55 protein-coding genes and 1 riboswitch (2 of these 56 running past the window's edge) are annotated in these 56,159 nt (G+C 59.1%); of the genes, 15 read left to right on the top strand and 40 right to left on the bottom strand.

From position 1 onward, the window contains the following. The 3 genes from dcuC to HMPREF1147_RS09390 form a co-directional block, all read left to right on the top strand. Window positions 1-459, top strand: the 3' end of a protein-coding gene (gene dcuC / locus HMPREF1147_RS09380; RefSeq protein WP_009658596.1) for a C4-dicarboxylate transporter DcuC. 819 nt of this gene lie to the left of the window's left edge; 459 of the gene's 1,278 nt are visible here — the last part of the coding sequence; its start codon lies beyond the left edge, outside the window; it ends in the stop codon at window positions 457-459. A 13-nt stretch (window positions 460-472) separates the two neighbouring features. Next, the gene (locus HMPREF1147_RS09385) at window positions 473-1,600 is read left to right on the top strand and encodes a M20/M25/M40 family metallo-hydrolase (RefSeq protein WP_009658714.1); all 1,128 of its coding nucleotides are present in this window, start codon (window positions 473-475) and stop codon (window positions 1,598-1,600) included. Window positions 1,601-1,742: 142 nt separating this feature from the next. Beyond that, window positions 1,743-2,804 carry a tyrosine-type recombinase/integrase gene (locus HMPREF1147_RS09390; protein ID WP_009658659.1) on the top strand — a complete coding sequence of 354 codons (1,062 nt, stop codon included), beginning with the start codon at window positions 1,743-1,745 and terminating at the stop codon, window positions 2,802-2,804. A gap of 183 nt (window positions 2,805-2,987) precedes the next feature. Here the strand turns inward: HMPREF1147_RS09390 and HMPREF1147_RS09395 are convergent, their stop codons facing one another. The 15 genes from HMPREF1147_RS09395 to HMPREF1147_RS09465 form a co-directional block, all read right to left on the bottom strand. Further along, window positions 2,988-4,175 (bottom strand): glycosyltransferase, encoded by a 1,188-nt coding sequence (locus HMPREF1147_RS09395; protein WP_009658710.1) that lies wholly within the window; start codon window positions 4,173-4,175, stop codon window positions 2,988-2,990. A gap of 28 nt (window positions 4,176-4,203) precedes the next feature. Beyond that, window positions 4,204-5,403: an O-antigen ligase gene (locus HMPREF1147_RS09400; protein ID WP_009658643.1), complete on the bottom strand. Its 1,200-nt coding sequence runs from the start codon at window positions 5,401-5,403 to the stop codon at window positions 4,204-4,206. A 16-nt stretch (window positions 5,404-5,419) separates the two neighbouring features. Then, entirely contained in the window at window positions 5,420-6,319 is a 900-nt protein-coding gene (locus HMPREF1147_RS09405; protein ID WP_009658726.1) for a VirK/YbjX family protein, read from the bottom strand. Between the two features lie 21 nt (window positions 6,320-6,340). After that, window positions 6,341-7,501, bottom strand: a complete 1,161-nt coding sequence (locus HMPREF1147_RS09410; protein WP_009658647.1) for a glycosyltransferase — start codon at window positions 7,499-7,501, stop codon at window positions 6,341-6,343. A 40-nt stretch (window positions 7,502-7,541) separates the two neighbouring features. Continuing rightward, window positions 7,542-8,045, bottom strand: a complete 504-nt coding sequence (locus HMPREF1147_RS09415) for a D-glycero-beta-D-manno-heptose 1,7-bisphosphate 7-phosphatase (protein WP_009658725.1) — start codon at window positions 8,043-8,045, stop codon at window positions 7,542-7,544. Next, window positions 8,032-9,006 (bottom strand): ADP-glyceromanno-heptose 6-epimerase, encoded by a 975-nt coding sequence (rfaD, locus tag HMPREF1147_RS09420; protein WP_009658652.1) that lies wholly within the window; start codon window positions 9,004-9,006, stop codon window positions 8,032-8,034. Before rfaD ends, HMPREF1147_RS09415 begins: the two co-directional genes overlap by 14 nt. Then, window positions 9,003-10,001, bottom strand: a complete 999-nt coding sequence (gene rfaE1, locus HMPREF1147_RS09425) for a D-glycero-beta-D-manno-heptose-7-phosphate kinase (protein WP_009658601.1) — start codon at window positions 9,999-10,001, stop codon at window positions 9,003-9,005. Before rfaE1 ends, rfaD begins: the two co-directional genes overlap by 4 nt. A 259-nt stretch (window positions 10,002-10,260) precedes the next feature. After that, window positions 10,261-11,994, bottom strand: a complete 1,734-nt coding sequence (locus tag HMPREF1147_RS09430; protein ID WP_009658649.1) for an RNA-binding domain-containing protein — start codon at window positions 11,992-11,994, stop codon at window positions 10,261-10,263. Window positions 11,995-12,049: 55 nt separating this feature from the next. Continuing rightward, window positions 12,050-12,478 carry a GNAT family N-acetyltransferase gene (locus tag HMPREF1147_RS09435; RefSeq protein ID WP_232208080.1) on the bottom strand — a complete coding sequence of 143 codons (429 nt, stop codon included), beginning with the start codon at window positions 12,476-12,478 and terminating at the stop codon, window positions 12,050-12,052. Between the two features lie 149 nt (window positions 12,479-12,627). Then, window positions 12,628-13,923, bottom strand: coding sequence for an aspartate aminotransferase family protein (locus HMPREF1147_RS09440; protein WP_009658720.1), 1,296 nt, complete (start codon window positions 13,921-13,923; stop codon window positions 12,628-12,630). 75 nt (window positions 13,924-13,998) lie between these two features. After that, on the bottom strand, window positions 13,999-15,180 hold the full coding sequence (locus tag HMPREF1147_RS09445; protein WP_009658670.1) for a glycosyltransferase family 9 protein: 1,182 nt from the start codon (window positions 15,178-15,180) through the stop codon (window positions 13,999-14,001). Window positions 15,181-15,186: 6 nt separating this feature from the next. After that, the gene (locus tag HMPREF1147_RS09450) at window positions 15,187-15,930 is read right to left on the bottom strand and encodes a glycosyltransferase family 2 protein (protein ID WP_009658629.1); all 744 of its coding nucleotides are present in this window, start codon (window positions 15,928-15,930) and stop codon (window positions 15,187-15,189) included. 22 nt (window positions 15,931-15,952) lie between these two features. Then, a complete protein-coding gene (waaC, locus tag HMPREF1147_RS09455) occupies window positions 15,953-16,978 on the bottom strand; it encodes a lipopolysaccharide heptosyltransferase I (protein WP_009658721.1) in 1,026 nt (341 codons plus the stop codon). Next, window positions 16,975-17,439: a D-glycero-beta-D-manno-heptose 1-phosphate adenylyltransferase gene (rfaE2, locus tag HMPREF1147_RS09460; RefSeq protein ID WP_009658673.1), complete on the bottom strand. Its 465-nt coding sequence runs from the start codon at window positions 17,437-17,439 to the stop codon at window positions 16,975-16,977. The genes waaC and rfaE2 overlap by 4 nt, the downstream gene beginning before the upstream one ends. Window positions 17,440-17,503: 64 nt before the next feature. Then, the gene (locus tag HMPREF1147_RS09465; RefSeq protein WP_009658713.1) at window positions 17,504-19,030 is read right to left on the bottom strand and encodes an organic solvent tolerance protein OstA; all 1,527 of its coding nucleotides are present in this window, start codon (window positions 19,028-19,030) and stop codon (window positions 17,504-17,506) included. A gap of 198 nt (window positions 19,031-19,228) precedes the next feature. On the opposite strand from HMPREF1147_RS09465, the gene HMPREF1147_RS09470 reads away from it, so the two are divergent. Beyond that, complete coding sequence (locus tag HMPREF1147_RS09470; protein WP_009658699.1) at window positions 19,229-19,645, top strand: hypothetical protein; 417 nt, start codon at window positions 19,229-19,231, stop codon at window positions 19,643-19,645. A gap of 15 nt (window positions 19,646-19,660) precedes the next feature. Then, the gene (locus HMPREF1147_RS09475) at window positions 19,661-20,680 is read left to right on the top strand and encodes a hypothetical protein (RefSeq protein ID WP_009658654.1); all 1,020 of its coding nucleotides are present in this window, start codon (window positions 19,661-19,663) and stop codon (window positions 20,678-20,680) included. Window positions 20,681-20,932: 252 nt separating this feature from the next. Here HMPREF1147_RS09475 and HMPREF1147_RS09480 read toward each other — a convergent pair whose 3' ends face one another. Beyond that, the gene (locus HMPREF1147_RS09480; protein WP_009658717.1) at window positions 20,933-21,409 is read right to left on the bottom strand and encodes a DUF3887 domain-containing protein; all 477 of its coding nucleotides are present in this window, start codon (window positions 21,407-21,409) and stop codon (window positions 20,933-20,935) included. A gap of 25 nt (window positions 21,410-21,434) precedes the next feature. Then, window positions 21,435-22,130: a class I SAM-dependent methyltransferase gene (locus tag HMPREF1147_RS09485; RefSeq protein ID WP_009438302.1), complete on the bottom strand. Its 696-nt coding sequence runs from the start codon at window positions 22,128-22,130 to the stop codon at window positions 21,435-21,437. A 183-nt stretch (window positions 22,131-22,313) separates the two neighbouring features. Here HMPREF1147_RS09485 and HMPREF1147_RS09490 point away from each other — a divergent pair, with 183 nt between their 5' ends. Then, window positions 22,314-23,366, top strand: a complete 1,053-nt coding sequence (locus HMPREF1147_RS09490) for an efflux RND transporter periplasmic adaptor subunit (protein ID WP_009658595.1) — start codon at window positions 22,314-22,316, stop codon at window positions 23,364-23,366. Further along, the gene (locus tag HMPREF1147_RS09495) at window positions 23,363-26,389 is read left to right on the top strand and encodes an efflux RND transporter permease subunit (protein ID WP_009658674.1); all 3,027 of its coding nucleotides are present in this window, start codon (window positions 23,363-23,365) and stop codon (window positions 26,387-26,389) included. Before HMPREF1147_RS09490 ends, HMPREF1147_RS09495 begins: the two co-directional genes overlap by 4 nt. 474 nt (window positions 26,390-26,863) lie before the next feature. Here the strand turns inward: HMPREF1147_RS09495 and HMPREF1147_RS09500 are convergent, their stop codons facing one another. Both HMPREF1147_RS09500 and HMPREF1147_RS09505 read right to left on the bottom strand, forming a co-directional pair. Beyond that, window positions 26,864-27,493 (bottom strand): DUF421 domain-containing protein, encoded by a 630-nt coding sequence (locus HMPREF1147_RS09500; protein ID WP_009658645.1) that lies wholly within the window; start codon window positions 27,491-27,493, stop codon window positions 26,864-26,866. Between the two features lies 1 nt (window position 27,494). Continuing rightward, entirely contained in the window at window positions 27,495-27,947 is a 453-nt protein-coding gene (locus tag HMPREF1147_RS09505; protein WP_009658707.1) for a DUF3290 domain-containing protein, read from the bottom strand. 251 nt (window positions 27,948-28,198) lie between these two features. Between HMPREF1147_RS09505 and HMPREF1147_RS09510 the strand changes: the two genes are divergently transcribed. Genes HMPREF1147_RS09510 through HMPREF1147_RS09525 form a run of 4 tightly spaced genes read left to right on the top strand, consistent with a single transcriptional unit; the run spans window position 28,199 to window position 30,933 of the window. Further along, window positions 28,199-28,399: a 4Fe-4S binding protein gene (locus HMPREF1147_RS09510; RefSeq protein ID WP_009658625.1), complete on the top strand. Its 201-nt coding sequence runs from the start codon at window positions 28,199-28,201 to the stop codon at window positions 28,397-28,399. After that, a complete protein-coding gene (locus HMPREF1147_RS09515) occupies window positions 28,396-29,553 on the top strand; it encodes a 2-oxoacid:acceptor oxidoreductase subunit alpha (RefSeq protein ID WP_009658594.1) in 1,158 nt (385 codons plus the stop codon). Before HMPREF1147_RS09510 ends, HMPREF1147_RS09515 begins: the two co-directional genes overlap by 4 nt. Further along, window positions 29,553-30,401 (top strand): thiamine pyrophosphate-dependent enzyme, encoded by an 849-nt coding sequence (locus HMPREF1147_RS09520; RefSeq protein WP_009658657.1) that lies wholly within the window; start codon window positions 29,553-29,555, stop codon window positions 30,399-30,401. Before HMPREF1147_RS09515 ends, HMPREF1147_RS09520 begins: the two co-directional genes overlap by 1 nt. A gap of 1 nt (window position 30,402) precedes the next feature. Continuing rightward, window positions 30,403-30,933, top strand: a complete 531-nt coding sequence (locus HMPREF1147_RS09525) for a 2-oxoacid:acceptor oxidoreductase family protein (RefSeq protein ID WP_009658687.1) — start codon at window positions 30,403-30,405, stop codon at window positions 30,931-30,933. A gap of 116 nt (window positions 30,934-31,049) precedes the next feature. Here HMPREF1147_RS09525 and HMPREF1147_RS09530 read toward each other — a convergent pair whose 3' ends face one another. From HMPREF1147_RS09530 to mqnE (HMPREF1147_RS09575), 10 genes are all read right to left on the bottom strand, one after another. Further along, window positions 31,050-31,901, bottom strand: a complete 852-nt coding sequence (locus HMPREF1147_RS09530) for an aldo/keto reductase (RefSeq protein WP_009658646.1) — start codon at window positions 31,899-31,901, stop codon at window positions 31,050-31,052. Between the two features lie 12 nt (window positions 31,902-31,913). Next, entirely contained in the window at window positions 31,914-32,903 is a 990-nt protein-coding gene (locus tag HMPREF1147_RS09535) for an alpha/beta hydrolase (RefSeq protein WP_009658597.1), read from the bottom strand. A gap of 22 nt (window positions 32,904-32,925) precedes the next feature. Continuing rightward, entirely contained in the window at window positions 32,926-33,378 is a 453-nt protein-coding gene (locus tag HMPREF1147_RS09540) for a flavodoxin family protein (RefSeq protein WP_009658653.1), read from the bottom strand. After that, window positions 33,375-34,322, bottom strand: a complete 948-nt coding sequence (locus tag HMPREF1147_RS09545; RefSeq protein WP_198002162.1) for an alpha/beta hydrolase — start codon at window positions 34,320-34,322, stop codon at window positions 33,375-33,377. The genes HMPREF1147_RS09540 and HMPREF1147_RS09545 overlap by 4 nt, the downstream gene beginning before the upstream one ends. Further along, window positions 34,298-34,882, bottom strand: coding sequence for a flavodoxin (locus tag HMPREF1147_RS09550; RefSeq protein WP_009658630.1), 585 nt, complete (start codon window positions 34,880-34,882; stop codon window positions 34,298-34,300). Before HMPREF1147_RS09550 ends, HMPREF1147_RS09545 begins: the two co-directional genes overlap by 25 nt. 56 nt (window positions 34,883-34,938) lie before the next feature. Next, window positions 34,939-36,009, bottom strand: a complete 1,071-nt coding sequence (locus HMPREF1147_RS09555) for an alpha/beta fold hydrolase (RefSeq protein WP_009658604.1) — start codon at window positions 36,007-36,009, stop codon at window positions 34,939-34,941. Window positions 36,010-36,112: 103 nt separating this feature from the next. Further along, complete coding sequence (locus HMPREF1147_RS09560) at window positions 36,113-37,027, bottom strand: LysR family transcriptional regulator (protein ID WP_009658664.1); 915 nt, start codon at window positions 37,025-37,027, stop codon at window positions 36,113-36,115. A 152-nt stretch (window positions 37,028-37,179) separates the two neighbouring features. After that, window positions 37,180-38,028 carry an MTAP family purine nucleoside phosphorylase gene (locus HMPREF1147_RS09565; RefSeq protein ID WP_009658606.1) on the bottom strand — a complete coding sequence of 283 codons (849 nt, stop codon included), beginning with the start codon at window positions 38,026-38,028 and terminating at the stop codon, window positions 37,180-37,182. Window position 38,029: 1 nt separating this feature from the next. Next, the gene (mqnC, locus tag HMPREF1147_RS09570) at window positions 38,030-39,055 is read right to left on the bottom strand and encodes a cyclic dehypoxanthinyl futalosine synthase (protein WP_009658663.1); all 1,026 of its coding nucleotides are present in this window, start codon (window positions 39,053-39,055) and stop codon (window positions 38,030-38,032) included. Then, entirely contained in the window at window positions 39,052-40,149 is a 1,098-nt protein-coding gene (mqnE, locus tag HMPREF1147_RS09575; RefSeq protein WP_009658668.1) for an aminofutalosine synthase MqnE, read from the bottom strand. The genes mqnC and mqnE (HMPREF1147_RS09575) overlap by 4 nt, the downstream gene beginning before the upstream one ends. Before the next feature lie 372 nt (window positions 40,150-40,521). Between mqnE (HMPREF1147_RS09575) and HMPREF1147_RS09580 the strand changes: the two genes are divergently transcribed. Genes HMPREF1147_RS09580 through HMPREF1147_RS09595 form a run of 4 tightly spaced genes read left to right on the top strand, consistent with a single transcriptional unit; the run spans window position 40,522 to window position 44,759 of the window. Further along, entirely contained in the window at window positions 40,522-41,607 is a 1,086-nt protein-coding gene (locus HMPREF1147_RS09580) for a hypothetical protein (RefSeq protein WP_009658661.1), read from the top strand. A gap of 9 nt (window positions 41,608-41,616) precedes the next feature. Further along, entirely contained in the window at window positions 41,617-42,024 is a 408-nt protein-coding gene (locus tag HMPREF1147_RS09585) for a hypothetical protein (RefSeq protein WP_009438266.1), read from the top strand. Window positions 42,025-42,042: 18 nt separating this feature from the next. Then, the gene (locus HMPREF1147_RS09590) at window positions 42,043-43,338 is read left to right on the top strand and encodes a DUF4253 domain-containing protein (RefSeq protein ID WP_009658590.1); all 1,296 of its coding nucleotides are present in this window, start codon (window positions 42,043-42,045) and stop codon (window positions 43,336-43,338) included. Window positions 43,339-43,352: 14 nt separating this feature from the next. Further along, window positions 43,353-44,759 (top strand): hypothetical protein, encoded by a 1,407-nt coding sequence (locus tag HMPREF1147_RS09595; protein ID WP_009438226.1) that lies wholly within the window; start codon window positions 43,353-43,355, stop codon window positions 44,757-44,759. Between the two features lie 417 nt (window positions 44,760-45,176). Here the strand turns inward: HMPREF1147_RS09595 and HMPREF1147_RS09600 are convergent, their stop codons facing one another. From HMPREF1147_RS09600 to HMPREF1147_RS09650, 11 genes are all read right to left on the bottom strand, one after another. Beyond that, window positions 45,177-45,806 (bottom strand): LUD domain-containing protein, encoded by a 630-nt coding sequence (locus HMPREF1147_RS09600; RefSeq protein ID WP_009658722.1) that lies wholly within the window; start codon window positions 45,804-45,806, stop codon window positions 45,177-45,179. 46 nt (window positions 45,807-45,852) lie between these two features. Further along, on the bottom strand, window positions 45,853-46,938 hold the full coding sequence (gene mqnE / locus HMPREF1147_RS09605; RefSeq protein WP_037351384.1) for an aminofutalosine synthase MqnE: 1,086 nt from the start codon (window positions 46,936-46,938) through the stop codon (window positions 45,853-45,855). A gap of 64 nt (window positions 46,939-47,002) precedes the next feature. Further along, complete coding sequence (locus HMPREF1147_RS09610) at window positions 47,003-47,602, bottom strand: hypothetical protein (protein ID WP_232208081.1); 600 nt, start codon at window positions 47,600-47,602, stop codon at window positions 47,003-47,005. A gap of 55 nt (window positions 47,603-47,657) precedes the next feature. Beyond that, complete coding sequence (locus tag HMPREF1147_RS09615; RefSeq protein WP_009658706.1) at window positions 47,658-48,293, bottom strand: hypothetical protein; 636 nt, start codon at window positions 48,291-48,293, stop codon at window positions 47,658-47,660. Window positions 48,294-48,474: 181 nt separating this feature from the next. Beyond that, window positions 48,475-49,980 carry an aldehyde dehydrogenase family protein gene (locus tag HMPREF1147_RS09620; protein WP_009658587.1) on the bottom strand — a complete coding sequence of 502 codons (1,506 nt, stop codon included), beginning with the start codon at window positions 49,978-49,980 and terminating at the stop codon, window positions 48,475-48,477. Between the two features lie 1,117 nt (window positions 49,981-51,097). Further along, on the bottom strand, window positions 51,098-51,586 hold the full coding sequence (gene thiW / locus HMPREF1147_RS09625) for an energy coupling factor transporter S component ThiW (protein WP_009658620.1): 489 nt from the start codon (window positions 51,584-51,586) through the stop codon (window positions 51,098-51,100). 43 nt (window positions 51,587-51,629) lie between these two features. After that, entirely contained in the window at window positions 51,630-52,439 is an 810-nt protein-coding gene (thiD, locus tag HMPREF1147_RS09630; RefSeq protein ID WP_037350100.1) for a bifunctional hydroxymethylpyrimidine kinase/phosphomethylpyrimidine kinase, read from the bottom strand. A 183-nt stretch (window positions 52,440-52,622) separates the two neighbouring features. Then, entirely contained in the window at window positions 52,623-53,447 is an 825-nt protein-coding gene (thiM, locus tag HMPREF1147_RS09635; RefSeq protein WP_009438258.1) for a hydroxyethylthiazole kinase, read from the bottom strand. Window positions 53,448-53,717: 270 nt separating this feature from the next. After that, complete coding sequence (cytX, locus tag HMPREF1147_RS09640; RefSeq protein ID WP_009658711.1) at window positions 53,718-54,896, bottom strand: putative hydroxymethylpyrimidine transporter CytX; 1,179 nt, start codon at window positions 54,894-54,896, stop codon at window positions 53,718-53,720. 57 nt (window positions 54,897-54,953) lie between these two features. Next, window positions 54,954-55,062, bottom strand: a riboswitch (TPP riboswitch). 28 nt (window positions 55,063-55,090) lie between these two features. Beyond that, window positions 55,091-56,068, bottom strand: a complete 978-nt coding sequence (locus HMPREF1147_RS09645; protein ID WP_037350098.1) for a PRC-barrel domain-containing protein — start codon at window positions 56,066-56,068, stop codon at window positions 55,091-55,093. Between the two features lie 26 nt (window positions 56,069-56,094). Continuing rightward, on the bottom strand, window positions 56,095-56,159 hold the end of the coding sequence (locus HMPREF1147_RS09650) for a hypothetical protein (protein WP_009658691.1). It continues 748 nt past the right edge of the window; 65 of the gene's 813 nt are visible here — the last part of the coding sequence; its start codon lies off the right edge, out of view; its stop codon occupies window positions 56,095-56,097.

A 56,159-nucleotide genomic window follows, 5' to 3' on the forward strand; every position in this document is an offset into this window, starting at 1 on the left:
CAGGAGATTACAAAAAAATTCTTCAACGGTATGGGCAGTGCCTACGGTGATGTCATCGGGCTCATCATCGCCGCAGCAGTCTTTACCACGGGTATGGCGGCAATGGGGCTCACGGACAGCCTGATCGAAGCGATGGAGGGATCGGAATCCGTTGCCAAGCTCGCGGGCGCATTCGGTCCCTTCCTCATCGCCGTTATCTCCGGCTCGGGCGACGCGGCGGCGCTTGCCTTCAACGGGGCGATTACCCCGCAGGCGGCTTCGTTCGGCATGAGCATCATCGACCTCGGCTCGCTCGCACAGATGGCAGGTTCCATCGGACGTTCCATGTCGCCGGTCGCGGGCGCAGCACTCGTCTGCGCAGGGCTTGCAAAGGTCAGCCCCATGGAGCTCACCAAACGCAACGCTCTCCCGATGCTGCTCGCGACCGTCACGTTCATGATTGTGCTCTTCCTCTCATAGAAAGCGTAACGCCATGATCAACAAGAAAAGAGTTTTGGACGAGTTCTTCGCGCTCGTCTCCATCCGCTGCTCCACCCTCGACGAACGGGAAATGGGCAATCTGCTCACCGCTCGGCTGCGGGAGCTCGGCGCCGCGGAGATTCATGAGGACAATGCCGGGGAAATCCTCGGCGGCAACTGCGGCAACATCGTCGCGAATTTCAAGGGATCGGTTTCCGGTGTTCCGACCGTCATGCTGACGGCACATATGGACTGTGTAGAGCCGTGCGCGGGTATTCGCCCACAGCTCGTGGACGGCGTGATCCGCTCGGACGGTACAACCATTCTCGGAGCGGATGACAAGGCGGGCGTCGTCGCCATCCTCGAGACGCTGCGCTGCCTGCGCGAGCAAAACATCCCGCACGGCGATCTGCAGATCGTCTTTACCGTCGCCGAGGAGGGCGGCGTGAACGGCTCGCAGAACATCGACCAATCGCTCTTGCACGCCGACGTCGGCTTTACACTCGACACGCACGGTCACCCCGGCATGGCGGCGTTCAAGGCGCCGGGCAAGAATCAGATCGAGGTCGCCGTGCGCGGCAAGGCGTCCCACGCGGGCGTTGACCCCGACACAGGACGCAACGCCATCATCGCCGCAGGCAAAATCCTCGCCGCCATGCCGCAGGGGCGCATCGACGAGGAGACCACCTGCAACGCGGGACGCATCACGGGCGGCACGGCGACCAACGTCGTCGCAGAATTTTGCACAATCAATTTCGAATCGCGCAGCCGCGACAAGGCAAAACTCGACGCCCTCACCGCGCGCATGGTTGAGATCGCCGAGCGCACGGCAAAAGAAGCAAACTGCACCGCGACCGTCACCGTCAAGAAGGACTACGATCCCTACGAACTCCCGCAGGACGCGCGCGCGATCCGGTATCTGCGCCGCGCCGCAGGCGTGCTCGGATTCCCCGTCATCCTCGAGGAGGAGGGCGGCGGCTCCGACGCGAACTTCTTCAACGCGTACGGCATCCCGACCACCGTCCTCGGCGTCGGCATGACCGACTGCCACACGAAGGAAGAATCCCTCCTCGAAGAGGATCTCTACAATGCCGCCGAACTCGCCCTCGAGATCGTACGGCAGGCGGCGCTCAAATCCTAAAAAATCTCCCATGACAGCAAAGAGCTGTGCACTTGCGCACAGCTCTTTGCTGTACATAACGCATCTATTTTAACACCTGTTGCTAACCCCTTTCCCACGTGATATAATCACTTCAACGATCAACGAAGGAGGAGGCGGGACCATGAAAAAAGGAAATACAGATCAAGACGCAGACGCGCGTGTCCCCGCACTCATCCCGCAGCCCCCCACCTCCGTCGGAACCGTCCGCCCCATGGACGCCCCCGCGCTGAGCGTCCGGCAGGATGCCATCACACCCGAATATTTCATCACGCATTTCTATGAGTATCTGCCGCGCTACATCGCGGGCGGCGCCCCGACCGAGGACACGCGCGACACCTACGAGCTTGCGATCCGCCTGTTCCTCCGCTGGTGCGTCGCGCAGGGACTGCACCCGCTGAATGACGTCCGCGACTATCAGATCCGCGTCTACATGGAGGAGATGCGCCGCAGCAATTACAGCGCTGCGACCCTCATGATCAAGGGCGCCGCCATCCGCGCCTTTTATAAAGTCGCCCAGCGGCTTTCCTTTATCGCCGAAAATCCCTGCGCCGACCTCCAACTGCGCAACCCGCAGCACCTTGACGAGGACTATAAATATCTCACCGTCGACCAGATCGGCGAGATCTGTGCCTATCTCAAAGAGGACAAAGACGCCCTCAAACGCCTCCGCAATCTCCTCATCGTCTACCTCATGGGCGTCGAGGGACTGCGCGTCGTCGAGGTCATGCGCCTCTCCGATGAGGACATCGACTGGCAGCGCGGGCGCATCGAGGTTCGCGGCAAAGGACACGCGGGGCTCATCTACCCCTGCGAAGAAACCCTAGAGCTCCTCAAGGCATACCTCGAGGAGCGCGGCGCAGTGCCGCAGGAAAATCGGCTCACGCCGACCATCATCTCCTGCTCCCCCAACAACGCACAGGGGCGTATCTCGCGCGTCGGCATCCGCTACGTCATCAACCGCGCGCTCACCGCAGCGGGACTCAAACAGCCCGGCTACGCCTGCCACCTCTTCCGCCATAGCTGCGGCACGAACCTCTACCAAGAGACCAAGGATCTGCGCGTCGTACAGGAAACCCTCCGCCAGCGCAGCCCCAAAGTCACCGCCAAATACGCCCACGTCCACGACCGCATGGAACGGCGCTATACACGCGGAATCACCCCGGGTGTGAAGGTGGATGAGTAAACATAATGCCGTTAGATAACCGCCGTTTTTCCGACATAAAGGCGTATACATAAAACCGTGTAGGTCCATAGGACACACACGGTTTTTATATTTTATATTCTGATTTCTGTTCTTTTATCCATTGCCCGATATGACCGAAACCGATCTAATCGCCGTAATATTTTCAATTCCTTTTCTAACCGATCACTCCCCTCTTGCTCGACCGGCTACCGCCTCGTTGATCAAATTCTCCCATGCAGACCATATTCGATCAGGCGCATATTGCCGCATAGATTCGCGTGCCGCTCCCCCCATCTGTACGCGCAGAGCACGGTCTGACATCAATTTTTTCATTGCCGCCGCCAGAGGTTCAACCCCATCCTCGCATAGCAGCCCCGTTACACCGTCACGAACCAATTCGTTTACAGCCGCGCAGCTGCGATAGGCAATCACGGGCAGCCCTTTGCTCATTGCTTCTGCCGGCGCAAGGCCGAATCCCTCATACGCGCTCGGAAATACGAAGAGATCTCCCGCCGACAACACCTCTTCCACATGCGTTGTAACACCTTTCAAAAACACACGCTCCGTTAAACCGCAGCTTTGAATGTACTTTTCAAGCTCATGCGTATATTTCCTGCGGCTCTCCGCTCCCCAGATTTCTACTTGCCAATCGAGAAACCGATCTGCAATACGCGCAAAAGCCTCAACGAGAAGATGCGGACGTTTATGATTTCTTACCAAACGCCCAACGAATATGATCTTATATACAGGCTTCTCCACAGCAAGATCGACCGCTTCCTTATACTGGTCGACAACATTACCGATCACAACCGTTTTCATGTCCGGAAACCGTCGTGTAATTGCCTCGGCAAACGACGGCATCAGAACTTGACAGGCAGCGCTCTTGCCGAGCGCCGGAATCTCCTCTGTCGCATATGTGTGAAAATAATCCTCAGGATCCCCGTGCGACATCGTAATCACAGGAATATGTGTCCCTATATCGGACAGTAATAATTTACTCGAGGCAGGCTGAAACGCAACAATGACATCCGGTTGAAATTTTTGTAAAACTGCGCGCGCCTGATCCTGCAATCGTCCATAGAACGTATCATTTACCCCACGCGCACGCCGAATATCGAATGGGCGAAGCAATTCGCGTTTGAGTCTTAAACACAGCGGATACTTGATATGCTTCCCGCCATAGTGCTGTAAATTATAGTGTTCGACGGAATCATCAAGCGGGAAAAAAGGCGCCCCCTCTTTGTCGTCACAATGAAACATCGCCACCGTATGTCCGCGGCGGCTCATTTCATTAGCAAAGAGACAGTTCACCTTCTCCATTCCTCCGGTCGCCCCCACAAGGCCGGCTGTGTTTGCAGTCAGAATGCGCATATACATCTCCCCCCTAATAAAGAATATATCATGCGCGCTCCTCAATATCCGTATTTTTTTCTGAAAAGAAACGTGCCGAAGCAAGCACTATCCCGGCAATCATCCAATACTCACGCATAATCGGTACTTGGTTCATATTCGTATCGGTCATCCCCTCAAGGAAGAGGCCAAAAAGTGAGAGCATGCCCATCATACCAAAGGTAACGCCGTGCTGCCCACGCGCAGCACGATTCAAACGGTAAAACTGCATAAAAAAGTAACCGTGTAGGAGGAAAAACGCCATAATACCGAGTATGCCTCCCTCACTCAAAATCTTCAGCACAATATTATGCGGATGTCCATGGCCATATTCCTTTGCCTCCGGCGGATAATATTCTCCATTATATAAGGGGCCATACTGCTCAAGGCCAACCCCTGTGATCGGATGTTCCTCAAAGAGGCGGATCGCCACCGACCACATAAGCCTACGCTCGCTGTTACTCTGAAAAGAAGCGTCTCCGATCGTCGCGAGACGTGCCGTCATCCCGGGGACAACTGCCAAGAGTAGAGAAAATATCAAAAAGACGGTGGCTATTCCGCCAAGGATATGCTTTCGATTTCCCTCGTAGAGGAAAAAAAACAGAATACAGACTCCAAGGAAAGCAATCCATGCGCCGCGTGTCTCCGATAAGAGCAACATGGGAAGTCCCGCCGCCGCAACAACAAAGGAAACGCGGCGTTCATACGGACGCAAGATATTTAGGGATGCTGCACACATCGCAACAGGCGTGCACATGAGCAAAAACGACCCATAAAACGTCGGCCAATGGCAGAATCCATAAGCACGTTGATGCAGTACTGTGTATTGATACAGTCCATAAACATGGTTCACCGCGATGAGCAAAACAAACGCGAGCATTGTATACCGCAACTGGCTTTTGGTGTGTAAAAAAGCAAGCGGAAATAAGAACGGCAGAACACGATGCAATTCGCCCGCCAGTTCCCTAAAGCTCACCATCGGCTCTAGTGAACAGACCGCCACAATGATCTGTAATCCAAAATAGACGGCAAACACGCATATAAGTGATCCCCCCTCCTTCAAGAGACGTCGTCGTAGGCTATCATCCGCTAAAATAAGAATAGTACCAATAGCGATGAGCACACTTGCAACGCCCGTCGTGATGTTTGCGGCAAACACGAGAAGGATAAGGAGCTTATATGCCTGTTGCTCCGAAAATCTCCGAATCATATGGACTGCCCTTTTCTCAGTTCAAAATCCCCTGCATATGATGCATAACCTCTGCATCGATCTCATCAAGCATCCGGAAGCGCCGCCGATAAACGGCACGTTTTCGCGTGGGGATTTCTTCGATTGTTTTGCGATGGAGCGTGAGAGGCAGTTCATAAAATCGATGATCCTCCGTCAAATGCCCGCCGACTTCCTCCCAAAAAGCGCCGAAGTCCGTTTTCAATTTTCGATCGCGCCGCACATGGTTGTTGGCATAATACCCCGCATTGGACACGGCAAAGATATGCCGCACGCCAAGCGCACGTGCCACTACCTGCGTTATGAAAAGGATGAGATTCTTCGTGCGGAACCGATGTGCGCGTTTGGTCATCTCACGAACAAAATCCTGTGCATCATCAGTATTCGGTCCCTGCATGGCTCCGATTACCAATACCGGTTCTCCATCCCGGAGATCGAGCCAAAAGATAATTTGGTACAGATGCACGCCGTCCACATCCATGATCACGGAGAGCAATCCTTCTTTACGCTGTCCCGGCTCGAATTTAAGATAAGCTCGCCATTCTATATCATCTTCAGGCGATCTCCAAAGCTCATGGATACCGTCAAGACCGAGATGAATAAACCGCTCGGCGTTTAATTTCTCTTCCAAGAATGCATAATGTGCCTGAATCAGGCGAATACGACTGCCGACCGTAGAGCCCGCATAAAAAAAGGCGCGCGTCGCCTGCTCTATCATATAGGGATTTCTTGCATAGAGTTCCGCTCGAACCTCGTTCTCATGAAAAAATTGATATAGCTCACGAAGTTCATTCCAATTCAGCGCCGCACGCAGCATAAAAACAATAGCACGCCGCCCCTCCCGTAAATGATTGAACCGATAGGCGCGGCGCGCAACATCATAAATCTCTGCAAGCATAAAATAATTCCTCTAAAACTTCTAGCGGTCTCCTCTATTTTTATGTGGTGACAGAAGTTCCGTAAGCCGTGTGGCAAACTTCCTAGGCGCGTACTGCTCTGCGGCGCGCGCAAGCTCCGCATGATATTTTGGCGCATTGACATCGTAATTATTGATGAAATGCTCTATCGTACGCCCGAGCGCCTCCATATCGCCGCTGGGGAATGTCTCTCCAATGTGAAAGGATTCAAACACCTCCGGATTCATATCATCGCTCGTGAGCACGGGTTTCCGGAAGCCAATCGCAGTAAAGAGCATCGCCCCCCAATGATAACGATACCGAGGTGCAGAATACGGCATGAAAAGAGCATCGACATTTGCAATCGCACGCTGCCACTCCGCCCCAATCAAGCCGCGATGCAGGAACTCAATGCCGTGTCCCTCATATAAAGCAATGATGCGTTCAAACTCTTTGGCATCCTCATCGTGCATCGTCGAGCCTTGAACGAGCAAACGGACAGGTCGCCTATAATTTCCCGCAAGATAGACCTGCAGGAGATCTTCAAGTCGTTTCTCCCTGCGAAATTGTCCAAAAAAACCGATGGTGATCGGATGATCTTTTTGCGGTATCGGTTTCTGTTCTATTTTAATATCACGCGGTACGAAGGTCGGCGGCAAAACCGTATAAATATGATCACGCTTCCGGTCGAAAATCGCATCGCCAAAGGTAATCACAGTCGGATAAATATTAGGATAGTTTTCCAAGCGATCTGCTACATACAAGAACTTAGACGCTTCTCCCGGGTTCACTCCATGCTGAATAAAAATAATCGGTACGGGAGATCGCCGCAGTATGCTGTGTGTGAGCGCTCTCAGATAGCGATATGTCGATGTCGGAACAATAAGGGCATCATATGCCCCCGCCACCGCCGCCGAATAAAGTCGGCGATACCAGCCAAAACGTCTCCGCTCACGCCGGGCAGAAAGAAAAAGCTTCTTGAGTCCGCGCGCACTCGTGTATTGAACGGATGCCCCCGCAAGATAAGTGACAGGCACATGGTAGTCCATACCGAATTGAAATCCTTCCGGCACATAAAACGAAATCTCATGTCCCAGAGCACGCAGCTCCTCAACGAGAATACGGTCAAAATCGACCTCATGCCCGCCGGGCGTCATGATATTCTCAAAGATAGCGATGCGCACGTTTTCACTCCGTTCTGCCTTATTGCTTCATCCTGCTTGTTCACCCAAGTTCTCTCCGTACCGCCGCGCACAAATCTCCGCCCGTATAGAGGACGCCGCGGACGCCCGCCTGCTCGGCGCAGGTAATATCGCGCGGGGCGTCGCCGATCATGAGGGAGGCGGCGGGGTCGATGTCGTGCTCGCGCAGGGCGCGCAGGAGAAGCCCCGGTGCGGGTTTGCGGCAGTCACAGTCCTGCCGGTAGGCGGGAATCTTTGCCGCAGGATGATGCGGACAATAGTAGAACGCGTCGATGTGCGCGCCGCACTTTTGCAGCTCCGCATTCATCCAATCGTGCAGGCGCGTGACGTCGTTCTCGGGGAAGTAGCCGCGCGCGACGCCGCTCTGATTCGTGACGACGATCGCGAGATAGCCGTGCGTATTCGCCCAGCGCACGGCATCGATCGCGCCCTCCGTCCACACGAAGTCCGCGGGATCGTGGAGATAGTCCACATCGACGTTGAGCGTGCCGTCACGGTCGAAAAAGATCGCCTTATTCTTCGGCATAGGAGAAATATCCGCCCGCATCGAGGAACGCGCAGTACTCCCGCACCGCCGTCTCCATAGGAGTAAATCCGCCGTCGTAGCCCGCGGTGAGGAGCGAGGTCGTATCCGCCTGCGTGTAGTTCTGATATTTGCCGCGCAGCACCTCGGGGAAGTCGCGATAGGCGATCTTTCCCGTGCCGAGCGCGTCGATGACGGCACGCGCCGCCTCGTTGTACGTGTGCGCCGTTCCTGTGCCGCAGTTGTAGACGCCGCTCTCGCCGCCGCTTTCCCAAAACCACAGGTTGACGCGCACGACGTCCTTCACATAGACGAAGTCGCGCCGCTGCGCGCCGTCCGCGATGCCGTCCGTCCCGCGGAAAAGGCGCGTCTCGCCCGTTTCCTTGATCTGATTGTAGAGCTGGTAGAAGATCGACGCCATCTTCCCTTTGTGGTGCTCCTGCGGTCCGTAGACGTTGAAGTATTTCAGCCCGACAATCTGACTACGCGCCTCGGGGATCACCTGCCGCACATAGCGGTCAAACGCGAGTTTTGAATATGCATAGGGATTGAGCGCATCCTCGCATAGATCTCCCTCGGTGAACCCATGCTTTCCCCCGCCGTAGGTCGAGGCGGAAGAGGCGTAGAGGAAGGGGATGCGCGCCGCCATGGCAAAGTGAAGGAGCGCCTTGGAATATGCGTAGTTTACCTTCATCATGTAGTTGACGTCGTACTCCATCGTGTCCGAGCACGCGCCCTCGTGGAAGATGGCGTCGATGTCCGTCCCGTCGAACTCGCCGTCCTCAATGAGCCGGAGGAAGTCGTCCTTGTGCCGATAGTCGATGAAATGCAGTCCGCGCAGGTTCTTGTAGTTCTCGCCGTCCTTCAGGTCGTCCACGATGAGGATGTCCGTATGTCCGCGCCGATTGAGCTCGTGGACGAGATTGCTGCCGATGAATCCGGCACCGCCGGTAACGATGATCATGCCGTCACTCCTTCCTCACGGTCGAGCACAGCGAGGAGCTCTTCTCTGCTGACCGCATACGTGCCGACCTTCGAAACGACGACGCTCGCCGCGAGATTCGCGAGATATGCGCCGTCCGCGGGCTTGAGTCCGCCCGCAAGCGCGAGTCCAAAGACCGCAATCACGGTATCGCCCGCGCCCGATACGTCGAACACCTCCTGCGCGTGCGTCGGGATGTGGGTAACCTCGTCGCCGTGGACAATGGAAAGTCCTTTCTCCGATCGCGTGAGAATGAGGTTGCGAATGCTGAATTTGCGCATGACGTAACGCGCCGCTTTTTCCACGTCAAAGTCCTCGTTCGCAATGGGTTCGAGGAGCACCTCGTTGATTTCCTTCAGATTTGGCGTGATGTAGTCGGCATCCTTATATTTCGCCCACTGCGTCCCCTTCGGATCGATGATGACGGGAACGCCGTGATCGTGTGCGGCACGGATGATATGCTGCGCCGCAAATTCGGTGCACGAGCCTTTGCCGTAGTCCGAGATGATCACGCAGTCCATGCTCTCGTTCAGCTTACCGTCGATATAGGAAAGGTACTGCTTCATGTAGTCGCCGTCCACTGCACTGGCGTCCTCGAAATCAAGGCGCAACATCTGCTGATGTCCGCCGATGACGCGAATCTTCGTCGTCGTCGGACGGTTCGTCCGGACAAGTCCTGTGTAGTCGATGCCGCGCGCGGTGAATTTCTCGAGCAGCGTCCTGCAGTGCACATCGTCGCCGACAAAGCCCGCGATGCTGACGTGCGCGCCGAGAAGCGCGATGTTGTGCGCCACGTTTGCCGCGCCGCCGAGCGTCTCGCGCGTCCCCGTCACATGCGTGATCGGCACGGGCGCCTCGGGCGAGATGCGCGTGACCTCGCCGGAATAATATTTATCCAGCATGACATCGCCGACAACGAGAATGTTGCTACGCACGCTCTTTTCCGCAACGACAGCGCGAATTTTGGTCATGTCCATGAAACCGCTCCTATCTCCACTGATTCGGGTGTTCGTCCTATTATTGTATATTGTACCGAAACTTTCGCCGGACTGCAAGCCTCACGCAATGTGCAACCGCCTACAAAGTGCCGATACCCCAACTTTTTCGCTCAATACCCCAACTTTTTCGCCCAACACACCAACTTTTTAGCGCAATACCCTAACTTTTTAGCGCAATACCCTAACTTTTTAGCGCAATACCCTAACTTTTTAGCGCAATACCCTAACTTATGGACGCTTACTTCTTGCGCCGATAGTACACAAACCGCCCCCTACGCATTTTTTCAATCAAATCCTTTTTCATCAATCTCCTCACAGCGATCAAGGCACCTACACCTGACTTGATCCGCGTAATCTCTTTGATCTGTTTGGTTGTAATAAGCTCATTCTCACACAGATACTCATAGATCAGCCGATCTGTGGGATTGAGACCAAGCGCCTCGGACACGGTAATTTCAGGTTCCGGCATCGTCTCCGCGCATTGGTATTCGGTGTTTAGACGATAGGTCGTCCACCGTCCCTTATGATTCATACGCAGCATTTCCCGTTTGGTCAGCCCATACAACACCTTCCCGATGTCGGTCGGATGGAGATCGAGCAGCGATTGCAGCTGCGTGTTACTGACCTCATCCTCCAAATAGGCTGTCGTCAGGATAATCTGCTCATGCGACGAAAGGCGCCCATATGCCGCCCCAAAAAGTTGGTACAAATAATCCGTACACTCCTGCGGCATCGCCGAGATCGTCCAAAGCTTCAGCTCTACGATATGAACGTCAAGATTATCACTGAGATCCGGCTTGCGCCAGTTTTCCTCGCCCCATGCCGACAAAATCGTAGGGAATCCCGAGCCGATATTATCCCCCAGACCGATCATACGAAGCATCGTCTGCATCCGTGGGTTCCGTGTTGCCGAGTGTCCGCCGCTATAAATCATATCGATCGGGAGTTTCAGATTCCCCGGGTTCGAAAAATAAAAGCCGTGATCCTTCTTGATAATTTTGAGCACGCCGGAGATCAAATAGTCGCTGTGGATGATCAGATTGACAAACGCCTCACGGACGGCGCGATGTACCGCCGTATCGTCGATGCGGACAATCCCCTCCAAGCGGAACGGGCGTTTAATATCCCCCGTCAACTTTGGAATGACCCGCTTGAGAAAATTATATAGATTATTTTCCCATGTGCCGTCGTAGGTCAGCCGATCACTCCACCGGCTTCCCGGCAGTCGGTTTGTCTCGTCGATATAGTCCATGCGGATATGGTCAAATCGCTCGCGGATTGGCAGCCCTTTCCCAAACATAAGAAGTCCCGCCGTCGTCAGCCCCTCACGCTCGGAAGGGCGCTCCACCGTATATCCGCCAAGGTTCATTAAAAAATCGCGGTGCGGCAGTGAACTCAAAACATGCCCCGGATTGCGTATATCAAACTCCATACGATAAGCGGCTAGTGTATCAAGGTCGATGTCATCCATCGTATACCCCTCTAGGAGTGTCCCGTCGTTCCCCACATCACTCGCATCGCGGAGCATTGCCTTGATTTCTTCTTCGGTGCAGTGATAATCGCCCTCGTATCCGCGCTTAAAGGTATTTTTAAGTATGTTCTCATTGAGGTACACGGGACGCTGCAGATACGTCGCCTGCGGGACGTCAATACAGACAAGAGTTTTCCCGTTGACCGCCTGTGTCGTCACGTCCGCATCAACAAGGATATTCACACTGACCTTATTACTGTTGATCGTATTCCAAAAATCAGCAATCAGCTTGTCCGGATTCTGCACGCCGCAAATGTGATATGCGCGTTCCCCGATTGGTGCGTCAAGCTGTTCCTCTACGCCGAGCACAATTGTCCCGCCGCGCGTATTGGCAAACGCCGAATAGGTCTCCCATATAGACCGAGGAAGACCGCGCTCCGCTTTTTTATACTCGAGTGTCAAGCTTTCTCCATAGCGCAGGAGATCTTCCACATTCCGCATGTACCGTTCACCTCATTTTCCCTCGGCTCTCGTAACTTTGCCCCGCATGAACACATCAGAGCTGCTTCGTATACCGATAGGACTCGTATTCCTCCATGCACTGATAGCCGAGACGTTCGAATGTGCGGCGCGACGCTTCGTTCTTCTTTTCCACATAGGCGACGAGGACGCTGCGCGGGTGGCGCGTGCGCATATGCTCTTCGAGCAGTGCGACCATGCGCGCGCCATAGCCGTGCCGACGGTATTCGGCGGCGATGCTGCACGAGATGACGAATCCCTCGTCCCTTTGGTTGACGCGGATGCGCCCGATGGGGGTCTCCCCCCGCATGAGGATGAACAGCTTTGCGCCCGGATCACGCAGCGTCTCCTCCACCCACAGCAAATGCGTCGACGCATCGAGCTTTTTGCTGTGAATTTCCCGTGACGTTCCATCGTTACGCCATTGAAACAAGAGCGCGGCATCCGCCATGGTTGCCTCCCGCAAAAAAAGTGTATCGATCGTCTTCACCGCCCTTCGCTATTGGAGCATTCGATTTCGTATAAACTTTGCAAATCGTCTCTTTATTATACCACAAAAGCGCAGCTCGTTATATAGCTGCGCTCTTTTCAGGTGCATTTATTGTTGAAAAATTTTTAGCCGAGGACGATCTTGAGCGGCGTCCCCTCCATGTAGGTCTCGGGATGCCCGCTCTTCAGCGCCGTGCGGTAGACCTTCATCGCGTCTTCGAACACGTTGAGCGAGAAATCCAGATCCTCCTGCGTATGCGTGTAGCACGGGAACACGTTCCATCCGAGCAGCACGCCGCGCTTGACGCTCTCCTGCATAAATATGGAGTTATAGAGCCAGTCGCGCCGCCCCTCGTAATCCGTGTAGTCAAAATTCATACGGCACGGGTAGCCGATGAGGTCGATCGGCACGCCGATGTCCTTGGCGAGTTTGCGGAAATTATCTTGGAGGTACTTCCCCTTCGCCCAAATCGCCTTCGTCACCTCACCGGACTCCAGTTCCTTCATCACGGCGATGCCCGCCGCGAGGGAAAGGCACTCGCCGCCGAACGTCGTCGAGATGAACACCTTCGGATCGACGTCCTCCATGATGTCTTTGCGTCCCGCGACCATCGCAAGCGGCATTCCGTTCGCCATCGCCTTGCCAAATGTGGAGAGATCGGGCATCACGCCGAAATACGCCTGCGCGCCGCCGATGCCGAAGTGGAAGCCGTTCACGATCTCGTCAAAGATGAGCAGCGCGCCGTGTTCATGGCAGAGCGTTTTCAAATCTTCGAGATAATGCTCCTGCGGCGCCTCGTGTTCAACGGCTTCGGTGATGACCGCGGCGATGTCGTCCGGATATGCTTTGAAATAGTCCCGCACCTGTTCAAGGTCGTTGTAGTCAAATTTATGGATATAGCTGTGCGACTCCGGGAGGACGCCGCCCTGCCGGTCGTGCTCCGCCGCCGTCGTCCATTCGTGCCAGCCGTGGTATTTGCCGCGCAGGACGTGCCGCCGCCCGGTGTAGGCGCGCGCGATGCGCACCGCCGCCTCCGTCGCGCCGGAACCTGTCTTGAGGAAGCGTACCTTGCCCGCGCTCGGGATATGCTTTACGCACAGTTTTGCGTATTCGACCTCCTCGGGCGCGACGAGCGAGTAGCCCATGCCGCGGCGCAGCTGCGCGACGACCGCATCGTCGACAGCCTTGTATTGATAGCCGAGCAGGACGGGACCCATGCCCATGTCGTAATCGATGTATTCCGTGCCGTCCACGTCCCAGACGTGCGCGTCCTTGCCGTGATCAATATAGATCGGCGAGACGCCCTTGATGTGCGTCTCCGTCCCCTTGCTGTAGAGCTGGCAGCCCGAGAGGATCGTGTCCTGCGCCTCTGCCCAAAGCTCGTTGGATCGGTCAAGTTTGCGGTTTAGAATTGCGCTCATATACTGTAGTGACTCCTTTGTTTTGCTTCATCTTTTCCGAGGCTTTTTGAAAAGCCTTCTATATCTAGGCAACTGTTATCTGCTCTGCGGGAGGGATGATATTACGACGCGTCCCGCCGCCCCCGGCGGAGAGAGTGCGAAGCGTCCGTCCGCCTGCATCTCAACAACGCGCGTTTCAAATTGCGTCGGGCGCGGCAGTTCATAGGCGGAGCGTCCGCCGGTCTCGGCGAGGAGCCGGTCGGCGTACGTCAGGATCAGCTCGGGCGGCATCCGCTTCATGCACATCATGTGCTCGTCGCCTGTGAGCGGGCATTCGTGGATGCGGCAGGGGTGGCACGGGACGGGGGCGCGCACGGAGATGCTCTTTGCGTCGTAGGGGTAGAACCCCGGGATGGGTGACGCGCCGAACATGCACAGGACGGGGACGTTCATCGCGACACCGACGTGCATGGGACCCGAGTCCGTCGTGATGAAGAGGGCGCACCGCCGCAGAAGCCCCGCGAGCGTGCCGAGCTTTACTTTCCCGGTAAAGATATGCAGATGCGGATGCGCCCGCTCCTGCATCTGCGCAACACAGGCGTCTACAATCTCGACGTCCATGGGGCCGCCCATCATGGCGACGTGATAGCCGCGCGTGAGATAACTATCGGCGACGGCGGCAAAATAGCCGGACTCCCAGCGTTTCGTCCGCCAGCTCGCACCGATATTGAGCGCGACGACCCGATCCCCGGGGGCAAACTCCGCCGCCCACAGGCGCGCCGCCTCTTCCTCCGCTGTGGTCGGCACCCACATCTCGAGCCCCGCGTCGTCGATCGTGCCGATGACGCCCGCATCGCGCAGCGCTGCATAGTGAGAGTGGATCTCGTGCATGATCTTATTTTGATCGGGGCTTACGGTGTCAAATGCGAGGGCAAAGCCCGGCTTTGCATAGCCGACGATGCGCCGCCCGCCCGAGAGTGCGGCGAGCGCCGAGGCGCGTTCGTTGCGGTGGAGATTGACGACGAGATCGTATTTTTCTTTCCGCAGCTTCATCGCAAAGCGGAGGATGCCGAGGAAGCTGTCGTCCTTCCCTTTTTTATCGATGAAGAGACAGCGATCGACATGCGGGTTCTCGCGCACGATGTCGGCGAGCAGAAGGTCGGCGAGGAGTGTGATGCGCGCGGCGGGGCAGTTGTGCCGGAGCGTACGCAGGACGGGCGTCATGAGCATGAGGTCGCCGAGGTGCATGAGGTTGATGACGAGGATGTTTTCGTACATGCGCCCTCAGTCCTTTGCCTGCATATAATACAGCTTCACATATTTTGCCATCGTGTAAAACGCGTGGAACGCGCCAAGGACAAACCCAAGCCGCCCTTCGAGGATGCCGCCCTGCAGGATGTAAAACCGAAAGAACGCAAACGGCGGATCGAGCAGCACTTTTGCAAACGAGCAGGTCTTGCCCGCCGCATGTTGACGCTGTGCCATCAGCGTCGTGTATTGGTTGAATTTTTGAAAATAGCGATCCCAGCTCGTATATGTGTAGTGATAAAGCTCGCCCGTGAGTCTGCGAACGGGCAGCTCCGTGCAGACGCGTTCATGGACAAGCCCCTCCCAGCGAACGGCATCGCGCGGGAAAAACCGCAGGCACAGATCGGGACGATGCCCGCCGTAACGCATTTTCTGCCCAAAGGCGATATTGACACGCTTGATCTCATAGGCAGCCTTGGGGTTCTCCTCCGCGATGCGGCGCATCGTCTCCCCCGCCGCAGGCCTGACGCGCTCGTCCGCATCCAAATAGAGCACCCAATCCGCCGTCGTCTGCGTGAGTGCAAAATTGCGCTGTGCGGCAAAGTCCCCCGCGAGCGGGTGAGAAATAACGCGCGCCCCCGCCTCTGCCGCGATCTCGCGCGTCCGATCCTCGCTCTCATCGTCAATCACGAGGATCTCATCGGCGAACGCCGCACTCCGGATGCACGCGCCGATATGGGCTTCCTCATTGTGCGTGAGAATAATCACCGCGATTTTCACAAAATCCTCCTTGCCGGTTCGGTCATGCATCGCCGGAAATGAGCGGCATCGCCCGCGCCATCACCTGCTCCGGCGTAATCACATCAAGGCAGTCGAGCCCGAGCGGGCAAACGCGCTTCATGCAGTGCCGACAGGGGCGGTCGATCTCGATGACGTTCTCTCTCTGCCGGTAGAGCCCGTTGCGCGCGGGCGGCCACGAGCCCATGAGCATGAGCGTCGGCGCACCGACCGCATCCGCGAGGTGCGTGGGCCCCGTATCGCCGCCGACCACAACGCACGCGCCGCGCAGGAGCGCGGCAAGCTCGGGGAACGTCGTCCGCCCGACGAGCGACGGCGGGGCTTCCTCCGAGAGTGCCGCGATCTCGGCGGCACGCCGCTCGTCCGCCGTGCCGCCCCCCACGAGGAGCGGCGTGATGCCCGCCGTGCGGAGCAGTCCCGCCAGACGCGCAAAATGCGCCGCCCGCCATATCTTATTCGCCCGGCTTGCCCCGACGATCAACGCGGCATAGGGACGATCGCCGCCGCAGACCGCCGCGCACTTTTCCACCGCAGCGCGTGCGGCATCCTCCGGGATCTGCAGGGGGAAGCGAATCTCGCGCACGGCACAGCCAAGGGCGCGCGCGACGTCGAGATTCTGATCGACGATGTGCCCGCCGATGTGCGCCCCCCGCACGGGGCGCGAGACGAGCCACGCCCCCTCGCGCATAAAGCCTGTGCCGATCTTTTTATCTGCACGCACAAAAAAAGCGATCGCCGCCGACTTAAACAGCCCCTGCAGATCGAGCGCCGCATCGTACCTGCGCGCCCGAAGAAGCCGGCGAAACACAGGAAAGCCGCGCCGAAAGCCTGCCCGTGTCCGCAGCTCCTTTTTCGGAAAGACAATCACCTCGTCCACCGAGGAGCACATACGGACAATATCGTATGCGGGCGGCTCGACGACCCATGTGATGTGCGCCGCGGGATACGTTTCCTTGATCGCGTATGCCGTGGGGAGCGCATGAACGACGTCCCCGATCGCGCTGAGTTTGACGATGAGGACGCTGTTCACGATTCCTGCATCCGCCGGATGATATTCGTTGTGGATTTCCCGGCGACGAGTGGGATGAACGCGACCGCACCGCCGCAGCGCTCGACGATGCGTGCCTCGGGCAGGGTCTCGCGCGTATAATCGCCGCCCTTGACATAGACGTCGGGGCGCACCTCGGCAATGAGTTCCTCCGCCGTATCCTCGCCAAAGATCACAACAGCGTCCACGGATTTCAGCGCGCCGACCACCTCCGCGCGGTCATGCTCATCGTTGACAGGACGCATCTCCCCCTTCAGCCGACGCACGGACGCGTCGCTGTTGAGCCCAAGGATCAGGTAGTCGCCCAGTGCCCGCGCCGCCGCAAGGTAGCGCACATGCCCCGCGTGGAGGATGTCAAAACAGCCGTTGGTAAAGACAACGCGCTGCCCCGCCGCGCGCAGCGCCGCGGCATATGCGCGCATCTCGTCCCGCGGCATCAGCATGGCAACCTCTCCTCTCTGCACACGGCAGTACACGACGCTGCGGCACATAGTTCCGCAGCGTCTTTTACCACGGCGTGAACTCCCATTTAATTTTAAGCGAATTCTGCTTCGACCGCCAACGCAGAATGATCTGCGAACAGTGCAGGTCATGGAACCAGTAGTAATCGACATCCGTCCACGTCCGCGGCTCCTGTGCATATTTACCGCCGATGGCAATGCGGTTGCGCTTATCAATCCGCAGGCTCATGCCGACCTGCCAGACCTTTGAATAGTCCTCTTGACCGTAGGCAAAAAGCGCATTCTGCTTTGTGTTCTTGGTATAAAGATAGCCGACATACGCAGCGAGGCGATCGTTAAACTCCTTTGTAAGGAACGCGCTCGCGTTCATGCCCTGCACACGCGAGTGATCGTAGCTTTCGCGCGTGATGGAATATCCCGCCGCAAGATCAAGCTCAAATCCGTGAAAGGGTATCGTATCGTGCGCAACGGAGATGCCGTAGACCCAGTGATTGCTGTGGATGCCGCTGCCGTACCAGCGCCCGTACTCGGAACTGAGGCTGTAGTGAATCGGTGACTTCCCGATGCGCTGTCCATAACCAAGAATGAGCGAAGGTTCCTTTTTGATCCACTCGCTGTCACTATCCTCATAGTTGCCGTAGGTCAGGAGTGCACGCGCGCCCCCATTCTCCCAACCGAGATCGTAGTGCGTGCGCCACCCTCGATTCGTCGTCACGTGGAGGTTCACCGCCGCCGTCACGCGCGGCGCAACGGTCTGTTCAAAGGTCTGTTCCACCCACGCCCCGTCGTCGCTGTCATAACCCGCGCGCGGGAAATTTCTCTGTATGGGATGCGAAACGTCCACCTCATGGCGTTTCTTTGTGAAGATCACTTTATTCTTCAGCCAAAACTTCACATTTGTGAGCACGAGCCGATCCCCCGGATACAGCTCTGCCACGTCCGCACTCAAATGATAGTCGGGATGCTGGGCGCTGCACTTCGTCTGTGTGCCGTCGTAGACCACAATTTTATCGGGGTAAAACTCAAACCGCTTCCCGGTCATATAGTAGGCGCCGACCTTGCCCGCCGCCTCGTCCATCGTCCCCGTGCGCTTTTGATAATTGTAGTTGATGTGATAGCCGTCGAGCGTAACGCGCGCCGCGCCCTCGGTGAGCTGGAGCAGATGTGCGCGGTCGGGAATAGAGACGTCTCCGGAGGTTGTATTCCCCTCCACATAGTCCCCTTGGAACCGCCGCGCCGCGAGCTGCACAATATCGACATGCCCCTTCGCCGTGAACGCGCCCGTACTCTGATCGTAGGTGAGATCGTCGCCCTCAAAGGCGATCGGCGAAGGCTGCGCAGCATCCACAGGATGCCTCAGATATTTCCGCATCGCCTCGACATCCGCGAGCAGTTTCTCCTGCTCCGGCGTGAGTGCGTTCGCACGCGCTTCGCGGCGGCGGTTCTCGATGAAGTCCAAATGCTGCATCCCCGTCTCGCCGTCCGCACTGTACGCCGCCTCGACCGCCTGCGGAAATAATGTACAGGCGGCGGTGAGCGCGAGTAAGATACGCTTTTGCAAGGCTGTGGTCATGGGCGCATTCTCCTGTCTTTTCAAAAATAATTGCACGTCTATACTACATCATAAACGGAATTTTCGCAACCAAAAAGGGGGATGCAGTGCGGCGCCGTACACAGATAAGATAAATTTGACGCGCTATGCGATTTCCTCTATAATGGAACGGATATGAAAGCGAATGTGGGATCGGGGATTCCCCCAAAGGAGGCGTTGATGCGGATGCGGCGGTACAGTGTGCGCGGACTCCTGCTCGCCGCTCTCGTGTTCCTCATGGGACTCGGTCACTGCGCGGCGGCAGAGGATATGCGGTTCGTCGATGCGGACGGCGACACCGGCTACTATGTGGATACGCTCTCCATCGTGCGCGTGTCGGAGGCGGAGCGCGACGCCGTCGTTGCTGTCGTGAAGGCGGCGGAAAATCGGCGCTATCTCTATCGGATGCGTTTTGACCGCACGCAGAGTACCTACCGCATTTTTTCCACGCAGGTGGAGATTTACGACACGAAAGAAGTCCTGCGCACCGTCCCAGGCACGGACATACCGCAGCCCTATACGGCGAGCTCGCCGATGCGGAGCATCGTAGACTTCATTGAGGAATTTCTGACGGCAAAAAAGCAAACGGCAAAGTAGGAGGATGATCTACCCATGCGAGAAAAAATCTGCGCACTCATGCTGACCTTTGTGCTCGTACTCACGTCTGTGGGCACGGCATTTGCGGCGGAACCGCCGAACGCGGTACAGTCCAAACTGGCGCTCATCGAGCAGGATACCTACGGCAAGGAACAGACGGGCGCGCTCATCGACCGCATCAACCGGCTCGAGCGCGACTACGACGGCAAACACCGCTCGGGCAGCCTGATGGCGCGCATCGACGCGCTCTACGAGGAGGTCTATACGACCGGCACCGTACCGTCCGTATTGATGGATCTCAACGCGATCGAGTGGAACATCAGCCATGAGACGAGTATGCGCTCCGTGCAGGAACGCATCGGCGAGATGGAGATGTCTCTCCTCGGAAAAACGGAGGACGGCACATTCAAGAAGCGCATCTCTGCACTCAGCACCGCTTCGTTCGGCACCAAGGATATCCCCGTCGTCCCCGTGACCGTCCCGGCGAATACGCTCATCAAAGTTTCGCTCGTCACGCCCGTCAATGCAAAGAATCTCAAGGTTGGCGACACGATCGAGTACCAGGTCGCGGACGACGTATTCGTCAACGATGCACTCGTCTTTACGAAAGGTTCGCGCGGCGAGGGCACGGTGACAAAGGTGCGCCAGTCGCGCAATTTCGGGCGCAACGCACAGGTCGAAATTGACTTTAACAACACAAAGGCGCTCGACGGCACCTATGTGACAACCTACATCGGCGAAGAGGCGAAAAAGGAAATGCAGCATCTGGCGATGGCGGCAGGCGCATCGCTCGCGGGCATGGCTGTGCTCGGTCCCATCGGAATCGTTGCGGGCGCTTTTGTCCGCGGCAAAAACGTCGACCTCCCCGCAGGAACAGAATTCTACATCCAGACGAAGGGCGAGACGACGCTCTACGGTGTACAGACCACCTATGACAGCGCCGCCTCGTTCCAGGCTCCTGCATCGACGCAGTCGGGTACGTCGGCAGATGATACGGCGGGGTATGACGACAGCGTCTATGATGACGCGACATAAGGTGCAGCATAGGATTTTCATCCGCAGCGTCCATCTTCTTAGCCCTTACACGCTGCCCCGCTGCAACGAGTTCAAGAGCAAGGCATCGCCGCCCCTATCGAGGCGGCACAACACACAAATCTCCATAAAAAACGGGACTGCTGCCCAAAATGCAGCAGTCCCGTTTTACTGTATCTGATTATTTATAGCGGACACAGCGTCCACGCCCTCGCTTATGACACTTGATCAGCCAGTGCGCACACCGTTCGGCAATTACTTCACAAAGAATCCCGCGAGCTTCATATTCCGGTCATAAGTGAGACGATAGACGACCGCCGTCGCCTTGTACCCGACTGCGATCTCACCGATTGCAATAACCTCGTCCCCTTGACGCAGTGCAACCATATACGGCTTGCCGAACGCCACACGCGCCCCCCATTTCGGCGCGAACTCTGCTTTTGCCTCATTCACGAGCTGCTCCGTGAGTCCCGAACGCATCTGGTCGGTTGCGCTCGCCTGCAGCGCCGCAATATCTCCCTTTTCAAAGAGGTCAATTGTCGCCTTCATCTGTTCCTCGAGCTTCGCCACGGTAAAGACACCGCTCTCCTCGATGGACATCTGCACAACCTCGGGTGCAGCCTGCTGCTGTTCCGCCGGCGCTTCTTCGGCGAACGCCGCAGGTGCGGCAACGATACCGCCGAGCATCAGCCCCATGCAGAGCGCACATACGATACGACGAAATTTCATCATCATCTACTCCTTTGAACCAAACATTTTACTTCACACAAGAAAAACATGCCAGCGATTCCACACACTCCACGGAGACCTCGCGGTAGAGCTTTTGCAGACGCATCGTAAGACTCTCCTCCGTGTCGTACGGCGGCGTGAAAAATCCCATGCGCTGATAGAGCTGCGTGACGACGAACGTCGTCCGCGGGTTCTTCCCCAGGATGAACACCGAGCCTGTCAGCCGCCCGCCCGGACGCAGTACGCGGTGTACCTCCGCCCATGCGCTCTCCTTGTCCGGGAACGCGTGAAATCCGTTGATGGATACCGCCGCGTCGAAGAAATCATCCTCGAACGTCAGCTGTCCGACATCCCCCTCGACGAAAGCGACGTTGCGCACACCGAGCGCATCCGCCCGCGCCCGCGCCGCTGCGAGCATCGCGGGCGAGTAGTCGAGACAAGTGATGTCGGCGTCCGGGAGTTCCGCGTAGACGGGGAGCGAGAGACAGCCCGTCCCGACCGGCACCTCGAGCAGCCGCCCCGCAAAGCCCTCGTGCGCCGCGCGCAGCGCGAGCCCCACATAGCGCGCAACGCCCGCGCGGTCGAGCCCCCACACGAGCCGTGAGACGAATTTCCCCGACCATGTACTGTACGTCATCATGCCGTCGTACAGATTCGCAAGCCGCCCAACCGATCGGTACGCCCCGCGGATCTTTTCATACCGCCGCTGTTCCTCGTCCATCATGAAATCCTTTCTCCTATCGATTTCGTTATTGTACCATAAATATGGCGGCTGTTCAAATCTTCACGATATGGACAGCGTTCTGATTCGGTGGTAGAATTCGCATATACTCTATTTTCTCCGTACAGCCTCGAACCCGATGGACATGTGATGAACCGCTTGACAGATCGATGAAGGGAGACGAATATGCAGCAGCACTTCTATACGGTACTTATTCTCGCAGCAGCGATTGCCGCGGCGGGCTGCGGCACGACCGCCGAAAAGGAAATGCCGCCTCCCCTCGTGCGAACGGTCACGGTCGGCGATGCCTCTTCTACAGGCGACACGGGCTATGCCGGCACGGTGCGCGGACGCTACGAAACGAAGCTCGCCTTTCAGGTCGGCGGACAGATTCTCTCGCGCAACGTGAACGTCGGGACGCGTGTCCGCGCGGGCGATGTGCTCATGGTCATCGACGCGCGCGATGTGCAGCAACAGGCGAACGCCGCGGATGCGGGCGTTGCGTCGGCGCGCGCACAGATGCAGCTCGCGCGCACGAATCTCGCGCGCTATGAGGAGCTCTATGCCGCACAGGCGATCTCGGCGGCAGCGCTCGATCAGTACCGCGCGCAGGCGGACGCCGCCGAAGCTGCCTATCGTCAGGCGGCGGCGCAGAGCACAGAGGCGAGCAACGCGCTCGGCTACACACACCTCGTTGCAGGTGCGGACGGTGTCATATCGAATATCACGGTCGAGGAGGGTCAAGTCGTCGCCGCGGGGCAGACGGTCATGACGCTCACGCAGGAGGGCGCGCGCGAGATCGAGATCGCCGTTCCGGAGAGCCGACTATCGGATGTCTCGGTCGGTATGCCCGCCGCCGTGACGCTCTGGGCAGACGATATTGCCTATACGGGCACCGTGCGCGAGATCGCCCCCGTCGCCGATGCCGCGACGGGCACCTACGCCGCGCGCATCGCGCTCACGAATGCCCCCGCGGAGCTGCCGCTCGGCATGACGGCGCATGTGCATCTCGCCGCAGCGGATGCGGCGGGGGCAGTGATCCCGCTCTCTGCGCTCTATCAGACGGGCGATACGACGGGCGTTTACATCGTCGCGGACGGCGCGGTACATCTCCAAACGGTCACGGTCACGGCATTTCATGATAACGACGTCGTCGTCACGGGACTCCCCGCAGGCGCCGTCGTCGTGACGGCGGGCGTCCACCAACTACACGAGGGAGAGGCGGTGCGCACGCAATGAGGAATCTCACCGAGCTCTCGCTGCGCCATCGTTCCCTCGTTTGGTATTTCATCATCGTCTTCGCCGTCGGCGGCGTTTTCGCCTACCGGTCGCTCGGGCGCATGGAGGATCCCGCGTTCACCATCCGCCAGATGGTCGTCTCCGCCGCATGGCCGGGCGCAACGGCAGAGGAGATGCAGGAGCAGGTCACGGACAAGCTCGAGCGCCGGTTCCAAGACGTCCCGGGGATGAAGCAGATCAAGAGCGAAACGCGCCCCGGGCAGACCGTCATCTATCTGGAGCTGCGCCCCGAGGTGGACAAGGCACAGATTCGCCCGACGTGGCGCGACGTGCATAACTTCGGCGAGGACGTAAAGCGCGATCTGCCGGACGGCGTGCTCGGTCCCTACTACAACGACCGCTTCGACGACGTCTACGGCTCGATCTACGCCGTCACGGGCGCGGACTACTCCTATGAGGAGCTGCGCGCGATGGCGGAGGATGCCCGCCGCCGCATCCTCGCCGTGCCGAGCGTGCAAAAGGTCGTCCTCATCGGCGTCCAGCGCGAGCGCGTCTACGTCGAGATCGCTCTCGACCGCCTCGCGCAGCTCGGCATCAGCCCGCAGGTCATCACGGACGCTCTGGCGGGACAGGATGCGATGATGACGGCGGGGCACATCGAGACGGAGACAGACAACGTCTACCTGCGCGCCTCGGGCGTCTTTGAAAACGTCGAGGACATCCGCGCGCTGCCCATCGCCGCGAACGGGCGCGTCTTTCGTCTCGGCGATATCGCAAAGGTCGAGCGGCGCGACATCGAGCCTGCCGATCCGAAGATGTTTTACGACGGCGCCCCTGCCGTCGGCATCGCCGTCTCCATGGCGGACGGCGGCAATATCCTCGAACTCGGGCAAAATCTCTCCGCGCTCACCGCAGAGATCCGTGCAAACCTTCCGCTCGGTGCAGAGCTCAGCGAGGTCTCAAACCAGCCCGCCGTCGTGCAGAACTCCATTGACGATTTCGTCGAGACGCTGCTGCTCGCCGTCGTCATCGTGCTCGCCGTCAGCTTCCTCTCGCTCGGACTGCGCACGGGGCTCGTCGTCGCATGCTGCATCCCGCTCGTGCTCGCGGGCACGTTCGTCGCGATGTATATCCTCGGCATCGACCTGCACAAGGTCTCGCTCGGCGCGCTCATCATCGCGCTCGGTCTGCTCGTTGACGACGCCATCATCGCCGTCGAAATGATGAGCGTGCAGCTTGAGCGCGGTATGGATCGCTTCGAAGCCGCGTGCTACGCCTTTACCCAGACCGCAAAACCGATGCTCACGGGCACGCTCATCACCTGCGCGGGGTTCATCCCCGTTGCGTTTGCCAAGGGGCTCGCGAGCGAATTCTGCGCCGCGCTCTTCCCCGTCATCGGCATCGCGCTCGTCCTCAGTTGGATCGTCTCCGTCATGGTCGCGCCACTGCTCGGATACTACCTCATCCGCGTCAAAAAGGAAGAGACCGCGCACGATCCGTACCAAAGCCGCTTCTACCGGCTCTTTCGCCGCGTGCTGACCGCGTTCCTCGCGCATCGCGCCGTCGTGCTCGCCGGGACGGTACTCGTATTCGCCGCGTCCCTCGTTGCCTTTCCGCATATCAAGCAGACCTTTTTCCCGCCGTCGCTGCGCCCCGAGCTACTCGTCCGTCTGACGCTGCCCGCGGGTGCGTCCATGCAGGCGACGCAGGCAGAATCGGAGCGGCTCGCGGCGCTCCTCGACGCGCATATGGACAAAATCGAAAACTACGCGTACTACGTCGGGCAGTCCACGCCGCGCTTTGTCCTCACCGTCGACCCAAAGGCGGACGCCGACAATACGGCGCAGTTCGTCATCACGGCGAAGGGCACGGCGGAGCGCGAACAGCTTGCGGCGCTCATCGGCGACGCACGCCGCGACGAGCTCTCGGGCGCACGCGTCACGACGCAATACATCCAGACGGGGCCGCCTGCCGACTTCCCCGTCATGCTGCGCGTCTCCGCCCCCACCGCGGACGAAGCACGGCGCGTTGCCGAGGAGGTCGCTGCGATCGCGAGCAGCGACTCCGCGACCGCGAACGTACACCTCGACTGGACGGAGAAAACGAAAGCTGTCCGCATCGATTTTGACAAGGAAAAACTGAAACGTCTCGGCATCACTGCCAAGGCTGTCAAGCAGATGCTCTACACCGAGCTCTCGGGCGCTCAGGCGGCGGAGTTCTACACGGGCGACCGCACGATCGGCATCGCTCTGCGGCTTGCAGAGCCAGATCGGACGAATATCGAGCGGCTCGGGGAGCTCCCCGTCGCCACGTCCGGCGGGTACATCCCGCTCGCGCAGATTGCGCATATTTCCTATGAGGCGGAAGATGGATTCATCAAGCGCCTCAACCTGCGCCCGTCCATCCTCGTACAGGCGGAGGTCACGCAGGGCGAGGGCAACGACGCCGCGCGCCGCATTTTCGCCGCGACAAAGGAGCTGCGCGACAATCTCCCCGCGGGAACGACGATCGAGACGGCGGGCGCGCTCGCGGACTCCGCGGACTCCATGAGCTACCTCGTAAAGCCCGTGCCCGCCATGATTTTCATCATCATGACGCTCCTCATGATACAGGTCGGCAGCATGGGCAAGATGACGCTGACCATCCTCACCGCACCGCTCGGGCTCATCGGCGTCGTGCTCGCGATGCTGCTCACGAACTCCGCCGTCGGCTTCGTCGCGTATCTCGGCATCCTCGCGCTCTTTGGCATGATCATCCGCAACTCCGTCATCCTCATCGATCAGATCAAAAAGCATGAGGACGCGGACGAGCGACCCATGGACGCTATCATCGACTCCGCCGTCCTGCGGTTCCGCCCCATCATGCTCACCGCCGCCGCCGCCATCCTCGGAATGCTGCCCCTCATGCGCAGCATCTTCTGGGGACCTATGGCGGTCGCCATCGCGGGCGGACTCATCGTCGCTACCGTGCTGACACTGCTGGTACTCCCCGTGATGTATGCCGTGGCGTATCGCGTGAAGTGAAGAGATCAAGAAAAAGCTATCGCATAGAAAATTCATGCGATAGCTTTTTAACGTCTATTCTATGTGCGGCTCGGATTTATCGGTTCGGGGGCATATTCTTGTCGCTGCGCAAACGGTGTGCGCGTTACGACTAATGATAAAGGATCCTGTGCCGCACCGCCCGGCGGTCGATCATGCGCCGGGCAGTACCGCGGCGCGGCGACATTGCGTCGACAAGAAACAACCGGAGCACGCCGCCCCTGCGGGGTAAAAGCTCCGCGACGGCGATATATGCCCCCTCACCGTACGATAGAGAACGGCGGAACGCCTGAGGCGGTGCGTTCCCCTTGCATCGTGAGAAGTCTCAGCAATTCACGCCGCCCCCGTAGGGGCACGGCGCTGCCGTGCCCTTGAACGCAATACGGCGGCGTTCCCTACGCCCTCCGCAGGATTTTTCGCAGTGACACAGCTATGCGCCAAAATCCCGCGTCACGCCTACTCATAAGGGTAGAAGGCTAGCGCCCCCTCCTTATACTCCCCAATATAAATATCCTTCAGCTCATACCCCGCATCGCGCAGCGCGCCCTTGAGCCACACGCGGTCTTTATCGATGAGTTCAAGGGCGTCGTCGTCAATCTGCCCGTCGAGGATGAGCGGATAGCGCGCATTCTGCTCGCCGTACTGGATCACGGTCAGCTGCCCGTTCGGCTCGAGCACGGCGCGCTTCACATCCTTCACGAAGTAGACCCCCGCCATGCGCAGCTTTAGGTGAATATCGTGCGCGAGCATCCCGTGCCGCATGCACTCCTCCACCTTGAGCTTGCCGCGTTCGATGAGGACCGCGGGCCGACCGTCGACAAATCCTTTGACCGCGCTGCTCGTGGACTTCACATATTTGAGGACGAGCACCAGCAGCGTCCACGCGATGAGCTCGAGGACGAATTCGAGCACCGAGATGTCGTTGTTGTAGATCACGCCGCCGATGATGCCGCCGAGCACATAGTTCTGCACCTGATCCGTCGCCGAGCTCGGCGCAAGGTTCCCCTTGCCGAGCAGATTGATCTGCAGAATGAGACACAGGAGTCCGAGCGCGAGCTTCACGAGTACGAGCGAATAGATGATCATGTCAGTCCTCCTTATCCACGATCTGCACATCCCGACTCATCAGATGCGTCCGATCATAGCGAAACGAGGTAAAATCCGCATTGAACGTCACGGTGTAGTATGTCCCGTGCACGCTGACGATCATCCCCTGTTTCAGATTGGTCGAGTTCGTCCGCACCTCATTCACCGTGACGCCGAGATCATCCGCGATGCGGTGCAGGAACAGCGCCATGCGCGATGTCTGCTCCCGATCGCTCCTCGTCTGCGTATAGCCGCTGTACTGAACGCCGCCGAGAAATAAAACGGTGAGCAGCAGAATAACGATGAGATCACGGTAGCGCGAGACGAACCGGCTGCGCAAATATTTGAAAATCACAAAGAGCAGCGCCGCCAGCGCGAGAAACGAAAGCGCGTACTGCACGGCGTCGCTGACCTGACTGCGCTGCACGATATAGGCATAGGTATAGAACTGCAAGGAGCACCTCCCGATATTTCTGCAAAAGTTCAATGATCGTATAGATTACCACGCCGCCGCCCATGCGTCAATAACCCCGTATACACAGACCGAAATACGACATGTATTCATGCATTTTATTTCTTTTCTTCTGTATTTTCTGTTATAATGGGATTATCATCCAAAGAAGAAACGGCAGCATAGCCGACGGGATGAAGATGTGTTCTGTGTATTGTGGGATGTGTTCCGCATCCCGGCGGGAGTTGAACGCCATGAAGGGTGAGCTGTTTATCAAAGAAAAAAGGTGCAAGGGCTGCGGTATCTGCGCGGCATTCTGCCCAAAAAAGGTGCTCGAGGTGAGCCTCCTCGGCAAGATCACGCCTGTCCGTCCCGATGATTGTATCGCCTGCGGGCAGTGCGAGATGCGCTGTCCCGATTTTGCGATATTCGTGGAGCGGAGGGCAGTCGTATGAGCAAAACAAATTCCTCTGCCCGACTAATGCAGGGCAACGAGGCGGTCGCCGAGGGCGCGGTCGCGGCGGGGGTAACGTTCTTCGCGGGCTACCCCATCACGCCGTCGACGGAGATCGCGGAGCAGATGGCGCTGCTGCTGCCGAAAATCGGCGGCACGTTCCTCCAAATGGAGGATGAGATCGGCGCGATGGGCGCGATCCTCGGCGCGTCGCTCGCGGGTGCAAAGGTCATGGACGCGACGAGCGGCCCCGGCTTCTCGCTGAAACAGGAGCTGATCGGCTATGCCGCGTGCGCGGAGATTCCCTGCGTCGTCGTCAACGTACAGCGCGTCGGTCCCTCCACGGGACAGCCGACCGCGCCCGCGCAGGGCGACGTGATGCAGACGCGCTGGGGCACGCACGGCGATCATCCCATCATCGTGCTCTCGCCGTGGAGCGTCCGCGAGTCGTTCGACATGGCGGTCATGGCGGTGAACTACGCCGAGCGGTTCCGCTCGCCCGTCATCCTGCTGACGGACGAGATCGTCGGGCATCTGCGCGAGAACGTCACGCTGCCCGCACAGGACGAGCTCGACATCTATCCGCGCCGCCTGCCGAAACTGACACGCGCAGAAGGCTATCAGCCGTATGCGGTGGGTGAAGACCTCGTCCCCGACGTCGCGCGGTTCGGCGACGGCTACCGCATCCATGTGACGGGACTCCTGCACGACGAGACGGGCTTCCCCTCGGGCAGTCCCGCCGTCACAGAGTCGCTGCTTCGCCGTCTGCATGAGAAAATCGACCGCGTGGGCGAGGAGATCATCCACGTGGAAGAACACTTCATGGAGGATGCGGACTACGCCGTCGTCAGCTACGGCGGCACAGCGCGCACTGCCTACGAAGCCGTCCGCGCGGCGCGTGCGGAGGGTCTTGCCATCGGTTTTCTGCGTCTCCAAACGATCTGGCCCTTTGCCAATGCCGCCATCTCACGGCTCGCAGATCGCGTGAAATCGCTCCTCGTCGCGGAGCTGAACTACGGTCAGCTCGTGCACGAAGTCGCGCGCGCGGCGCACGGCACGCCCGTCCGCCCCTGCCTCAAATACAATATGCTGGACTTCACCCCGCAGGAGATTCTTGCGGAGATTCGGCGCATGTGTGAGGAGGGACGGGCATAATGGAGAATACAAATCTGCACGCGGACATCGACCGCGGCTACGAGCAGTTTTTCCGGCAAAACCGTCTGCCGCACCTCTGGTGTCCCGGCTGCGGCAACGGTACGGCGCTCAAATGCATCGCCGAGGCGATCGAGGGCGCGGACGGCATCACGCAGGACAACACGGTCATCGTCTCCGGCATCGGCTGTTCCTCGCGCGGGTCGGGCTACATGGACTTTGACACGGTGCATACGGCGCACGGGCGCGCCATTCCCTTTGCCACGGGCATCAAGCTCGCGCGCCCCGAGCTGAATGTCATTGTCATTACAGGAGACGGCGATTGTACTGCCATCGGCGGCAATCATTTCCTGCACGGCTGCCGGCGCAACGTCGATCTGACGGTCGTCCTTTTCAACAACAATATCTACGGCATGACGGGCGGGCAGACCTCGCCGACGACGCCCACGGGCATGTCCACGACGACCGCGCCCTACGGCACGGTTGACCGCGTGCTCGACGCCTGCCGCATTGCCGAGGCTGCGGGAGCGACCTATGTCGCGCGCTCGACGGCGTTCCACGTCAAACACCTCACGCAGATGATTGCGGGCGGACTAGAAAGTCACGGCTTCTCCCTCATCGAAGCCATCGTCCAATGCCCCACCGCCTACGGGCGGCGGAACAAGATGGGCGCGCCCGCCGCGATGCTCGCGTGGATGCGCGACCACGCCGTCATGAAGAATGCGTGGGACAAACTCCCGACCGAAAAACGCACGCCGGACAAATTCCCCATCGGCCTCCTCTGCGCGTGTGCGGGCGAGGAATACGGGGCAGCAGACGCCGAGATTAAACGCCGCGCGGGAGGGCTTTGATATGCAGAAGGAACTTCGTCTCTCCGGCTCGGGCGGGCAGGGCGTCATCACCGCCGCCATCATCTTTGCGGAGGCGGCAACCGCGTGCGGTATGAACGTCGCGCAGTCGCAGTCCTACGGTCCCGAAGCACGCGGCGGCGCGTCCCGCTCCGAGGTCATTATCAGTGACGCCGCCATCTATCACCCGCATGTGGAGCATCCGGGCATCGTCCTCGCCATGACGCAGGCAGCCGCGGATAAATACGCGGGCGATCTTGACGATAGGAACGGCATCCTGATTGTTGACAGCGCGCTCGTCCCCCACGTGCCGCACGCGGCGCACACAGTCTCCGTCCCCATCACCACGCTCGCTATCGAAAAACTTGGCAAAGCCCTCTTCGCGAACATCGTCGCCCTCGGTGCCATCACGCGCGTCGCGGATCTCGTCCCCCTCTCCGCCGTCGAAGCCGCCGTGAAAAACCGCGTCCCGCCGCATACCGTGGAGCAGAATATGCAGGCGCTCGCCCTCGGGTACGAAGCGGCGGGCGCATAAGAACCGACAACCATAATATCAAAAACTCCTGTGCGGGATGCCTGATCGGGGCAGTCCTGCACAGGAGTTTTTTATGTGATGAAGCCGTTCACGTTCTATATGACTTTGTCCGCCGCCTATACGTTTCTGACCATGCCCGCGATCCGCTCCACAGCGGCGGGGTCGCGATGGTCGAAGAACGCGCTGACGCCGGTATCGAGGGCGGCAATCGCGTTCATGTCCTCCGCCGTGAGCGCGAAGTCGAACACATCGAAGTTCTGCCGCATCCGTTCTTTCTTCACGCTCTTGGGGATGCAGACAATATCTCGCTGCAGAAGCCAGCGGAGCACGACCTGGGCGACGCTCTTATCGTATTTCGCACCGATCTCCCGCAGCGTCTCGTTGCCGAACAGGTCGTTCCGCCCCTCGGCAAACGGCGCCCAGCCCTCCATCTGCACGTTCTTGGACGTCATATACGCCTGCGCCTCGTTCTGTTGGAAGAAAACGTTCGCCTCGACTTGATTGACCTGCGGCACAACGTCGTTGAAGGCGATCAGGTCCGCGAGCCGGTCGGGATAGAAGCTGCACACGCCGATGGCACGGATCACGCCCTCCCGATAGAGCTCCTCCATCGCCCGCCACGCGCCGTAGTAATCGGAGAGCGGCTGATGGATCAGATAGAGATCCAGATAGTCCAGCCCGAGCCGCTGCATAGACCGCGCGAATCCGCGCTTTGCCCCCTCATAGCTCGCATCCGTAACCCAGAGCTTTGTCGTGATAAAGAGTTCCTCACGGGGCACGCCGCAGCTCCGCACTGCCGCGCCGACCGCTTCCTCGTTGCCGTAGGAAGCCGCCGTGTCGATCATCCGATAGCCGACGTCGACGGCGTCGCGCACCGCCTGCGTGCATTCCGCGGGGTCTGTGATCTGATAGACACCGAATCCCAGCTTCGGCATTTTCACGCCGTTATTGAGCGTTACATATTCCATGTGCGGCCTCCTTTAGAGATACTTCGCGTAAAATTCCGCGAGCTTGTCCATCGCCTTGTCCACGTACTCCGGATACCAGTAGGTGCGGATGTGCGTAGCGCCGTCGATGAGGAACAGCTCCTTTTCCTTCGTCCCCGTCGCCCGCTCGTAGCAGCCCTCCGTCATGTAGAGCGTGTCCGCCGCCTTGCCCGCCATCATCAGCAGCGGCCGGTCGATCATCTCCATGCCGACGCGCGCGTCAAAGGCAAAGAGGTCGATGTTGGAGGAGACGGTGTAGGAAAATCCGGAACCCGTGTGTCTGCACATGATTCCGTAGTATTCGTACCCGTCGCGGTAGAGATCGAACGGCAGCTCCTTTGCCTCCGCGGGCGTCATCGTCAGCATGTCGGGCGTGTAGCGTACCTCCCTGCCGGCGCGCTCGTCCTCCCGCGCCCGATACGCATCCTCCAGACGCTCGGTGATCGTATGGATTTGGGAATCCAAAAAGCCGTTCTTGCGCACGATTCCGGTGTTGAATGCCGAGAGCGTTGCGACTGCCCGCAGACGCTTGTCCGTCTGCGCGGCGCGCAGCGTGTATCCGCCGCCGCCGCAGATGCCGAGGATACCGACGCGGCTGCGGTCGACGCCGCGGTACTGCACGATGAAATCGATCGCGCCGTGGATGTCCTCCACGCGGTTCTGCGGCTTATCGGTATTGCGCGGCTGCCCCTCCGACTGCCCTTGATAGGCGGCGTCGAACGCCAGCGTCACATAGCCGAGCTCCGCCAGCCGCTGCGCATAGAGCCCCGCGACCTGCTCCTTCACACCGCCGTTCGGGTGCGCCACGACCACGGCGGGATATGCGCCGCTCTCCTGAAAATCTGCCGGAACATATACGTTTGCCGCGATTTTCAAACCGTTCAGATCGTAGGAAACCGGGCGGATGTTGACCTTGCCCGGTTCATTCTTCTCAAGTGCGCCGTCGTAAACCAGTCCGAACGTGTTCATTTCTTCTTTGCTCATGATCAAATGCTCCTTCAAAATTTCAGCGCAGCCCCGCCGCCAGCCGTTCCGCTTCGCGGCGGTTCGTCGCCGTGCCCCGATAGTTCATGTCGTAGTAAGAGGCAAATCGTTTCATCGTGTATTCGCACGCCTCCAGCATCCATTGCTCCGGCGCCGCACCTTGACAGATGAAGTACATATCCTTGCCGGAGAACGCCGCCGTATCGGCGCCGCCGTAAAAATGATCCAGCAGCGTCCGCAGTGCGCCGGACAGATTGTGCCAGTAAAGCGGCGACCCGATCACGAGGGTATCCGCCCCGCGCATTGCCGCCGCAACCTCGTCAAATTGATCGCCGGGGAGCTCCTGTCCGTAAAAATTGATGCGGTAGTCATTGAGGTTCAGCGTCGTATACGGTCTGCCGCCGATCAGTGCCTTTGCGAGCGCCGCCGTGTTGCCGTCCCTATTGGGACTGCCGTTGACAAACAAAATGCTCATGCCGCCCGTCTCCTTTCCTTCATCTGCGCCTCCCAGAAGGAAACCGCCGCCCGCACCCATCCCGCGGCAGCCGTGCCGCTGCCAAGCCCGAATCCGTGCGTCAGCCCTTCGTAAACGTGAAATTCTGTCGGAATGCCGTATGACTCCAACCGCTGCAGACGCCGCCGCATCGCTTGCGGGGCTGCAATCCCGTCACGTGAACCGACGCACGCATAAGTCGGCGCATCATCCGGCGCGGTTCCCGTATACCCCGTGTACTGCGTCACGACAGCAGCCGCCTGGCCGACGCGCGCGACGCCAAGTTGAGCGAGCGCATCCCTGCGGCCGAGCGCCGCCGCCATCCGTGCGCCCGCACTGCCGCCCCAGAGGGAATAGCCGTCCGGATCGACCGCCAGTTCCGCCGCATGATCGTGGATAAAGGCGAGCGCCCGCGCAAGATCACGATAGGGATCGTCGGGGCGATAAATCAGCGCAAAGCAGTTGTACCCCATCGCACTGACCGCGCGCGCATGGGGGAAGCTGTCGTGCATCGCTCCGACATAGACAAAACCGCCGCCCGCATTCATCACGGCAAATTTCGCGCCGGGACGCCCGCGAAAATAAAACAGCCCCGTGTCCCGCTTGGAAGGATCGGCCGCCGTTTCCTGCGGCGTATAGATCGGATAGAACACCCGCTGTCCGGCAGCGGCATCCCGCCGCAGCCGGTTCAGGACGGCGACCGTCTCATCCGCATCGATACTACTGTACCACATGTATACCGAAGGGCTGCTGATCTCCGCAAGTGTCGCAGCGCCGTCCATCGGTCTGTCCACGGGAAAGAGGAGCCGTCCGAAATCGCCAAATACGGGATCGCACACGACTTCCGAAACCGTTGTGTCCTTCGTGAACATCCGCGCCGCATCGGATCGTCCCGAAGGGCTCATAAGTCCAGCTCGGACACCCACGCGGCGACCTCGTCCGCCGAGGCGGCGCCGCGGAACCGCATCCCGTCGCGCCATGTACCCGTGCCCGCACGCGCGGCAAGGTGCGCGGCGCTCTCGCCGAGCGGCGACGAGACGGACGTGCAGAACGGGATGACCGTCTTGCCGGTAAAGTCGTTCTGCGTCACAAAGTCGTCGAGTACCCACGACGCCTCGCCCCACCAGATCGGATAGCCGACGAACACGACGTCATAAGCGGCGAATCCGTCGGGCGCCGCCTGCCGAAGCCCCGGATGCCTGAGACTCGGATCGTTGTGCTCGCGCATGACGCGACTGTTTTCGTCATTGTAGTCGAGATCTGCCTGCGTATATGGCTCGCTCGGTACGATCTCAAAAAGGTCTGCCGAGAGCTTCGCGGCGATCCGCTCGGCGGTCGTCTTCGTGTTGCCGGTACCGGAATAATAGGCCACGAGAATCTTATGCCCGCCGGGCGGCGCTCCCGCAGGAGCCGCCGTGTTCCCGCAGGCGGTGAACGCGAGCATACACAGGGCGGAACATACGATTGTCAATAGTTTCTTCATCATTTACCTGCCTTCTCTGCCGGATAAAATGTTATCCTTTCAAGTGCGGGAGACTTCGCTCACTTCGCAAGCCCTTTCTCCCGCATCCATGCCTCCATCGCGTCCGCAACCTCCGTGTTGTTCAGATCTGACATCATGAAATGCGTGCTGCCTTTGATGCCAAGCTCCGGCAGCATCACAACCGCGGCGTCGCCACCGTGCGCGTTTACCGCCGCCGCCCATTTCCGCGCGAGGTTCACGCGGACACGCCAGTTGTCGGCGCCCCAGTTCTCGGTCGGCGCGGTCGGAATGTTGTCGCCGAAGTAAACGACGATGGGGATCTTCGTGAGTTTCATAAACTCCTGCAGCGGCACGGCTTTTCCGACCGCAGGGAACGGGCTGGTCGTCGGTTCCGCCGCCGGTACTTCGCCCTCGGGGAAGGGGAACGTCCCGGGTTCGAGCGCAATCACGCCGCGCACCTTGTCCGACTTCATCGCCGTCGCCCATCCGGGGCCGCCGCCCGCCGAGTGCGTGACGAGCACGCCGTCGCCGGATGCCGCAAAGACCGCCGCCATCGCATCCGCGACAATCCCTTCGTCAAATTTCCCCGTGTCCGGCGTCATCGCATGAAAAAATTGATCCATGGACGCCGCATCCCTCGGGAACGCGGCGTTGTCATAGTAGTTCGGCCACTGCCCGAATCGGAACATATTGAACCACGCCTGATCGTCCGGCTGCGCGGTAATCTCTCCGGGAACGGTCGCGCGCCCCGCACGGCCGCGCCGCGGCTGGTCGACGAGATAGGTCGCGTACCCTTTCTCCAAAAAGATATTTTGAAATCCGTCCCTGCCGTCCGCCGTCGTCTCCCATGTCTTTGCCGACTGCCCGTAGCCGTGGAGGAACACCATTGCATAGCGGTGCGCATGCACCGGTTTCTGATAAAAGACATAGGCATGATCGCCGTGCAGGGTCTCTCCCGCATGGTCGGCCGGCTTCGTACCATCGTACGTCCCCGGTGCGGTGATAACGGTACCGCCCGCCATGAAGCTCCCCTGCTCCGCGATCGTCACGGGGCGGCTGAATGCGAGCGCCGTACCCGCCGTGAGCCACATGCAAACCGCCGCCATAAGCACCTTTTTTCCTTTGAACATAAATGTCTGCCCCCTTCGATTCCCCAAAAAACTCCGGTTCTCCCTTTATGATAACCACGTGGAGCGCACATGAGAAGGATCAATTTATAGACTCGTTGATACCTTAGGGTTGAAACAGAAATTTCCGCTCCCGCACAAGCCGGCGCACCGCCTTCAAAAAATCCGGCACAACGCCGGTCGGTTTCATGGCGTACATCAGCCCGCAGGGAAAGGTATGACGCCATGCAACCGGCAGAATTTTGACAAGCGGATGGACGTCCCGCCAGCTCCCGACCGTCATGAGCAGCTTGCCCTCATGCGCGCAGCGGTTGAATGCGTCGAGGCTGTAAAAATGAAAATCCTCGATGCGGATCTCCGGATGGTGCGTCGTCAAATCGTCCCGGAGCGCGTCGACATGCGCGCTCCATCCACGGTGCATGAGCATGAGGCATTCCCCATAGAGATCCGAAACGTCGAGCGCGTCCTTCCGCGCAAGAGGGTGTCGCACCGACACGCCGCAGCAGATCGGCGCACGAACCAGCTCATAGCCGTGGCAGTGCCGCACTGCGCACAGCGTATCGTCAAAGAGTGCCGGCACGATGTCAATATTCCGCCCAAGATGCAGCAGGATCTCACGGGCGTTTTCGGGCGTGTTTTCAAAGGGGACAAAGCGCAGACGGAACGCTGGATGCACCTGCGCGATCTCTGTCCACAGTGCGGAAAACACCTGCGCCGGCGTCAGCGGCGACGTCCCGATGCGGATCAACCTGCCGTCCGCACACGCCGCGCTGCGCGCGCGCAGGACGGAGTCCTCCCAGTAGCGCATCATATATGCCGCGTCGTCATAGAACGATCGACCGGCGCTTGTCAGGATAAGCCCGCGGTGAGACCGCTCAAAAAGGCGCGTCCCGAGACTTGATTCGAGCAGATTGATCTGCTTGATGACCGCCGTCGGCGTCACATAGGACAGCTCCGCCGCGCGGTTAAAACTGCCGCAGTCCGCAGCCAAGAGAAACGTTTTTAACTGTCTGTGATACATGGATATGCCCCGCTCTCCTTCACGCATAGATTTCGCATATGTATTTTACCATATTTGGCATTTGGCAGGTCGGTTTTCATAAAAAATCTCCTCTATGCCGTTCCGAAGAGCAGTCATAGAGGAGATGTCTAGTCGATGAATGCGCAAGGGTCTTACCCTTTATCGGATTCTTTGTTATAGACGTCCTTCAGCAACGTTTCTTTCCGCAGGGAGGCACAGGGACAGGCGCAAGTGTCGGCGGGAACGCTGCGGATGGTGGCGAGCAGGATGTCACCGATCATGGGCGCATCGTCGTAGAAAATCTGCGTGAGCGTGTCGTGCGACCACGGGCGGATGCCCTCTCCGTAGTTGACGACGAAGTACAGCCCCGCATAGCACGCGCCGATCTCGCGCGCGAGATAGACCTCAGGCGCAAGGCTCTGCCCCACGATGTCCGCGTGCCCCTTCAGCATGGCAATCTCGGCAGGGCTCTCAAAATGTCGCCCATCTGTGACGGCGTAGATGCCGCGGTCAAAGATGCGCCCCGTATAGCGCTTCTTTGTCTCCGCAACGAGTGTCGTACGAAGTTCCGAGCAGAGTGCATCGCGCATGACGAGCAGGTAACGCCCGTCGAGCATGACATCCTTACGTACGGACAAATCGAGGTAGTCGTCGGGGATGAGGAAGTCGCGCGGATCGAGCAGCGGGTTCACCGTCCCGACGCCGCCCTCGGAGAGGATGCGCCGCACGCCCGCCTCCCGCAGCACCCAGAACACCTGCCGCGATGCATCCGCACGCGTCACACCGCTGCGCCAGCCGTGCATACGGCAGGTCAGCACGCGCCGCCCCGCGACGGAGAACAGGCGGAATGCGGGACTCTCGCCATACGGCGTTGCAAAGTGCAGCCCGTCCGCGAGGATCTTCACATCGTCCGCCATCGACGCACGCGGGAAGTCGCTCGACAGCGTCCCCGAGCCGCCGATGATGGCATACCCCGCCGCAGGAATCTGTTGCTCTGCCATACTAAAACCTCCGTATCACGCGATACTGCGTGTCCCGCTGCGCAGGCATCCTGCCAGCGCCGCGTATCAAATCAATCATCTTCTTAATCGACATATTGTACCGCGTTCCCGCCGCACGCACGACATTCTCCTCAAGCATGATGCTCCCGAGGTCGTCCGCGCCGAAGCCGAGCGTCAGCTGTCCAATGCGCTCGCCCTGCGTGACCCACGACCCCTGTATGTGCGCGACATTGTCCATGTAGAGCCGCGTGACGGCAAGCGTCCGCATATAGTCCCAACTCGAAGTCTTTTCCCCGCCGAGTGCGGTATTGCCCGGCTGGAACGTCCATGTGATGAACGCGCGGAATCCGCCTGTCTCCTCCTGCAAACGGCGGATATGCTCCATGTGCTCCACGCGCTCCGCCATCGTCTCGCCGAAGCCGATCACCATCGTCGCCGTCGACTCCATCCCAATCTTGTGCGCCGTCCGCATCACACGCAGCCAATCCTCGGTCATGATCTTTTTCGGTGCGATGAGCTTGCGCACGCGATCGACGAGGATCTCCGCACCGCCCCCGGGGAGCGAGGCAAGCCCCGCATCCTGCAGCCGGCGCAGCGTGTCCTCGATGGTAATGCCCTCCTTTTCCGCAAAGTACAGAATCTCCGTCGCCGTAAAGGAGTGGATCACGATGGAGGGATAGCGGTCACGGATCGCACGCAGCATATTCTCATAGTAGGAAAGCGGCAGGTCGGGATGAATACCGCCCTGGATCATGACCTGCGTGCCGCCCGCCTCTGCCGTCTCACCGACCTTCGCGAGAATCTCCTCCATCGGCAGGAGGTAGCCGTCCTCCGCGCCCACCTTTGTATAGAATGCACAGAAACGGCATTCGTTCACGCATACATTTGTATAGTTGATGTTGCGGTCAACGATGAACGTCACCGTATCGCCGAACCGCCGCCGCCGCTCCGCATCCGCCGCACGTCCGAGGTCGATGGGATCGCCGCTCGTGAGGAGGTCTGCCGCCTCCCGCTCCGATAGTCTCATGCGCCCTCCCCTGCCGCAATCGGCTGATAAAATGTGTCGCGCTCCACAGGCACATAGCCCGCCTCGCGGATCATCGCGTCCAGTTCGCGCCGCGTGATGCCCGTCTGCGTCTGTGCGCCCGCCGCGTGAATGATCTTCTCCTCACCGATCGTTCCGTCGAGATCGTCTGCGCCGAAGCCGAGAGCAAGCTGCGCAATGGGCTGCGTCAGCATGACCCAAAACGCCTTGAAATGCGCGACATTATCGAGGACAAGGCGCGAGAGAGCGAGCATCTTCATATCCTCCCACGAACCGACGCGCACGAGTTTCTTCTCCGCACCAAGTGCCGTATTCTCGGGATGGAACGGAAAGAGCATGAACGCCTGAAAGCCGCCCGTCTCATCCTGCAGCTCGCGCAGGGCAAGCAGATGGTCAATGCGCTCCTCCACCGTTTCGATGTGCCCGTACATCATGGATGCATTTGTGCGGATGCCGAGTTCGTGCGCCGTACGCATGCAGTCGAGCCACTCGGCACGCGTCGCCTTGTTCGGGCAGATGATGGCGCGGACGCGGTCGGACAGAATCTCCGCACCACCGCCGGGGAGCGACGACAGCCCCGCCGCCTGCAGCGTGCGCAGGATGGCGCGGACGGAAGTCCCTTCCGTCTTCGCAAAGTTCACAACCTCCACAGGCGTAAACGCCTTGATGTCCGCATGGGGCAGTGCCGCGCGCACCTGCCGCACCACGCTCTCGTAGTAGGAGAAGGGGCGGTCGGGATGCAGCGCGCTCACGATATGGATTTCCGTGAGACGCGGTGTCTTTTTCGCCAGCTCCAATACACGCGCGACATCATCCGTTTCCATAATATAGCCGCGCGTATCGCCCTGCTCCACCTGGAACGCGCAGAGCGGGCAGTTCGCGCTGCATATATTCGTGAGGTTGATGTGGCGGTTCACCGTATAGTAGACGTTCTTCCCGCTCGCGCGCTCCTTCGCCGCACGCGCCCACGCGGCAAGCGCGAGAAGGTCGTTGTCCTCGTAGAGGGCGAGCGCATCCTCCTTCGTCAGCCGCGCCCCGCGCTCGGCGGCAGCACGGGCTTTCTTTCGATCACTCATGTACGATATTCTCTCCTTAAGGAAGCACTGATAAATTCAGCACCGCCATCTTGACGCATCTTTTTTGCCCGCACTGTGCCCGCGATCCTCCACATAGCTTTGGCTATGCGTCCGGTTTGCCTCCTTGTTCGGACGAAAAAATCTACGCCAATCTGAGGGTCTATTTTATCAGCGAGTCCTTACAACACTCCCGCAAGTGTACCAAATGCGGCGGGATTTTGCAAATTCTGTAGAGCGCACTGCCTTGACCCGTATCAAGGCAGGTCTTGTTGCCAAACTTTACCCGAAAGACCTATTGAAGCCGTAATACATCTATACTATCATAAAACAGATGAATATTCCCACAACAGGAATCACGGAAAGGAGCCGATCATGACGCTTCCCTACCAGTGCCCTGACTGCGGCACGGAGCTCGGCTATAAGGGGCTCTGCTGGAGGTGCAGGACAGCGGCGAATCGCCGTGCGGCACTCGCATGGACGCCCGAGGAGGTCGCGGCCAAGGAACAGGAGATCATCGCACAGATCGAGGATGTCCCCGATGATTTCTGGTATCTGCTCTGCTGTCGCGGACGGCTCGTACCGGAGATCCCACGCGCGGCACTCGCGGCACGTTCCTTCTGGCCCTCGGCACTCTACTATCATGCACCGACGGATGTACGGGACGGACTGATCGCGGCACTGATGGAGACGGATGTCGCACATGAGGCGAACGAGCTTATGATGTGCCTCGGTATGCAGGGAGATGACCAATCCCTTGCGGCACTCCTCGCACTCGAACGTGCACCGCGCCCGTGGCGCGGGAAGCTGCACGTTGATCCCGCAGTCTATGCGCAGTGCGGCGGCTGGACGTTCGACGCAGAGGGGCGACGCCGCACGCTGAACTACGACACCTGCTATACGCTGGTGCACGCCGCATCAGATGAAGAGGTCCGCCGCTCGCCCGTCCGCATTGCCCGACCACGGGAGGAGAACTGCCCGCACTGCGGCAGCCGCATGGCGGATATGCTCATACTGGACGGACGGGATGCGCGTCTGCACTTCCTCGGCATCGACGGCATTCTCACAGCGACTTGTTGTCCGAACTGCGTCGCATATGCAGAGCCGATACTGAGCCGCTATACGCTCGACGGCGGCAGCGAGGTGCTTTCCTACGAAGATGCGGGTGATACCACGTATATCGAAGAGGAGCTTGTCAGGATTTTTGAAAACAATCTCATCCTCGGCGAGACGCCCGTTCCTCTGTTCTACGGCGCACGCTTCGAGGACACCTGCACGCTCGGCGGCTTTGCGCTCTGGTGGCAGGACTGGGAATACACGACCTGCCCCGACTGCGGGCAGCCGATGAAGTATCTCATGCAGATTCATTGGGATGCGCTGACGGACTATATGGAGGGCACGCTCTACATTGAGTTCTGCCCCGACTGCCGCATCGTCTCCATGCAGCACCAGCAGACCTGAGGAAACACTATGCGTGAAAAAGACTGCGCCGCACTCGAAACAAAATGCCGCGCGCTGATCGAGCATCTCTGCCGTGAACAGATCATCCCATCCGATCGGATCGATATGAACGCAGACTTTGCGCAGATGATCGCACTGCTCCGACAGACGTTCCAAGATACCTACCCGAAGACAAAATACAAACGCATGATGAAAAGCATCCACTATGCCAACGCGTTCGCCGACGAAGTGCTCAAACAGTGTGCTTTTCTGCTGGATGACATCGAACAGCATCTCGCACAGAACCATTTCTTAGACCATGACCGTTCCGTGGCATTCTTCAATCAAACGATCACGACGGATGGATTTGCCGTCACACCAACCACTCTTGTGGAGACGATGCTGGACAGTCTTCTGCTCAGCAGGAACAAAGGATAACGGAAAAGGAGCCCCCTAATGCAAAACGGTTACACACCCAAGGACTTCGACAATCGCGTGATGGACAAGGCAGCGTGGCATCTCGATAGTCTGCGCAAAAAGAAGCTGCCCGTGGACGAGATCACGGCGTACAACCACATCGCGATCTATCTGCGCTGGTGCATCGAGCACGAGCTGATGGCGGAGTGGTTTGTCCGTCAATATGGGGAAACCATACGTGCCGTCTGCGAATATCCTGCCGAGACGGATCTGCGCTCCTTTCTCCGCGATAATCTGCACGGGCTCCTCAGGCGCGGCTTTTTCAGCCCGGAGGGCAAGGCATTCGCGGAGTATTACTACGACGGTGAGGCACCCTCCTTCCCCTCGGACATCGACAATTATGCCCTCTCCTACTTCGGTGCGGCGCGTTACCACTCGAACGAGTTCAAACAGGAGGCATACCTCTTTGTCCCATTCGATGAAAACTACTATGCGGCAATGGCACAGCTCATCGCACAGCGATGGGACGCATGGAGGAGGAACGCTCCCAAAACGAAAGGAGAAATCACACGGAGCAAAAATGCTAAACCGGACGTGCGCACAGCTGCACTCATGCGCTATCTCGGCTGTGACTGCACATATTTCCCGCCGCTGGCAGACGATGATCCGATCACGGCGGCATATAGCTACGCCCGTCGCCTCGGCGTACGCGAGGGCTATGTTCCCCTGCTCATCGTGCCGAGTGATACGCTGTGGGAGATTCTGACGATGAATGCAGGAGCGGAGCGCGGGGACTTTGAGGACTACGATTTCGATGCCAAAGCGGTGGACACATATCGCAGGAAAATCCTTGCACAGCCCATTGGGGACGGTAAAGCGATCCTGACGGAGCGGCTCGGAGAGCGTTCTGAGCAGAACCGCGCGGAAACGTTCGATGAGGAGGAACATCCCGTCAACCATTTTATCAGCTATTGGGACTACGAGACGCAGAAAACGCAGCCGATGATTCTCGCCAAGATCCCCGTGCAGCATCCGTGGACGGTGTTTGCGTATCTTCCGTTCGGCGGGTGGAACGACTGTCCCGACACCGCAGCACTGATGGCGGTGTCGAAATACTGGCACGAACGGCACGGTGCAGTGCCCGCCGTCCTCACCTATGACACCCTTGAGTACAGCGTGCCCGCCCCCGTACCACAGGAGAGCGCACTACAGCTTGCAAAGGAGCAGTATGCGTTCTGCGCCGACATCGTCGAGCAGGGCGCGCCCGGCATGACCGTCACACGTCTCGCGCACGATCTTGAGCAGTCAGACATTTGGTATTTCTGGTGGGACTAAGCAGAGGTTTTTTCATGACACTACTCGAACAGTGCCAAGTTTGGCACGAGAACAACGAATTTCAGAAAATCATCACAGAGATCGAGGCACTCCCCGCCGAGGAACGCACGCCGGAACTGGACAGCGAACTGGCGCGCGCCTATAACAATGCGGCGAGCGCAGAGGATCGCGCCTATTTTGAAAAGGCGATCGGCCTCCTCGCCCCCCACGCGGACTATTTCGCGGGTGACCATCTCTGGAACTTCCGCATGGGCTATGCCTACTACTACCTCGACCGTGAGGACTGCGCCCTCCCCTGCTTCGAGGCAGCACTTGCCGCTCTCCCGAACGATACGGACACAATGCAGATGATCGATGCCTGTCAAAAGCGGCTGCGTGTCATCCATGCCGCACGAAAACCGCTGCTCTCCCCTGCAGCGGTCAAGAAGCTTGAGGCGATGGACGACGGCTCAACGGGCTATTTCTATAAGATGCTGCACTATCTGGAATCGTACATCAAGAACGGAACAATCAAGGGGAATTTCACACGCGCGGAGGCACGCGCCAATCTCGATATCGCGCTGTGGTATGCGTATGCGTGCAACAATATTGATGCCTACGAGTACTACTACCGTACAACGCAGTGGATGCCGGCGGCTGCGGCAAATGCAAACGGCTGTGGGACATACTACTACCGCTACGCCGTCGCCCTCATGTACTGCGGACGACTGGACGATGCGCTGTGCACGGCAGAAAGGGGCGTATGTGAGGAGCCGGACTACCCGTGGACGTATCTGCAGCTTGGAAAACTACGCAGCCATTTCGGCAACCGTGACGGGGCGCGCGAGGCGGTACAGAAAGGACTTGCGCTCGTGCCGGACGATCATGAATTCCTGACGCTTGCGCGTGAGATCGAGGAGGGTGCGACCATCGAGCAGATGTCCTACCACTGGATTGATCCCACGTTTGACGAGGAGCTGCAAGAGGCGGCTGCGACAGGCGAAACATTGGGGCTGCGTGACGGCGTGGATGCCGATGGAGAAATGTACGAAAAGCAGCGCGCCATCGCCTGCATGACGGTAAATGAGGCGGGGCTTGCGTATTTCCGCCAGCTTTTCCGTCCCGATCCGAAGAACTACGAGCGAAACGCGCCCTATTGCAGCTTCGACTATCCCGTGGGCGATACATCCGTGCGGCTCGTCTTTCACATGAACGAGGCAGGGCTGTCGAAGCGCAGCCCCGCATGGCTGCGCACGCAGAAGGAACGCCTCGATGATGGCGGCTGGCTCAGTCGCACGGACGAGGCGGGCACGGGCACACTTGCCGCGGTGCATTTTGAGCTCGACAATCAGGTCACGCTCAAGTACCAGTACCCATGGCAGGAGAAGGGTGTCTACATTCCATTGGATGAGGACGGGAATCCGAAGGATGATGAGACGTAACCGTTCGCATATAAAAAGGGGCTGTTGCACGAACACCCCTATCGGTTCGCTGCGCTCGCCACTTACTGACCTGTCCGAGAAGCAAGCCCAAAGGGGGTAGCTGATCGGGAAACAGGTCGTATGGGAAAACGACCCAAGAACACGAGCGTTAGCGACGTGCGATTGGATGACGTTGACCGCTCCCCCGTTGTGACGGGGGAAGCTAAGATACCATACCCTAGCCTCCCCCGTGCGACACGGGGGAGGGGGACCGCGTAAGCGGTGGAAGAGGCACTTGTAGCGATACCGCTGACATAATGACAAAGGGCTGTTGCACGAAGCTAGATGTAGTGACCCCCAAAAGTTAGATCCTCTAAGTCTAACTTTTGGGGGTCAGGTCAAAAACTTCGTGCAACAGCCCCTTTTGTGTATCCAAATTTATAGCCCCAGTTCCTCCTCGATCAGCACGAGCTCCATCGGGCGGTAGCTCATCTTCTTGTAGTGGATGGTCAGCGCATTGCAGATGCGCTCAAGTGCCGCGCAGTCATAGCAGCGCGTGCCGTCTTTCGCGCAGGGTGTTTTCTTGCCCTTGCGGTGCGCGTTGCGCGGGGCGGCGATGCTGTGAATGCGCTCGATCCCCGCCTCGATGTCGGGGACGAGCTTGTTGATGCCGACGACGAAGTAGGTCTTTTCATGTCCGAAAAGCGAGCCCGCGACACGGTTGCCCGCACCGTCCATGTTGAGGATCTGCCCCTGCTCAGTGATGGCGTTCGCCGACAGCAGGAATACGTCCGTCATCAGTGCCTCGCGCCCTGCGGCGAGAAATGCCTCGATACCGCCGATGTGCCCCGCGCGCGGCGGGTCGATCACCTCGTTATGCACGCTCAGACGCTCGTAGAGCGAGAGCGCACGCAGTGTCTCAGAGTCGCCGAATCCGACGCGCTTGCCGCGAATCTCGGCGGTGAGGTAGTCCGCCGCCGCTGTGCACTCCACGAATCGTGAGACATCGTAGCGATTCCGGCGGAACGCCTCCATCGTACGCACAATGCGCTCCTCGTATGCCGACATAGTTCCTCCTCTGACGGTGAATGCCCCACGGCGATCCCGCTCCCTCTCAATACGTCTCGATGATATTAAAATTCGAGTCACACGCGGCGGGCGTGCGTCCGATCTCGCGGATCACACGGATGATGTGATCCTCCGAGAGTGCGCGGGGGCTCTTCGCACCTGCATCGTGGAGAATTGTCTCCTTGTGCACCGTGCCGTCGATATCGTTCGCACCGAAACAGAGCGCGACCTGTGCCACGGGCACGGTCAGCATCACCCAGTACGCCTTGATGTTGCGGAAGTTGTCGAGCATCAGACGCGAGATCGCAATCGTCCTGAGATCGTCCCACATCGACGTCTGCCGCACCGTCCGCCCCAGCTCCGTATTCGACGGCAGAAACGGGAACGGGATGAACGTCTGGAATCCGCCCGTCTCATCCTGGAGATCGCGCAGCCGCATCATGTGCTCCACACGCTCCTCGATCGTCTCGATGTGTCCATAAAGCATGGACGCATTCGTCTTGATGCCGAGCGTATGTGCCGTACGGTGTGTCTCAAGCCACTCATCCGCTGTCGCCTTGTTCGGACAGAGTTCGCCGCGCACGCGGTCGGTCAGAATCTCCGCACCGCCGCCCGCAATCGACTGCAGCCCCGCCTCACGCAGCCGCAGGAGCACCTCGCGCACCGTACGCCCCGAACTCTTTGCAAAATGCGTGATTTCCACGCCCGTAAAGCCCTTCAGATAGAGCGTGGGAAACGCCTCATGCAGAGCCTTGAGCCGCATAAGATAGTCCTCGAACGTCCAGTCCGGATGCAGTCCGCTCACGACATGGAGTCCCGCCAGATGCGGATCGCGCATCGCGTCCGCGACGTGGGCGACCGCCTCATCGACGCTCATCTCGTACGCGCCCTTATCCTCGGCATCGCGCCCGAATGCGCAGAATTTACAGTGCGCGGTGCAGATATTCGTCAGGTTTACATGACAGTTCACATTGTAGTACACAATGTCGCCGCATTTCTCGCGGCGCACGCGGTCGGCGAGCGCCCCGATCCGGGCAATGTCCGGACACGCGAAAAGACGCACGCCATCCTCGTGCGTCAGCCGCTCCCCGCGCTCAATCTTCCGCTCAATCTCTAAATAATCGCCGTGCAATCGCTTCTTCTCCTAAAAATAGTCTGCGGCATACCGCCGGATACGTTTCAAATCCCGCCTCGGATTATTTTGCCGCCGTCACCCGAACGGAGGTCAGCATCTCGTCCATACGCTGTTCGACCGATACGCTCCCCGCAGGACGGGTGAGCGATACGCTCCACTCCTCCTGCCCAAAAACGACCATAAGATAATCGTCCGTATAGCGTTTGCCATCCATCGCAAAACTGAACGAGAGCAAGCGCGCCGGCGTACCGTCCAGGTCCAGCGTCTCATCGCGGTCGAACCGGTCAAGTTTATAAAGCGTCCTAAAGTTTTTGCGCATCCCCTTAGCCGTCTCCTCCAGCTGCGGCTCAACCGGCTCCCCGCCGTTCATGTGCCCGTAGATCATATGCTGGACGTGCACGCGGAAATCCATATCCTTCCGATACGAAGAAAATTCGTTCATATAGAACCCGTTAGGCAGGGGCATTTCATGAGATTCAAAATCGGGCACCTGCGGCAGTGTCATCGTCAGCGTCGTGCCGTGATCCGTGAGCGTGACCGGATGCAGTTCGAGCGGGGCCGTACCGTCCTCTGCCGCAGCCTGCGCCGCCCCGCCGAAACAAGCGGCAAACACGAGCAGACACAGCGCGATGAGGCCCCGTATATTCTTTAACATGGACATAGAACTCTCCTTCTCCGTATGCATAAGACTCATACGCACAGACCGGCGCCGCTCTCTATTGCGCGGCGCCCACTCGAATAGAACTTAGTATCTCATTCATATGCGGCGCGGCCGTCTTGTTGTCCGCGCGCCGCGAGAGCGTGATGTTCCACTGATTGCAGCCGAGCGTCACAACGACGCTGTCGTCGATATAGCGCGTCCCCCCAACCGTATACGCATATGAGAAGAGGTGCCCCGGCATACCGCCGAGATCGATCCGCTCGTCCCGCATCATTTGATCGTATTGATAGGCCGCCGCAATCGCATCGCGCGCGCCCGCCACGGCCTCGTCGAGTGTCGGCACGCCGGCCGCACTGTCGCCGGCATCTCCGAATACGGTATGCTGAACGAGCACGTCGAGCCCCGCTCCCTCGGCGCGCGCAAGATATTTCCCGATGGTAAAACCGATCTCCGCAAACGACTGCTCTTCGTTCTTGAACCCCGAAATCTGCGCCGGCAGCAGCATCGTCAGCGTCTCATCGTGATCGGTGATCGTCACGGGCGAGAGCGCGAGAGACGCGGGAGTCTCCGCCTTTGTCTGCGTCTCTGCCGCGGCAGGCGCCGCCGCCGCAGGCGCATATCCCGCGCCGAGATACGCGGCGCAGGAAAGCACCGCAATCGCCGTTCCATACATCGTTTTCTGCAGTCTCATCTTATCCTCCGATCATATTCTTCGTTGTGTCCGCCTGCACCGTCATGTGCACGGTCTCTCTTTATATTGTGTCGAATTCCGGAAAAAGTCAATAGCGCATTTTTCACATAAAAACGCCGTCCTACCGCATGGGATAGGGCGGCGCCCTGCATACGGAGCAAAATACTCCGCGCCTATTTCTTTAATACAGTCCGAACGGCGCTTCGCTCAGGCTGATGTAGATGTTCTTCGACTGGGTGTAGGCGTCCATGATGACCTTGTGCGTCTCGCGGCCGATGCCGGACTTCTTGTAGCCGCCGAACGGTGCATGCGCGGGCAGCTGGTTGTAGGTGTTGACCCACATGCGCCCGGTCTCGACCGCCCGTGCGACGCGGAAGGCTCGATTGATGTCCTTCGTCCAGACGGCGCCGCCGAGTCCGTACTCGCTGTCGTTCGCCATCTTGACGACCTCCGCTTCGTCGTGGAACTTGATGAAGCAGACGACGGGTCCAAAGATCTCTTCGCGTGCGACGCGCATGTCGTTCGTGACGTCGGCGATGATGGTCGGCTGCATGAATGCGCCGCCTTCGAGCCCCGCACCCTCGGCGCGTGCGCCGCCGCAGACGATGCGTGCGCCCTCTTTCTTTGCGATGTCGATGTATTCGAGACTGTTCTTGAGCTGGTGCGTGTTGATCTGCGCGCCGATCTGCGTCGCATCCTCCCACGGGAGACCGACCTTCACCGCTTCGAATTTCTCCTTGACCGCCGCGAGGAATTTGTCATAAATCGTGTCCTGCACGAATACGCGCGAGCCGGCACAGCAAACCTGCCCTTGGTTGAACAGAATGCCGAGGCAGACGCCCTCGACCGCCTTTTCCCACGGCGCGTCCTCGAAGTAGATGTTCGCGGATTTACCGCCGAGCTCGAGTGTCGCGGGGATCAGGCGATCCGCCGCCGCCTTTGCAACGTCGTAGCCGATCTCGGTAGAGCCGGTGAAGGCGAGTTTTTTCAGCCCCTCGTGCTCGAGGATGTAGTTGCCCGTCGTGGAGCCGCGCCCGGTGACGAGGTTGAACACGCCTGCGGGCAGGAGGTCTTTGATGATGTCCGTGAGGGCGAGCACGCTGAGCGAGGTCTCGCTCGAGGGCTTAAATACGATGCAGTTGCCCGCGGCAAGCGCCGGCGCGAGCTTCCACGCCGCCATGAGGAACGGGAAGTTCCACGGGACGATCTGTCCGACGACGCCGAGCGGTTCGCGCAGAACGATAGAGAGTGTATTCTCGTCGATCTGCGAGGCGGTGCCCTCCTCGGCGCGGATGACACCCGCGAAGTAGCGGAAGTGATCGCTCGCGAGGGGAACGTCGACGGCGCGCGTCTCGCGGACGGGCTTGCCGTTGTCAAGACTCTCGATGTAGGCGAGATCTTCGGCGTGCTCATCGATTCGGTCGGCGATCTTCAGCAGAATATCGGCGCGCTCGGCGGGGCTCGTCTTCTTCCACGCAGGGAACGCCTTCCAGCCTGCCTTGACCGCCTTATCGACGTCCGCCTTCGACGCTTCGGCACAGACGCCGATCAATTTCCCGGTGGCAGGCGTTGTCACTTCGTACGATTTCTCGCCCTCGGCGGCGATCCATTCGCCGTCGATGAAGAGCCCCCAGCAGGCGCGATAGCTGCCGTTTTTGATTTCTTCTGCGATTTTGCTCAATATCATCACTCTTTCCTAAGAATACTTATCCAAATGTTCTTTTATTATAGTGCAACCGGGATTCCTTTTCAATACTAATTGAAAATATTTTTCATTTGTTACGATTTTCACAAACAAATCTGATTCAGGTAAAACTATATATTTAATTCTTCCTATTTCGAAAATCTCCTTTATTTTTCTTTCCGGCTATTGACAATTTTCTAAAATTTGATATACTGAAATCAGTAAAGGAGTCTGTAAAAGGAAGCCTGATTCAGGACAGGCAACCCGCCCGTATGAACCGTAAACATACAGTGCGCAGCTCCGGGATTTTCCCACAGTGTTGACCAACGATTCGTTGTGTGTGCGGGATTCAGTCGATGTCACGGTAAGAGCCGCGGGTGCGGCACACATCGGCTGCGTCCCCGACGGGCTGGGAGGAGATTCCAATGGGATATTGAGCAGCCGTACAACTCCCCGCAGCGGGTGCATGATCCTTCCGTGGAAGGGCGGATCGGATGTACCGGGCAACGCATAAGAGGCGGCAGGAGGACGCGGCAGTCCGCTGGGGCGGATGCAGCGGCGAACGGGTGCGCCGCGTGAGAACGTGTCACGCGCGGAGGAACCTGAGTGTCAAGCGCACAATGAGGTTCGCCACCGCGGTTTTACCGTGGTTCGTAAAGTTTTCGTGAGGAAAGTTCCCCGGCGCATGCTAGCGGCGATGAGGAACGAAGCAAAGGACGTTTGGATGCAAAAGAGTTGTCAATCACTTCCTGTATTTTCCGCATAACCGCCGCCGGGTGACGAGAAAGCCCGCCGGCGGTTTTGTATTGCAAAATTTTATCTAGTTCCGTTGACCTTAATTTTCCCCTTTTCTTAGATTTTCCTGTGTTTATATCGTAGAAAAGTCCTAATAGGCGTTTACTTCCCTTTTTTCTATGTTATAATGTGCCCCGCTTTCCATTGTAGACGCCGGGTTCTCCAACATCGCGGAAGGACTGGGGCTTGTCGTCTTTATCGGGCTGCTCTTATATTTTGGAAAAATCGTACGGGGTGAGAAAAAAGCATAAAAAATAAGGACTGCTGCAGGCGCGTCCCGGCGCATGTGATGCAGCCCTATTTTTATGTGCAGATGTCGCGTTCCTTATCCCCGCGGCAGTTTTGGCAGCAGGAAGCGCAGGAGAATGTAGGCGGCGATGCTGCCCGCGCCCGTGGAGATGAGGAACGGGACGATGTAGACGGTGTAGCTCGCAGGCGAGAGTCCCATGAGGAGCGCTGCGACGGGATAGGCGGCGAGCGCGCCGAGAATGCCCGTGCCGAGCGCTTCGGCGATACAGGTCAGTCCAAGACGGCGCGTATAGTGATAGACAACGCCGCAGGCGAGCGCGCCGACCATGCTGCCGGGGAATGCCATGAGACTGCCCAGCCCCGCGATGTTGCGCAAAAGGCTTGCGGAAAAGGCGACACCGACACCCCATAGAGGTCCTAGGAACACGGCGGCTAGGATGTTGACGAGATGCTGTACAGGCGCGCATCGGCTGCCGAGCACGGGGAAACTGAACACGCCGCCGAGAACGGCAATCGCGACGAGGATGCCCGCGAGGGTGAGTTTTCGAGTCGGTGTGTCAAACATGAGATTTCCTTTCACATGGAGGATGTCGGCGTTTTCCGGGACGTCAGGATGGGATAAACGCGCTCTTTAGATCAAAGGTATGCGCCATCGGGCCGTGCCCCTTCCCGAGGTTAAGTCCCGCCGCGAGCGCACCCGAGAGGTATTCTTTTGCTCGTGTAACCGCCGCGTCTATGTCCATGCCGCGCGCGAGATTCGAGGCGATCGCGCTCGAGAGCGTACAGCCCGTGCCGTGCGTGTTCTCCGTCGCGATGCGCCGCCCCCGAAACCACCGTGCACCCGCAGCATCGACGAGCAGATCGTTCGCATCATCCACTGCGTGCCCGCCCTTCATCAGCACCGATGTCCCGTAATCCGCATAGATTTTCGCCGCCGCATACTCCATATCGGCGGTATTTTTGATGTCCATCGCGGCGATCACCTCTGCCTCGGGGATGTTCGGCGTGATGAGATCGGCGCGCGACACCAGTTCTTTGCAAAGCGCATCAACCGCCTCCTCAGCGATGAGCCGCGCGCCGCTCGTTGCGACCATCACGGGGTCGAGGACAATGTTGCGTGCGCGGTACTCCGCAAGTTTCTTGGCAATCACGCGGATCAGCGTCGCATCCGCGACCATGCCGATCTTTACCGCATCGGGCGGGATGTCGGTAAAAATGGCGTCGATCTGTGCCGCGAGGAATGCGGGCGGCACGGCGAGGATGTCCGTCACGCCCTTTGTGTTCTGCGCCGTCAGCGCGGTGAGCGCACTCATGCCGTAGACGCCGTGCGCCGTCATCGTCTTGAGATCCGCTTGGATGCCCGCCCCGCCGCTCGAGTCGCTGCCGGCAATGGTGAGGACCGTGGGTTGTTGGTACATGGTTTCATCTCCTTGAATATGATGCGTTTTTCCCTCGCGTTGTTTTATTTTATGCGGCGGAACACGATGCGCCGCCATGCAGGATCCGTCACACAGAACTTTCGTGCCGAAGAGGTGTCTGCCGCAGCCATTTTTAAGCCCCGCTTTTTTGGCAAGGCAGATGCCGAATCGGCGATACAAATTTCAAAGTCGTTCCACCTTCGCGTGCCGCCTCAGCGTCTCTTCATCCATCCGATAAATCGCATCGATGATCTTCGTACGGTACGCGGCGTTGCCGTCCCCCGCCCCCATACGCGACCAAGCGATTTCCCCGGCGACGCCCATCAAGACGACTGCCGTCAGCACGGCATCGAGCGGTCGCGCAGGAACAACCGCGAGCGCCGCCGCAGTGAGTGCCGAGAGCTGACATCCTGTCCCCGTCACACGACTCATCTCCGCACGCCCGTTACGCACCGCATAGCAGATTTCCCCGTCCGTCAGGAGATCAATCGCCCCCGTCACCGCCGCGATGCAGCGATGCTTTTCCGCAAACGCGCGGACGAACGCCGCCGATGCCGCGAGATTTTCCTCCGTCACCGCATCTGCTGCCGCGGCATCCACACCGTCCGAATGTCCCGCCCCCATCGCGAGCGTCCGAACCTCGGAGATATTGCCGCGCACAGCCGTGGGCTTCACCTCATAGAGCAGATCGCGTGCCGTCGCCGTACGCAGGCGGCTCGCCCCCGCCCCCACGGGATCAAGCACGACAGGACGCGCAAGCGTGCGGGCATGGCGTCCCGCCGCCATCATCGCGGGGATCGTCCGTGCGTTCAGCGTCCCAATGTTGAGGCACAGCCCCGCGCAGAGTTCCGTAATCTCCTCGACTTCCTCCGGGTCGTCCGCCATGATCGGACGCGCCCCCGCCGCCAGCAGGACATTCGCCACATCGTTCACCGTCACATAGTTCGTGATGCAGTGAACGAGCGGCGCGGCGGATCGTATGGAGGGTAAAAGATCGTTGAAAGCCATTATGTTATCCTTTCGTGGCGTGACGTGTGATCTGTATGACGCGGCGAACGGGCGTCTTATCGACGCCGCGAAGCATTGAACCCCGAAGGGGCGGCACGGCATGTTCTTTATCAGTACGGGGCAGTGTTAGAATGCCGCTTTGCAGTCCGCAGCGCGCAGCGCAAGAGACTGTGGGGCATCATTTACTATAAGACGACACCGTCTCTGCCGCATCGTTTGCGAAGCGGCGAGAAAGATGCCCTGAGCCGCACATAGACACTTTCAAGAATTTTACCGCGTCGTCCGCGCTCCCCTCGCCTTATTCACCGCATACGCAAGCGCCATCGTCAGCGCGATGGTCGGCAGTGTGCTCCCGATCGGCGTATCGACGATCATCAGACCGCGATAGCAGAGGAACCCGACGAACCAGACGGCGAGATTCGCTCCGTGCACGGCGCGCTCCGACGCGTCGTCGTGCAGGACGAAGCTGCTCACGATCAGCACCGCGATCATCGGCGCAAAGACCGATCCGATGATGTAGAGAAATCCCGTAATATCGTCCATCGGGTAGACTGCCGCAGCCGCCGTCCCAACGATCGCAACCACGATGCCGACCGTGCGCCCGGAGATGCCGCGCACGATGCTCTCGCTCGACACACCCGCCGAATAGGCATCAAGATATGTCGTCGTCACCGTCGAAAGCACGACGATACCGAGTCCCGCCGCGCCAAGCCCCGCGTGCAGCATGATCTGCGCGATGTCGGACGTCCCCGCGAGGATCGCCGCGCCCATCCCGATGAAGTACATCCAGCAGCTCACGAGCCCGTAAACCACGGCGCTCACCGCAGCCGCTGCCACGGGACGCTCCGCCGCGCGCGTGTAGTCGCTGATGAGCGGCAGCCACGAGAGCGGCATCGCGATCGAGAGCTCGAGCGCCATCGCAAAGCTCATCGTCTCCCCCGCCGCGGACGCCGCCGCACCGTCCGCGCCCATAATCGTCACGCAGAGGAGGACGGTCAGGAGAAACAGCCCTGTCATCGCGACCGCATTCACAGGCCCGATGCGCAGAATACCGATGCGGATCCAAAGGACGATGAGCGCGCCGATGCCGAGACACCAAAGCGCGTGCCCCGCGTCCATAATGCTGCCCGCCGCGAGTGCTCCGTCATAGATCATGATCGACGTCCACCCGACGAGCTGGAGCACATTGAGCACGGCAAAGAGCTGCCCCCCGCGCCCGCCGAACGCCATCTTCACCGTCTCCATCGCGCTCCGCCGCGCACGCGCACCAATCACGCCCGCGAGGAACAGCAGGAAACAGCCGACGATGTGACCGAGCACGATCGCCGCGGCGCCGTCCGCAAACCCAAGTGGAGCAAAGAACGTCCCCGTTAAAATCTCCGCGAGCGATACGCCCGCGCCGAACCAAATCAGCGCATTCGCGCCGAGACCTGTCTGCCGCTCCATCATATACCTCCGTCCGATACAGATACAAAAACGCAGCCATGCCAAGAGACATAGCCGCGTTCGACTGCATCGGTATATCCCTACGTTGGCATTACCCAAATCAGGTTGCGGGTCGGGACGCACACGTCCCCTCTCAGCCGCCTCGTGGCAGCTCCCCTTTATATTGTGGAGAAAATCCTCCAAGCACCGGCTGCCGGTTACTGTGCACTCATCGACAGCTCAATGAACTTATTCCCAAGCTTTGCCTTTTGCAGGACTTCCTCGGTGATGTCCGCGCCCGCCTCAACGATGACAACGCCGTTGTCCATCTTGATTGTGCGCGTCGCCTTCTTGCCGAGGAGGAAGCGGCGGTGACGATCCTCGTTCACACGCTCCGCGCTCTTTTCCTCCTCTGCGTGGGCAGGCTCTGCCGGAGCGTGCTCCTCCGCCGGAGCACTCTCAACAACCGGCTCCGGTGCAGGCCCCTCTGCCGGAGGAACCTCTGCGATCGGCTCTTCTGCGGGCAGCTCCTCCGCTGCGGACTCAGCCGCAGGGGCTTCTTCTGCAATGGGAGCTTCCTCTACGGGAGCAGTCTCTGCCGCGGGGACTTCAGGCGCGGGCTCTGCCGCGGGAATGTCAACGACCGGCTCGACTGCGGGGAGCTCTTCCACCGCAGGCACAGGCGCAGCGGGTGCCGCCGGTGCTGCCGCTGCGTCAGATTTTTTTCCGGCATCGCCCTCCGGGGAGATCACGGTGACTTCCTTCCCAAAGATGGAAACCTGATCCGCCGTAACCTCGGACGTCATGCCCTCGGGTGTCGTGATCTCGCATTTCTCGATGCTGCCGTCCTCGCCGATGAAGATCTCGGAGATGATCCCCTGAATCACGCCCGTGCGCGTGATCGCCTTCGTTCCGATGACCCGGATGTTGTCGTCGAGCAGCGTCTCAAAATCCCCCGCCGCATCGAGCGTCAGGATATTCTCGCTGTTGTTGATCGTAACGGCATCCTCACCGACCGCAATGACATTATCGTAGGGAATGAGCTTGACTCCGCGATACCAGTCCTCGTCCTCGATCGTGACCGCTGCCACGACGCGGTTCGGCGCATCGATGAGCAGGGTCTTGCTCATGCCGAGTTCACGCCCCTCCGTGATGCTGATGACGGGAAGTCCTAGGATGTCAACGCTTTTCTTCATTTCTATTCCTCCATTTTTCAAAAATGTCAAGGGTGGGAAGCGGGCGCCTCGTCCGCCTGTCGGTTCGCCGCGTCGATCAAATCCTTCGGCA

This window comes from Selenomonas sp. FOBRC9 (assembly GCF_000287655.1).
Lineage (GTDB): Bacteria > Bacillota > Negativicutes > Selenomonadales > Selenomonadaceae > Centipeda > Centipeda artemidis.

What these genes read in the sequence shown, in the direction of transcription:
- HMPREF1147_RS09500 (WP_009658645.1), bottom strand. Translation starts at nt 27,493, where the DNA reads ATGATCATCTATTCGCTCGTACTCGTGAAGCTCGCGCTCGGACTCCTG.
- HMPREF1147_RS09530 (WP_009658646.1), bottom strand. Translation starts at nt 31,901, where the DNA reads ATGGAATATGTAACGCTCAATAACGGCGTGAAAATGCCGAAGCTGGGA.
- HMPREF1147_RS09525 (WP_009658687.1), top strand. Translation starts at nt 30,403, where the DNA reads ATGCAGAAGGAACTTCGTCTCTCCGGCTCGGGCGGGCAGGGCGTCATC.
- HMPREF1147_RS09615 (WP_009658706.1), bottom strand. Translation starts at nt 48,293, where the DNA reads ATGAGACTGCAGAAAACGATGTATGGAACGGCGATTGCGGTGCTTTCC.
- HMPREF1147_RS09645 (WP_037350098.1), bottom strand. Translation starts at nt 56,068, where the DNA reads ATGAAGAAAAGCGTTGACATCCTAGGACTTCCCGTCATCAGCATCACG.
- mqnE (WP_009658668.1), bottom strand. Translation starts at nt 40,149, where the DNA reads ATGAGTGATCGAAAGAAAGCCCGTGCTGCCGCCGAGCGCGGGGCGCGG.
- HMPREF1147_RS09600 (WP_009658722.1), bottom strand. Translation starts at nt 45,806, where the DNA reads ATGTCGGCATACGAGGAGCGCATTGTGCGTACGATGGAGGCGTTCCGC.
- thiM (WP_009438258.1), bottom strand. Translation starts at nt 53,447, where the DNA reads ATGGCTTTCAACGATCTTTTACCCTCCATACGATCCGCCGCGCCGCTC.
- HMPREF1147_RS09520 (WP_009658657.1), top strand. Translation starts at nt 29,553, where the DNA reads ATGGAGAATACAAATCTGCACGCGGACATCGACCGCGGCTACGAGCAG.
- rfaE1 (WP_009658601.1), bottom strand. Translation starts at nt 10,001, where the DNA reads ATGGACATGACCAAAATTCGCGCTGTCGTTGCGGAAAAGAGCGTGCGT.
- HMPREF1147_RS09535 (WP_009658597.1), bottom strand. Translation starts at nt 32,903, where the DNA reads ATGAGCAAAGAAGAAATGAACACGTTCGGACTGGTTTACGACGGCGCA.
- HMPREF1147_RS09565 (WP_009658606.1), bottom strand. Translation starts at nt 38,028, where the DNA reads ATGGCAGAGCAACAGATTCCTGCGGCGGGGTATGCCATCATCGGCGGC.
- HMPREF1147_RS09405 (WP_009658726.1), bottom strand. Translation starts at nt 6,319, where the DNA reads ATGCTTGCAGAGATTTATGATGTTGCGCGCCGCGCCTATCGGTTCAAT.
- rfaE2 (WP_009658673.1), bottom strand. Translation starts at nt 17,439, where the DNA reads ATGCTGATGCCGCGGGACGAGATGCGCGCATATGCCGCGGCGCTGCGC.
- HMPREF1147_RS09440 (WP_009658720.1), bottom strand. Translation starts at nt 13,923, where the DNA reads ATGAGCGCAATTCTAAACCGCAAACTTGACCGATCCAACGAGCTTTGG.
- thiW (WP_009658620.1), bottom strand. Translation starts at nt 51,586, where the DNA reads ATGTTTGACACACCGACTCGAAAACTCACCCTCGCGGGCATCCTCGTC.
- HMPREF1147_RS09395 (WP_009658710.1), bottom strand. Translation starts at nt 4,175, where the DNA reads ATGCGCATTCTGACTGCAAACACAGCCGGCCTTGTGGGGGCGACCGGA.
- HMPREF1147_RS09595 (WP_009438226.1), top strand. Translation starts at nt 43,353, where the DNA reads ATGACACTACTCGAACAGTGCCAAGTTTGGCACGAGAACAACGAATTT.
- HMPREF1147_RS09590 (WP_009658590.1), top strand. Translation starts at nt 42,043, where the DNA reads ATGCAAAACGGTTACACACCCAAGGACTTCGACAATCGCGTGATGGAC.
- HMPREF1147_RS09480 (WP_009658717.1), bottom strand. Translation starts at nt 21,409, where the DNA reads ATGATGAAATTTCGTCGTATCGTATGTGCGCTCTGCATGGGGCTGATG.
- HMPREF1147_RS09515 (WP_009658594.1), top strand. Translation starts at nt 28,396, where the DNA reads ATGAGCAAAACAAATTCCTCTGCCCGACTAATGCAGGGCAACGAGGCG.
- HMPREF1147_RS09445 (WP_009658670.1), bottom strand. Translation starts at nt 15,180, where the DNA reads ATGTACGAAAACATCCTCGTCATCAACCTCATGCACCTCGGCGACCTC.
- cytX (WP_009658711.1), bottom strand. Translation starts at nt 54,896, where the DNA reads ATGATGGAGCGGCAGACAGGTCTCGGCGCGAATGCGCTGATTTGGTTC.
- HMPREF1147_RS09495 (WP_009658674.1), top strand. Translation starts at nt 23,363, where the DNA reads ATGAGGAATCTCACCGAGCTCTCGCTGCGCCATCGTTCCCTCGTTTGG.
- HMPREF1147_RS09510 (WP_009658625.1), top strand. Translation starts at nt 28,199, where the DNA reads ATGAAGGGTGAGCTGTTTATCAAAGAAAAAAGGTGCAAGGGCTGCGGT.
- HMPREF1147_RS09580 (WP_009658661.1), top strand. Translation starts at nt 40,522, where the DNA reads ATGACGCTTCCCTACCAGTGCCCTGACTGCGGCACGGAGCTCGGCTAT.
- HMPREF1147_RS09400 (WP_009658643.1), bottom strand. Translation starts at nt 5,403, where the DNA reads ATGATTCGGAGATTTTCGGAGCAACAGGCATATAAGCTCCTTATCCTT.
- HMPREF1147_RS09485 (WP_009438302.1), bottom strand. Translation starts at nt 22,130, where the DNA reads ATGATGGACGAGGAACAGCGGCGGTATGAAAAGATCCGCGGGGCGTAC.
- HMPREF1147_RS09385 (WP_009658714.1), top strand. Translation starts at nt 473, where the DNA reads ATGATCAACAAGAAAAGAGTTTTGGACGAGTTCTTCGCGCTCGTCTCC.
- HMPREF1147_RS09555 (WP_009658604.1), bottom strand. Translation starts at nt 36,009, where the DNA reads ATGTTCAAAGGAAAAAAGGTGCTTATGGCGGCGGTTTGCATGTGGCTC.
- HMPREF1147_RS09550 (WP_009658630.1), bottom strand. Translation starts at nt 34,882, where the DNA reads ATGATGAAGAAACTATTGACAATCGTATGTTCCGCCCTGTGTATGCTC.
- HMPREF1147_RS09560 (WP_009658664.1), bottom strand. Translation starts at nt 37,027, where the DNA reads ATGTATCACAGACAGTTAAAAACGTTTCTCTTGGCTGCGGACTGCGGC.
- HMPREF1147_RS09415 (WP_009658725.1), bottom strand. Translation starts at nt 8,045, where the DNA reads ATGCCGAAGAATAAGGCGATCTTTTTCGACCGTGACGGCACGCTCAAC.
- HMPREF1147_RS09470 (WP_009658699.1), top strand. Translation starts at nt 19,229, where the DNA reads ATGCGGATGCGGCGGTACAGTGTGCGCGGACTCCTGCTCGCCGCTCTC.
- HMPREF1147_RS09620 (WP_009658587.1), bottom strand. Translation starts at nt 49,980, where the DNA reads ATGATATTGAGCAAAATCGCAGAAGAAATCAAAAACGGCAGCTATCGC.
- mqnC (WP_009658663.1), bottom strand. Translation starts at nt 39,055, where the DNA reads ATGAGACTATCGGAGCGGGAGGCGGCAGACCTCCTCACGAGCGGCGAT.
- HMPREF1147_RS09475 (WP_009658654.1), top strand. Translation starts at nt 19,661, where the DNA reads ATGCGAGAAAAAATCTGCGCACTCATGCTGACCTTTGTGCTCGTACTC.
- HMPREF1147_RS09610 (WP_232208081.1), bottom strand. Translation starts at nt 47,602, where the DNA reads ATGTCCATGTTAAAGAATATACGGGGCCTCATCGCGCTGTGTCTGCTC.
- HMPREF1147_RS09465 (WP_009658713.1), bottom strand. Translation starts at nt 19,030, where the DNA reads ATGACCACAGCCTTGCAAAAGCGTATCTTACTCGCGCTCACCGCCGCC.
- HMPREF1147_RS09390 (WP_009658659.1), top strand. Translation starts at nt 1,743, where the DNA reads ATGAAAAAAGGAAATACAGATCAAGACGCAGACGCGCGTGTCCCCGCA.
- thiD (WP_037350100.1), bottom strand. Translation starts at nt 52,439, where the DNA reads ATGTACCAACAACCCACGGTCCTCACCATTGCCGGCAGCGACTCGAGC.
- rfaD (WP_009658652.1), bottom strand. Translation starts at nt 9,006, where the DNA reads ATGATCATCGTTACCGGCGGTGCCGGATTCATCGGCAGCAATCTCGTC.
- HMPREF1147_RS09585 (WP_009438266.1), top strand. Translation starts at nt 41,617, where the DNA reads ATGCGTGAAAAAGACTGCGCCGCACTCGAAACAAAATGCCGCGCGCTG.
- HMPREF1147_RS09540 (WP_009658653.1), bottom strand. Translation starts at nt 33,378, where the DNA reads ATGAGCATTTTGTTTGTCAACGGCAGTCCCAATAGGGACGGCAACACG.
- HMPREF1147_RS09430 (WP_009658649.1), bottom strand. Translation starts at nt 11,994, where the DNA reads ATGCGGAATGTGGAAGATCTCCTGCGCTATGGAGAAAGCTTGACACTC.
- HMPREF1147_RS09490 (WP_009658595.1), top strand. Translation starts at nt 22,314, where the DNA reads ATGCAGCAGCACTTCTATACGGTACTTATTCTCGCAGCAGCGATTGCC.